This window comes from Shimazuella sp. NTD248, from assembly GCF_059510395.1.
On the sequence record NZ_JCAJZT010000008.1, the window covers coordinates 115,344 to 159,158 of the forward strand.

Consider the following 43,815-nt stretch of genomic DNA (forward strand, 5'->3'; position numbering starts at 1 on the left):
AAATTTTTATCTTTTACTTCCTGTAGTTCTTTTCTCATGCAATCCTCAACTGGTTTTCCTCCACGATTAAGGTTGTATTTCCCCCAATTGAGTAAAGCGATTTCCCTTGTTTTTTGGTTGTATTTGATAACTTGATGATGTTTTTCAAACCGATCTACCAGAGCGTTAGCACTTTCGAGAGAATACCCCATATCAAAAGCCATTTTCTTTTTTGTGATTGGGTAAATTCCTATTTGTGTTGTATTTGGATTAGTGAGCAAGTAGAGATAAAAAAACTTATCCTCTGGAGTCATTTCCTCAACTACTTTTGAATCTTCCCAAAATGAAACATGCACGTGTCTATATACTGCCAAATGCTTCCCCTCCTAGTTGTAATCGGATGGCCGAAGCCACCCGATTTATATGTGCTTGCCAAGTTTCGATAAAATACCTCTCGCTTGGATCTCAATTGTTTTTCTTTTCAGTGATATAGCTAATACCAAGAGCTTTTTATGCAGATTCCTTCTCATTTTTGGTCTGGGGATTACTGTTTAACACTATCAGTAGTGCTTCCAGACATTTATCCATATCAGGAGTACATTTAATTTTAACCGTAGCAATTCCGCCTGGAAGATTCTGAGTTATAACATGCTCTTTGTTGTTCATTTAGAATTGTCTCCTTTTCAGAGACTTCGCAGCATGATAAAATGATCCTTGCTGAGGGGATTTCGCCATGTGCGGAGTCCTTTTTTGTTTTACCAACCTTTTTTGAACCAGATCGCAATGTCACCTGTTTCTTCTGAATCATAAACATCGTAGCTCTCAATCCCACCAGCCGTTTCACCACTATATTGTTGTTCGTGATATGCTGATTTTTCGATACAACGCGATTACAGCAGGGTTCTTACGTTCAAATTCTTTGCTCTGCAGAAAAGGAACACCTAATTCCTGCTCCATTTCGGTCATTAGTTCTGCGTATCCCTTGTCTTTCTCATAGTCCGTTAAATCAGAATGAAGGATTTCTTCGTAAGCTTGATTGATTGTACTTAGCTTGGACATTATTCCAACTCCTCTGGCAGCAATGCCGACTGTTATACTTCGACTACCTTTTGACATTTAAATTTACTATGTTTCTGTTCAACATCCGACTCGATTTCACTTTCCGACATATCCTCATGCGAATCATAATTATAATGAAGCGTGGTGGTGAATCCAGTTTCTTTGTGTTCGATTATTGCATCATACTTTGGGTACTTTTTCATTCAATCGCTCCTCTGGCAACCGCACCGCCTGTTTTTTTGTTTTGAAAATATTAATACTCTGATGGTTCACGGCGACCCATGTGATCACCTCGCCTACCATGAAAGTGTCTCTTGTTAACTAAATAGACCAAGTACATCATCTCCGTCGATCCAGCCGTAAAAGTAATCATCAGGAGATAAATACTGTTGATGTAAAAAATACCTGATGTCTGAAATGCTGGTGACTTTAGCCCGTCTACCTGTCTCGATGTCCTCAACAATCAAAATTTCATGAATGTTGTTATAATTGAAAACGATCTCTTTTATTTCCATCTTGTCTCACTCCAAAGTTGTATATATTTAACGACTGATTGGCTCTGTTGGCCAAGGCTCCATTTCGATACGATTTATCATGATTATTCTCCTTTCTGTTTGACATCAAGGGTTTTAAACGTCTTCGATTTCATCAAGACCAACTGGCTTTATATGGCCATTTGTGAAAATAATCTTGGCAGAAGAACTATCTATATCAACAATCGTTACATATTCGCCTTTGTATTTAACTCCATCACCTTTTTCCATGGGTAGCACCCCTTTACGGATAGACCTCACACATGGTAGAATTTCTTTTGCCGAGAGTCCTCTACCATGTGTTGAGGGCTTTTATTTTTTTTCAGGTTTCTGACCATGCTTCTTAACAAATTCTTCTTCTGACATAGTGCCAGCCGCCACATCTGCGATATCATCCAAGATACTGCTCAATTTCATTTTTTCACCTCCCAGCTACCATTTGAGTGTCATTCTTCTTAATCGTATAGAAAATCCCCATCTGTTTTGTAATCTCCGCCGTTGTTGTTCATTTGCTCACCTCCGATCTGGTTTATAACTTCGAGATATAGGCTTGTTGCTTTTCTATGCCTGTTTAACTCTGAGTGGGTACCTTTGATGATCGTAATTCCTTGATTTTTTGGAGGGACTGTGCTGTTGTATAACGAGTTGAATGTAGTCCCTATTGGCATCACCTTTTCAGAATTTTTTATTTGGTGTTAATAATCTAAGTATATAATTTACAAAATGTAAAATCAATTAAATATTTTACATTTTGTAAATTATATTTCCATTTCGTAAACTCCGATTCGATCTGCCATCATGCATAAAGTTTGTATAGACAGTAGGGAGGGGTTACTCCCTATCTGCTATTCACATAATTCATTTGGACATTTCACTCTGATTCTCTTATTTTGGTGAAGTTATTCGAAGTACTCGACGAACTCCTTTGAATACTCCAAACTTTAATCCTTTTCGAATCCACAATATTACTATTATCACAAGTGGTATCACAACAATAATCGCAAAAGCTAATGCTAATCCTGTCAAATAAGCAATTCCAATTAACTTCCAAAATAATGATTTCAATTTGTTGAATTTGATTTCGTATGAGCGGTTTCGAATATTAATATGAATTTCCTTGTTATCCACTATTACAAATTGTTCAGGAGTGTCTTTTAATAGAAACGCTTCGATGATTGGAGATAGGTTAAACAGTAGATAAATTACTACAACACATGTAGTAATTACGATGATCATTGCCCCAAAAGATGCTACTGATTGGTATAAACTATCTAGATATTCGGCCATTATTTTTCACCTCCTTGGAGTGGAATTTAGTGTACCTAACCTTGTACCCGAACCTGTACCCAAACGTGTACCGACGGGTGTACCTATCAATAAATATGAATAAGACCTTTTAAAATAAGGGTCAAAGCCTTCTATTTTGACCCTGACTAATTTATATATTTTCACTTATCTTTTTTTCTTCTTCTCTTTTTCCTATTGCGTGCAGCCCCGACAGGAAAAATTCTGTTTCCTCTCCTTCGACCAAGAACACCATCTCAGGTGGATCATAGGGAAGATCTTGAAATTCTAATTCTCTTTTCACCAGATTGAACCATGACTTCATATTTTCTACTCTCGAACGACTGGGAGCAATCCATACAACGGGTTTTCTCGACATGGATGAATTTCTCAGTTGTTTCATGTAAGCACGAAAATAACGGCGAATCTTTTCTTTTACTTTGATGTGGTTTTCATTCGCTGTGTCATACTCTCCCCAGCATCCATCGTCATCCACTTGAATATAGATATCAGGTTTGGGAAGTCCTTTGGTTTGCTCTCGTTTTAACTTGTGATCCTGCCACACTTCGTAGTGCATTACCTGCCAGGGATATAGAAATAATTCGGTTGCTTCATAGGTATTTAAATATTGAATTCGTTTACATGTTTCTTCCTTCCCAAGCACTTGCATGAATCGGATCAAAACATCGGTCATTCCGTTGTAGTGTTTTCGTTGTGACTCGCTTCGTTGATAATACTTGCGATCTTCCTCGATCCATCCCATCACCCATTTCCAACCTGCTGGTCCTAGTTGATACATCTTCGGACCATGATTAAATGGTGCAGTATAAGAAAGGATGTGTTTTTCCTCCAGATTCTTTCTGTTCAATCGTTTGATTGTTAAGTCGATGGTATGAACCGACTTATCCAGTAACGTTGCTAATCGGTGCCGATCCACCATACCTAGTTTGTAAAGGAGAAGCATCAGCTTCCCCCGTGTTGCTATTTTTTTATCTTTCAAAATGTCCGTGATCACTAGAAACCCTCCTTTATAAGTTCAGTGCTGTTTCTCTTACTTTTTTGACTTTCTTTGCAGTGCTTGCGTCTTTTTCTTTGGCTTTCTCTCGTTCTAATTTTTGTTGCAGAGTGCTGTGAGCCATGTCTTTTAATTCTTTCACGATCTTCTGTTTTACGATTTCGCCGGATCGCCCGAGTACATTGGACTGACCTTTGAAACTCTTTACTTTGTATGTTTCCAATCTCATATCCGCAGGTTCCAGCAATCGAGCTTGAAATACTTGTGCTTTTTTCTGGAAAGCCACTCGAAAAATCGCACAATAGGGGAGTTCCAACAGACCATTAAAATCTTCTAAATTATAGGGAGTTAACATGCCTGACAGCGATTTGAAAAAGTCTTCTCCACCTTTCATCAAGAACAAATTACATCCAGCACCCTTCATCGTGGTAACAATAGCTTCCTTGCTCTTTCCGGCTTTTTCGATAGAAGACCAGTCATGAAAGGTGAAATTGTATCGAACGCGGTATTTCCTTGGTTCTTTGAACAGATCAGGGAAAATTTCGATGATTGGTCTTTGTTTGAGAATCAAGTGTAATTCGTCTACTTGGACTAAAGTCATGGGACGCTTTTCTTCTGGCATCTGCCCACGGGTTTTCATCAACCGCCATATCTTCAAAAAATAATGGGCAAACAAGTAATTTCGGCATTGTTTGGTGATGGAATCTTCTTCATCTGGCAAGTAAATCAACACCATATAAGGCCCATCTTCGTCTCCATTCATCCACCGCCAGAAATCGATGTCTTCGTTTGGCTCTTGGGCTAACAGCTCGATCAACGTAGAATCACTGGTATAGTGGGAGATACGGTTGCGAATTGTCTTCATCACCCCTGCGCTTTTCTCATCTTCAAATTCTTGATCGATATCAAAAAGTTCGCCGTGTAAATAGGGGTCAACTTCCTCCAGCTTCTTTAGTATTTCTGCTCGGTACTTTTCCTCCATCAGAATCCGTACCGCTTCTAAAATGTTACCTTTTCCCACTACGTAACTGGCTTGTAAAGCAAATTTGAAATATCGCTCTACAGAGATGGTTTTGGTGTCCTCTTCCAAGCAATCAATAAGCATCTTGGTTTCTGCTTGTGCAATACGTGCAGCAGTAGCTGTTCTGTTTTTGCTTAGTTTGAGAATGTCGTGAGAGCCAACAGCAATCGGATTTTGAATATCTGCATGATTCAGGATAATGACACGATGTTGTAGCCAATCGGGAATATGCTGCCGAATATCATCGATCGTTTTGCCATCTGCAACATCGATATGAATAACGGATCTCGCTATTTTCAACCACTCTTTGTAGTCCTTTGCGTGTGCTCCGAAGGTTTCTAGAGCTTGATTAACCAGAATCGTAGTTTTTCCAGCTCCTTGTTCGGAAACAATTAGGGTTGCTTTTACCCAGTCGTCAATTTCCTGTCTGGATCGTGGCTTTGGTTGATAGATGATTTTGTTATGGTTAATGTCCTTTGCAAAAGGAACAGCACCTTTGCGACCTTGAAACATTTCTTTTGGGATTTCCGTTTTGGTTGGTCGCTCATAGTAAAAGTCATCGTTTATTTCCTCTGAGCTAGGTAGGTAAAGGAATTTACTGAATTCTCGTTGATACAAACAAAGCTGTGGCACATCGTCATAATGTAGTTGCCCTTTTTCTACTCGCTTCAAGTTTGGCTCTATTTCGACTACTTGAAGCTGATTTTCTCCTTGCATCGTTGTCATCAATTGTTGTAGTTTCGACTTGAATTGTTGTGCTTTTGCTTTGTTTGCTGTCCAAAGTAGGAACAGCACTTCCACCTGCATATACTGGTTATTCTCTGCTAATTTTCTTTTTGATAATGGATTCTTCTGCTCTAATCGTTTGGGAAAAAGCTGATCCATCCGAGATTGGAAATTCTCTTTGTATTCCCGATGCTTTTCTTTTTTCTCTTCTTCCGTCCAGAAATCATACAGCGCCTTTGCTCCAGAAACGGTGAATCGCTTTACGTTGTAAAACATCATCGCTTTTTTATTGTCTGGATCGAGACCAGAAAAACGTTGAGATAACTCATTCCGTTTTTTCTGGTGGTCTTCTACTTCTTTTACAACCAAGCTATATAGCAATTCATCCTGTCCAACGGATCGAAACAACGATTGAATTTGTTGATGAAACTCGCGATCCAATTGAATCGCATATTGGTTTGGTAGTCCCTTGACTGCAAAGGTGTAGAGGTTATCACTGGATAACGCTACGTTTTCTTGTTCCAATCTGTAATCGCCAACATCCATCTTTAGAGCAGATTGGACAAGTGGTCGAAATGGCTCTATCGTGTCCTTTTTTTCTCGTGGCAGATATACATATTGATGAATCTTGCCATCCTTCTTATGAAGCTGGTAACCAAAATGAGGTTTATCATAATAAAATCCGTCTTTCATGACTCCTGATCCAGGAAAAGACGCATTCATTTTACGAGAAAGGGTACCGATGATTTTCTTGAATTCTTTCTTCTCATCGGTTGCTTCCGTTTTTGATTCCAGAGGTTTGATGGGGATTAACTGAAAGCAATCCGTATTTTTGCGTTTATATTTCATTTTTTATCCTCCTTATTTGTACCTGAATGTGTACCCGTCGTAGGGGTAAAAAGAAAGGACTAACTTCTCATTAGTCCTCGTAATTGTCTGTTTCATCTTGGTTATTGGGATTCGCAACTGTCTGTTGCAAAGCTTTTTTCTTTTCCAATGTGTCTGCTAAAAACCAAAGTGCAGTCCCTAGTACTAATCCCGTTCCTAGAGTGATTAGTGACCAAACCATTCTGCCACCTCCTCCATTGCTCCCGTTTTTGCTTTTGGACTTGCCAATTCTGGGTAACACATTTTGGCTACCGTAAGCGGTAATCCAATCAGCAAAGTTCCTGAAATACAAAAGGCTAGGACGCTTTTTGCCGTCGTTCCAAAACTGTATCCCGTTGACCGAATACGAATACATATCCAAATCACTAAGCAAAAACCAAATATTTTGGAATGATCGATGAGTGTAAGCGAAACAAAAACTATTCCCGCTATCGGTTCCATTATTCGAACATCCCAACAACAATATCTGCAACGCCGTTCGTTACGGAAGTAGTTACTTTTTCGGCTGGATTTTGTAAGTTACCCATTACATCAGGGATTAAATTGGTAAGCATTGGTACGGATGAAATGAATATGAGAAAAACCACCCACTTTTTCATTTGCTTCTTGTATTCGTCACCTTTTTCAGTGAGATAATCCCATGACATTTTTCCGGCTCCTACGAATCCACTGCCAAGAGCCAATGTCAAACAAAATTTCGCTAAAGCATCTTCCATGAAAATCCCTCCTCTTCTGTTTTCAAAGTTCAATCTGCTTCTTAACCTTGATCTTTTTTGCTTCCGACAAAGTAATAAATAAAAATCGTTAACTCCGCCAAAATGCCAGCAATTAGTATGAAAATCTGGAAATTATCCAACATTTGTACCGCCTACTTTCCTCTGATCCAGCGTGGGATCAGGGCTTTAATCTTCTCTTTGCTGTGTTTATAAGCTGCATCTATTTGGTCATATAGAAATCGCAATATTAGAACAACTGGTGCTACGACTAAGATCATAACTGCAAAAATGAGAGCAACAATGATGAGTATTTTCATCATCTGCATCACCTTTTCAAAATTTTTTATTTCCTGTTAATAATTCGAGTATATAATTTACAATATGTAAAATCAACAAAAAAATCAACAGATTGTAAAATTTCTTTCCATTTTGTTAATTATGACGTACACTATACTAAGTCAATAGAAATCGAGGTGAAAAATAAACATGTCGTCAAAATTACCAACACGCTTAAAGGAAGCACGAGTTGCCGCTGGTTTGAAGCAAAATCAGGCTGCTGGAAAAATTGAAATAAGTAATGGCTCTCTTTCGCTATACGAAAAGGGAAAACGCGATCCAGATCCAGAAACCTTATCAAAACTGGCTGATCTGTATAACGTATCTGTTGATTGGCTCTTGGGACGATTTTCTTCAACTCGTAAAGGTTTTGGGAGGGATCATAAAAACAAGGCTACAAAAACATATCTTGATCTCCGAATTTACAATACATTAGCTGATCTCCCAGATAACATACGTAAAGAGTTACAACCACCTGTGTTGTTTTACAAAGTATTACAACTGAGAGATGGTGTACCTATCACTATTTCAAAATCTTATCTTCCAAATTCGTTACCTATTGAAGATTTGAAAGAAGCCCTTGAGGAAGTAAAAGAAAACCCAACACTTAGTCTGTATAAAGCTTTGGAGTCATTCGGAAGAAAACCCATCTCTTGTGATGAGGTTTTAATTGTGGGTAAACCTGCAAGTGAGGAAATTGAGCTTTTAGAGATGGATGAAAATGTGCCAGTTGCTAGAATTACTCGGAAGACTTTCGATGCATCTAGTAAACTTGTAGAGTATTGCCAGCTTACAAGTCGTACAGACGTGTACCAGTTTGAATATCAATTCATGTTATAAACTAGGAGGAAAATTAGGATGGAGTTTAATCAACAAGAAATTTTATACTATTACAATCAAACGAAATTACCTTTCGTTGTTTTGAAAACCGCCATGACTTTGGATGGAAAATTGGCTACCGAATCTGGAGACAGCAAGTGGGTAACCAATAGTATCTCTCGGGGAAATGTGCATTATATGCGTCACAATCTCGATGGCATCATGGTTGGGATCAATACCGTTATGAATGATAACCCAAGCCTAACAACACGGTTACCCGAAGGGGGAGGAAAAAACCCAATCCGAATCGTAGCGGACAGCAAACTACGTATACCGTTAGACTTCACCTTAGTTAACACTACAGAAGAAGCAAAAACATGGGTTTTTTGTTCCGAAGAAGCAGATGAAAAGAAAGCTAAACAACTAGAAGAACGCGGAGTAAAAGTATTTCGCGCTGGTAATAACACCGTTGATCTAGTAAAAACAATGGAGATTCTAGGAAAAAACGAAGTCAAATCTGTTTTGTTGGAGGGTGGTGGACAACTTAACTGGTCCATGCTCGAAACATCTCTTATAAACAAAGTAATATCCTTCATCGCACCCAAATTGCTTGGGGGAAAAAACAGTATTACCCCTATTGGCGGTAAAGGATTCGAATTAATGGCCCAAGCAGTCGAATTAGAAAACATCTCCATAGAAAGATTTGGAGAGGATATTTGCATAACTGGATATATACAAAAATAAGTAAAGTTCAGTTTAAGCACAAAACAGCCCATTGAAAGTGTGGGCTGTTTTGAATTGGGTCTAAGACAAAAATATCATTAATAAAGGCTAACCGTATTGTAATGACGGCTAGCCTTTTAATTTCGTTTATAACTACTTCGCTAATTTTAGTTTAGGACGTTCTAAATCTGTTTTTTGATCTGATTCGATATATGGATTTGGCTTTAGATTTTCGATTAGATTTACTTCTTGTTTTTCAAACATTTTATCTAATGCTTTTTGTGCGTGGTGTTCTGTGGTTCCATACGTTTTTGAAAGTTTATATTTTGTTGGTTTTTTATGTTGCGGATGTTCCTCAATCATCCGTTTAGCTACTTCAATTATGGCATCGTAATCCACATCAGATGCAGACATTCTTTTTGGTTTTTTATTTTTAGTTGATCCCTTGGTTTTTCTAGGTTTTCGTACGGAGGAAGTTTTTCCTTTTTTGTTCGTTGTAAGTTGTTTATTATCTGGTTGCGCATCTAGATTTTCGTTTAGTTTTGGATTTGGTTTTTCTTCATTGATATCTAAGGAAACATCATCAGATTTTTGAATATCTAAATCTAGATTTTGGTCTAGATATTCGGGTTCAATATCTAATGACTTTTGATGATCATTTTTCTCTTCTAAATCAAAGTTTTGTACTAGTTCAGATTCATCATTTTTAGGTTCGATTTCTGTTAGATTTTCCTCAGATGAATTTACTTCTAAAACTGTTTTTTCTTCTTCAATAACTTCAGTTATGTTGGGTGATCCTTGGATCGTATTTTCTGGTAATGTTTTATTTTCTTCAATTGATTTTGCTGCTATTTTCGCTCTGAATGTATATTGCCAAGCAAGCATTGTTTTAGCGATAATTAATACAAATGGTGTAGCAACTCCAAATATTTTCCCTCCAATGTTATCTGCTAACCCTGTAACATTCGAAAATAGTACAAAGATCAAACCAGCAACAAAACCTAAGATGGGTGGGATAGGAAAGTACTTGCCATGTTTAAAGGCCATATCTAATTGAATAGATCCGGTTATAAAAATTGCTTCCACGACAAACAAAATTGGGTAGATTGTCCATCCTTGAAATCCGATCCAGTTCAACAACTCCAATGAATGGGTCGCGGATGTAACAACTAAAAATAAAGTGATAGCAAGCGTTACAAGTAATAAAAGAGAGTGACCTGCAAATGCAGATAGATGACCTGCTCCACGCTTTGTGGCATTATACAACAAGCCGAAATCGCCTAGCCAATCTCCAACAGTATATATGGAACGTACTACAAAATTTGGTTTTCTCGTGTGTCCTCTACGTACCCAAGATTCCTCTTGTAACATTTTGTACCCTCCTGTGTATATCCCAAGTACTTATATACACAGTTGCCCATGTGGGTATTTTGGATATGACCAAGATCGATCATGTACGTGCAATGCTCAACAAGTCCAGCGATATCGCGCCAAAATATCAGGACCTCTCTTGGATCGAATTGATTTACACGTAGAAGTCCCAAGGGTAGATTTTGGAACGTTATCTAGCCGTGTTGCAAATGAATCTTCTGCCACTGTACGGGGGCGTGTCAATCAAGCAAGAAAAGTACAAAGTGAACGATTTACTGGGTCTGCCACCTTGTGTAATAGTACCATGACCCCATCTGAGATTAGGGAGTATTGCGAGTTAGATATAGCATCACAAGAACTTCTGCGCCAAGCTTTTGACAGGCTAGGCCTAAGTGCCAGAGCCCATGATCGAATCTTAAAAGTAGCTCGAACGATAGCCGATTTATCAGAAATGGAACACATAGAGGTATCCCATATTGCAGAGGCGATCCAGTATCGGGCACTGGATCGGAAATTTTGGGAATAATTAGCTATTTAGAGAATGCACTCATAAAATCGGAAAATTCTTTTATTTCTATAATTTTCTCACCTCCATCTAATGTTATACATTGCAGGTCGATCCCCATGGGAATCCAAAAATGAAAAACCGTCGCAAGTGCCTGAAGATCATCGCTCTGGTTCTGTTCGTAGCCCTTCTGGGCGGAATATACAAGCTGTCGGAAAAAGAACAACACTGAAATATAAATCAGTGTTGTTCTTGATGAATCATTTGTCCGAAGACTGTTCTATTTAGGTATACGTATTAACCAGTTTATGATCCAAGAGGAAATCCTCAGCTTTATTATGAAATGTAGGTGACCGATCGACATCCACTTTCGTAGATATCAATCGGTCTGTGCTTCCTCAAAACCTTACGGTCTAAGGGAACACCGGGTCACGAATCAGTCATTGGTCTCCACATCGATGACGCCGTCATCACCGATGACGATATCGCCCTCTTCGTTGCTACCAATCTTCTTACCCATAGGAAACCTCCAACAGAAACAACAAAGTTAATTGACAAATGTTAAAAATAACATTCCGAGAGGGTCTTTCTCGGATTTCTGTGAGATCACCTTTCCCTGGTTCGTCACCCTTACATATGTTATTTTATCACAATTCACAAAAAAACAAACATTCGTTTTGTATGAATTGCATATTTTTTTAATTCCTACAGCTTATGGGAAATTCTATCTTCATTATTTAATTAAAAAAAGTAAGATATAAATGACATGCCTTTTTCTCTTGCATAATCTAGTGTTGTATTGATAAATGCTAAATTCCTCATGGAAACTCTCTTTCCTAGCTGGATAAGAGGATCGGAATGTTTTTCTACTAACCTTTCACTAAATAAGCGTCCAATTGCTTCTAACTTTTCTTCCTCGGAATTAAATTCCATATCATTTGTTCGATTGGTATATTCCTTAGCTACTAAAATGCTCTTATTTTTACTGTCTATATCCCATCTCCATACATTTTGAAAAGTCCGAGCATGTACTTCTTGAAAAATAATATCGGCAACGGACGAATCTTCTATTCTTCTGAACAAAATATAATAAAGGGCAAATTGCCTAAGAAATAATAACTCCATTCTTATTTTAGTATCTTCTAATTCTGAATAAAGTAATTCAATTGCTGAAACCGCTTTCTCATCTTCTTGATTGGCATCAGTTAAAAAGTCATGATATACATTTGCTATTTCTGTAATTTTCTCCATTGCATTACCTCTTCATTCTTATAAACTAGATGTTCCTAAATAAACCCAAACTTCCTCACTACCTATCACCCTATTTCCATTTATTATTTGATTAATTCTTACTTTTGTAAATAGTTTTTGGAAAACTTTTATCTGTCTAAAGGATATTTTTTATTGTAATCTTTCATAACATATTCTATCAAAAAATAAAAAGGGTTATGAATTTATCCTACAACCTTCTGCATGCTCCAGGTATAAGAAAATTTTTTTCCTATCAAATCGCCACTCATAAAATATCCTGCCTTTCCAAATGATTTACGATATTCGCATTTTTTTCATCTTATCAAAAAGGTGACTGGCAAGAAATATTCCTGCCAGTCACCCTTGTATTTTATTTAATTCATTTTTAACAGCCATAAGTAACTATTGGCAATATCTAAATCGATTCGTTTAACTAAATCATATCCCGTATTGTTAATGATCCCTTCCAGTGATGAGTAATTTCGTGTATCAATATTTTGTAGACGATGCACAAAATCAAATGCTGGAGCAAATGACTCTGCTGACTGTGCACCTATTTCTGGCGTATAGTTGTCCATAAAAAGCATATAACGACTATTTGGAAAGGTGGTCTTAAACGATCGTAACATTTCTACACAAGTTCGATCATCCGTTATATGATGCATGAAAAAGTCACAGATTAATAGATCTACTTCCGGATATACACCTCTGATACTGGTATAATCCGCATAATAAGCATGGATATTTCCTACTGTGTTCATCTGAATATTTTTATTTGCTAGTTCTACCATTCTTGGACTTTTTTCAAAACCTAATCCATCTATCTCTAATTCCTCACATAGGGATATCAATAATTCTCCTGAGCTGCAACCCATATCACATAGAACACCTTGTGGCTCTAGTTCTGAAATGATCTCTTTTAAGACTGGTTTGATTAATCTTCTCTTGATCAATGAAGCAGAGTATGCCACTTGATCTAAATCATAATCTTTTTCAGGTGCAGGAACATATAAATTTTTGGCGATATCCACGCTTTTAGCCATTAAATTTCCATATGCATTATACCAGTGGATAAACATATCGATATTTTCCACTACATCTCTCCCAGACTCTGTCAAAACATATTGATCTTCATCATCTTTTACGATATTTGCATAAGTCAATGCTTGAAATGCTCCTATGATCGCCATTGGTTGAGGAAATTTTTCGTTTTTTGTAAGCTCCTCTTTTTTTATCGGTCTCTTTTCTATTATTGGTAGTAAACCAACAGCATGCAGAACCAAAATGGCATGGCAACTAATTCCATAGGTGAACATCATTTCACTTGTTTTTGTTTTTACATCTGAAGAAAACAAAGCTTTTGCCATCGTTATCACTCCTAAGGTGTCATCACAGAGATGAGAAGAGCTATAATAGACTTATTATATGAAATATTATTATATTCTTTAAAAGAAAGAAACTCTTATTTCATTTTTAGTTTTCCATCTCACAAAACACAAAAGACTAGCAAAGTTCTCCTCTACTAGTCTTTTGTTATTTTGTAAATATTTACTTATCGCTAAAAACCTTTAACGCTTTAAGCCCATAGCTTGCTCTACTTCTCTCATCGTTGCTGCTGCTACTTCTCTTGCTTTGGCTGCACCTTCATCTAAAATGCGATCCAGTTCAGATGTGGAAATAAGTTCTTGATAACGAGCTTGAACGGGTCGAAGAATTTCGATCACTGCTTCTGCTGTATCTACTTTGAGATGACCGTATCCTTTGCCATCGTATTCTTGCTCGAGCTCATCTATACTCTTTCCGGAACACAGAGAATAAATCGCTAGGAGATTGGAAACTCCAGGCTTATTTTCCTTATCAAAACGAATTGTATTATCTGAATCCGTTTGAGCCCGTTTTAATTTTTTCAATATGTCCTTTTCGTTGTCCAATAGTCGAATGGTTGCATTTTGGTTTGGGTCTGATTTGCTCATTTTTTTAGTCGGATCTTGCAAAGACATGATCCTTGCTCCCACTTTCGGTGCTCGCATTTTGGGCAGAGGAAACAGTTCACCATAACGGTGGTTGAATCGTTGCGCCAAGTCTCGGGTAAATTCAATATGTTGTCTTTGATCTTCTCCTACTGGTACATCCGTAGCTTTGTAGAGTAACATATCAGCTGCCATCAATGGAGGATAGGTAAGCAATCCAGCAGGGATCGATTCCCCTTTATTTGCCGCTTTTTCTTTATATTGAGTCATTCTTTCCAATTCCCCTACATAGGCAATTGTCTGCATCACCCATGCGAGCTGAGCATGTTCTACTACGTCTGATTGTACAAATAAAGTCGTCTTTTGAGGGTCTAGTCCAACTGCTAAATAAAGTGCAGCCAAACTCCTCGTATTTTCTCGTAATTCCTTTGGATCCTGTGGAACAGTAATCGCATGCTGATTAACAATACAAAAATAACTTTGTTCTTCTTCTTGATAATCGACAAAATGTTTAATTGCACCTAAATAATTTCCTAAAGTTAGCGTTCCACTTGGTTGAACACCAGAAAAAACTACTGCCATCGATCCTTTTCCTCCTTCAAAATAAAAAAAGCCTACATCGTCCCACGATTAGGGACGAAATAGACCGCGTTGCCACCCTAGTTATTTTCTGTAGTAGAAAATCACTCTAAACTCGTAACGTGAGCAAACGAAAAAGCTCCCAAGCCCATTCCACTAAATTCCTTTACTTGTTTCCACCATCCACAAGCTCTCTGCAAAAAGATAATAAAGTGTACTTTTCTTGTTCACTGCTTTTTATCCTATTTTGCAAAAGAATAGCATCAATTATCATTTAAGTCAAAGTGTTTTTCACCTATTACACTTGACGAGAAGTATTATTATAGGCAAAATATTACGATAAAGGAAGATGGAAAAGTGAAAAAACTTAAAATAGATTTAATTTCTGAATAAAGAAATACCCCTGTAAAGAAAGGATTTTTATGCGAAACTTACCTTGCCCTACACAAGTAGACCTCTATTTATTTTCCATTGATCCAAATGATTACAATGAAAAAGAATTCCTTTCCATATTATCAGTGGAAGAACAAGAGAAAGCGAAAAAATTTCACTTTCCAGCCCACCAGAAAAAATATGTAATTAGTCACGGTATGATGCGTCAGCTTATTGCTTCTTATATAGCTTGTAACCCTAGAGACATTCGTTATCATTTCAATGCATTCGGAAAACCTGAGTTGGTCAGCCCTTCTTGCTCTTTACATTTTAACCTCAGTCATTCGGAACGATTAGCAGCAATAGCAATTGCAGCTCGTCCAGTTGGGGCCGATATTGAACAGATAAAACCGCTTGAGGACTATGTTTCTTTGACGAGACATTTCTTATCTATCAAGGAACGTAAATCTTTTTGTAAGTTGAATGCCGCTGAACAACAGCTTGCTTTTTATCGAGCTTGGACGAGAAAAGAAGCATACATTAAAGCTATTGGAATGGGTTTATCCTACCCTGTAGAACAGGTAACAATCAGTTTTGATGAACAACCTCAACTTTTAGAAGATAGAGCAAATCCAATGAATGTTGAAAAACTGTCCATCGTATCATTCGAACATGAGGATTACCTTGGAGCTGTAGCATTTCCAAAAGACTCTACAGTTGAAATAAAAAAGATTTCTCTCCAATCCTAGTATGTGGAGAGAAATCTGGTAGTTAGACGTATTAGTAGTCAGTTGTAGCTTTTCCACCTGTGACAATTTCTACACCTGCACTAGCTCCGATCCTGCTTGCTCCTGCTTCGATCATCGCTTTTACATCAGCAGCACTTCGAATTCCTCCAGATGCTTTCACACCTAACTGATCTCCAACTGTCTTTCTCATGAGTGCTACTGCTTCTACTGTTGCACCTCCTGTAGAAAAACCAGTAGAAGTCTTGACAAAGTCTGCACCTGCTTGGACTGCTAGATTGCAAGCACGGACAATTTGTTCCTCTGTGAGCAAACATGTCTCCAAAATTACTTTTACTAATGCTTTTCCTCTCGCTTCTTCTACAACAGCTTGTATATCATTTCGTACATATGTATCATCTCCTTGTTTGAGACTACCGAGATGAATAACCATATCTACTTCCGTTGCTCCTTGCTGGGTAGCAACCTTGGTTTCAAAAACTTTACTTTCTGTTGTAGTAGCTCCAAGAGGAAATCCGATAACGGTGCAGACTTTCACACTTGGTGTATCCTTCAACACTTCAAATGAAGTAGGAACTTGACTAGGATTGACGCAAACTGAAGCAAAATGATATTTCTTAGCTTCTTTCGCTAACTTTTGAATATCTGCTGTAGTCGCATCAGCTTTTAACAAAGTGTGATCTATTAATTTAGCATATTCCTGCATACATAAATCCTCCAGTTATGATTAAGATTCATTTACTTTTAATTTCTTAGCTTCCTCTACGATATGAGCAACGGTAAAGCCATACTTCTCCATCACTACTTCACCAGGTGCAGATGTACCATAGCCAGTGACACCGACTATCTTTCCTTGGCTTCCCGTATAACGCTCCCAACCTAGTGGATAAGCCATTTCAATTGCTAACCGATGGGGGATAGATGGAGATAATACCGATTTTTGATATTCTACTGATTGTTTTTCAAATAATTCCCAGCTTGGCATACTTACAACCCGTGTTGGAATGCCTTCGTTTGCTAATGTTTGATGGGCCTCTACAGCGAGACTTACTTCTGAACCGGTAGCGATGAGAATAATTTCGGGTTGTTTCCCATCTGTTGGATCAGCGAGTATGTAGGCTCCTCGAGTTACTCCATCGTTTGCTTTATCCAAGGTGAGATGGGGCAGTTTTTGGCGCGATAAAATAAAAGCGACAGGGCCATCTGATTGGCTCAATGCATATCGATAGGCAGCTAATGTCTCACTTGCATCAGCAGGGCGAATTACTGTTAAGTTCGGAATCGCACGCAGAGAGGCTAAATGTTCAACTGGTTCGTGAGTCGGTCCATCTTCTCCCACCGCAATACTATCATGTGTAAAAATATACATGACTGGCAGACCCATCATTGCTGCAAGTCGAAAAACAGGACGTAAATAATCAGAGAAGACAAAGAATGTTGCACCATATGGACGGATTCCTCCATGAAGAGACAGACCATTTAATGCTGCTCCCATCGCATGCTCTCGAATTCCAAACCAAATATTTCTACCCTCATAAGCAGTTTTACTAAAAATCGAATAGTCTTTGAGGTGTGTTTTATTGGATGATGCTAAATCTGCTGATCCTCCCATCAAAGATGGAACTCGATTTGCGAGTGCATTTAGCGCCACTTCTGATGCTTCACGCGTAGCTAAGGGTTTCGAAAAGGAATCATATTCAGGCAAGAGTTCATCCCATCCATCTGGCAACTCTCCTGCTACAATTCCTTTGAATTGTGCTGCAAGCTCAGGATAGGATTGTTCATATCTTTTCACTAATTGATTCCACTGCTCTTCTTCCTGTACCCCTTTTTCTATAAAGGTCTCAACAAACGTTTTCACTGCATCTGGTATAGTGAAAGGAGGATACTCCCAACCAAGTGCTTCTTTTGTCAATTCGGTTTCCTTGGAACCGAGTGGTGCTCCGTGCGCTGCTGATTTTCCGGCTTTATTTGGACTTCCAAAACCAATCACTGTTTTGATCTCGATTAAAGTAGGACGTTCTCGATCAGCTTTTGCTTCTTTGATTTTTTCTCCAATCGCTGATGCAGTATTTCCATCTTCTACACGTAAATACTGCCAGCCATAGGCGCCAAACCGATCTGAGACTTTCTCTGTAAAAGCTTGATCGAGGTCACCATCCAAACAAATATCATTGGAATCATAGAGAACAATTAATTTTCCTAAACTGAGGTGTCCTGCTAAAGAAGCAGCTTCAGCAGCTACACCCTCCATCAAATCCCCATCTCCACAGATCACATAGGTATAGTGATCGACTACCTTATATGGATCCCGGTTATATACTTTGGCTAAATGTGCTTCTGCCATCGCCATGCCAACAGCCATGCCAATTCCTTGGCCAAGTGGTCCTGTTGTTGCTTCCATTCCTGCTGGATACCCGTACTCAGGATGTCCATGAGTGATACTTCCCCATTGACGATAACTTTTTAAATCTTCCATTGATAAATTGTATCCAAGTAAATGCATGATGCTATACAAGAGGGGAGAACCATGTCCAGCTGACAAAATAAAACGATCTCGATTGAACCAACCGGGATTGGATGGATTATGTTTCATAAATTTTGTCCATAACTCATAGGCCATCGGTGCTGCTCCTAATGGCATACCTGGATGACCAGAATTAGCTTGTTCCACCATGTCGATAGACAAAGTCCGTATCGTATCGATGGTCAGTTGATCCAAATCTTTGTGTTGTGTCATATTTATTCCTCTCCTTTGTCTAAAGTAGAAGACCCCACCAACCCTACACATGTATCAGGTAATCAATGGGGTCTAAAAACAATCGTGGGTTATGCAGTCGTTTTTTCTTTGCTATTTTTGATAATACCAAGTACAACAAGCAGAATAACCACAATGATTGGAATCGCATAAACAAGCACTGGTGTTAATTTGATCAAGTTTCCAAATATGATACCAACAGCTCCAAAGTCAGCATCTCCAAAGGTTGTTCCTTGGAATCCTAAGGATCCGAGAACAGGCAGCAGCAGGGCAGGCAAGAAACTGATGATTAGACCATTTGCAAATGATCCAAGTACTGCTCCTCTTCTTCCTCCAGTGGCATTACCAAATACTCCTGCGGTTGCACCTGTAAAGAAATGTGGTACAAGTCCTGGGACAATCACTTTTAATCCAAATACAGGCAGCAAGAACATACTGATTACCCCAGCGACAAAACTGGCTAAGAAACCGATGATTACTGCGTTAGGAGCAAATGGAAATACTGCTGGACAGTCTAGTGCTGGTGTAGCATTTGGAACAATTTTATCGGCAATTCCTTTAAATGCTGGTACGATTTCTGCAATGACTAGTCGAACCCCAGCTAAAACAATGTATACCCCAGCAGCAAATGTAATCGCTTGCGTGATGGCAAATACGATAAAGTTTTGTCCACCACTTAATTGGGATTCAATAAAGGATTTTCCAGCTGCGAATGCGACAATAAAAAACATGATAGCCATAGTCAAAGAAATCGCAACAGAGGTATCCCTTAAAAATCCTAATCCCTTTGGAACTTTCACATCTTCCGATGATTTTTTCGGATTTCCTAAATATTTACCTACTAATCCAGAAACAAAGTATCCGACTGATCCAAAATGCCCAACAGCAATGTCATCCGACCCTGTAATTTTTCTCACTGTAGGTTGAAGCAGAGCAGGCATAAGAACCATGAGCAATCCAAGAATGATAGAACCGATAACGACAAGTGGAACACCTTTTATTCCACCAGTAGACAAAATAACTCCGATCATACATGCCATATATAATGTATGGTGACCAGTCAAAAAGATATAACGAAAACGGGTGAAGCGAGCTAAAATGATATTCACAATCATCCCAAATAGCATAATCATAGCTGTTTCCGTTGCGAATGTTTTTTGAGCAAGTGCTACAATTGCTTCGTTATTTGGAATTACCCCTTGAATGTGAAAGCCCTTCTCAAACATCTTTCCAAAGAAATCTAGTGTCCCAGTAATGACACTAGCCCCAGCTGATAGAATAAAAAATCCCATCACTGTTTTGAGCGTACCTGAAACGGTATCTGCTGCACCTTTTCTTTGTAACAACAATCCAATGAGTGCAAATAAGCCTACTAGTATTGCAGGTGTACCTAAGATGTCTTTCATTAACAAGTCCAGCATAGTAAAGGCCCCCTTATATGAAATAGATTAGAAGATCAAGCATCTAAGATGTTTGCTTGCAGTGCTTGTTTGAGCTCGTCCATACTAAACATATTTTTTAAAGAAATCGTTTTTCTGGTTCCTCCACTAAGTTGATCCATAATATCTCCAGAGCCAATATAGTAATCTGCTTGTTCTGACTTAGCTGTTGTTAAATCCGTATGAGATACGTCAGCATCTATCCCAAGTTCTTTCGTTGCTTTTTTCACATTGAGCTCCAACATAAAACTGCTTCCTAATCCTGATCCACATACCACTAAAATTTTCATCTTCCTCATCCTCCTAGACTTGAGAATATTTTTCGATCAAATCCAAAACAGTCTTGTTATCTATCGCTTCTATGATTCGATTGACATCTTCTTCGTTTGATAATAGCGTTGATAATTGTGCTAATGCTTTGAGATGCGACTCTTTGTCTACTGCTGCAAGCACAATCATCAATTGTACTGGGTTGTCGCTTTTCTCAAATAATACCCCCTCTTTCAGAGTGAGTAGGCTCATCCCCATTTGTTTGACACCTTGTTCCGGTCTAGCATGAGGGATAGCGATTTTCGGTGCTAATACAACATAAGGACCTAGTTCTAGTACATTTTGAATCATTGCTTCAACATATTCCTCTTGAACAGCGCCCTTTTTTACCAGAGGTTGTGCGGCTATTCGGATTGCCGATTTCCAATCCTCGGCCACTCGGTTCAATTGGATCATATCTCTTGTCAATAAATCTTCTAACACAGGTTTCACCCCTTTCCATAGTGTCCGTTTCTCCAACGATAAAAATTGAGTTAGGTCTTCCACCAATTTTGCCTCATCTTTGATGTCGGCATATTTTTGGATAATATCCATCAAAGCAGGGATCGAATAATGGAGTGACTTTGATTTTCGTTGGATGAACAAATTAAATTGATTCAATAAGGTTTCTTTTTCTAAATCCGTCAGAATAGGATTGACATGAAAAACAGGAATATGATGTTTAATCGGAATGGTAGAGACGATAAAATCAACATCATAAGGGGCGTGTTCATTAAATTCACGTAAAGATAAGATAGAAACTACATCAACTGTTGTTAGTAGATTTTCAATTTGAGATTGAAGCAATTGAGAAGTGGATACACCATTTCCACAGACAATCATGACTTTTTTTCGTGCCTGGGGAGTTGTCCCTTCCCGCTTGAGCCATCCTCCAAAGTACATTGCCAAAAAACCAATCTCATCTTCATTTAGCGGTTTTTCAATGTAAGCTTCTAAATGATGTACCACTTTTTTTGTTAATTGCATAACTTCACCATATGATTCTTGAATGGAACCGATTAATGGATTATCGATGGCCAAATCGTACTTGAGACGATAATAGGTTTGTTTTAAGTGCTTGAGTAAGTTCTCTTTTAATTGGGGCGAATCCTGAAAAAACACACAAGCATATCTCTGAAAATCAAACACCATCTTTTCGATAATCCATTTTAAGTTTTCTGTTACTTCATTATGATCCAAATCATATTGATCTATGCGAATCGATATCCCCAAAAGATGCATGGTCAGATATGCAATCTCATCTTCTGGAAAAGGCACTTGAAACTTTTGCTCCAGTTGTTTGGCTATATAAGTTGCTACTTCATACGCTGGAGTTGTACAAAGTACCTCACTCTCTTCTTCTTCGATCTGAACAAAGTTACCTTCGAGTAAGCGCTTACTAAATACCAGAAGTCGCAGCGATAATTGTTGATACATCTCATCCGTAATCTGCAATCCGTACTTGGTAACACTATCTGTTACCAAGTGTTCGATAAAAGGAAAGTATTCATGAATGAACGATAATGTATCTTTCTCCAGATGCAATGCTTCTGTATCCAACTCTCCGTTTAATAACACTTGGATTTCATTTAATAGCTGATGCCAACCATTATTAGTGAGAATGTGCGATAAATAATACAGTAACGCTTTGCGTTTTTGCCTTTCTTCCCCTTCAATAACATATCCATCTACTCGATGAAACTCCAGTTTTAATGGAAAGGAAGTAAATTCGTCTTTTAAACGGTTAATCTCTTGAATCATAGTCCCTCGACTCACCTTGATTTTGTCCATCAAATCTTTTAAAAACAGAGGGACAGTAGTCGTAATCAAGGAAACCGCCAATAGATTTTTGCGTTCTTTTTCAGAAAAGTAATATTGCTGTGTACTCATATCTTTCATTAGTGCTGGAATTTTCTGCTTGGAGTCTTCCGGCAGAGACAATCCTAATGATCGAACATTCGTAATCGGTTTTAACCCTTGATCTTTGAGCCATTGATTTGCTTTTTGCAAATCATAGTAAAGCGTACGTCTAGAAATCTGTAGCTTATCGGTTATTTCTTCGATAGGTAAGTAACCTTTATGATGAACTAATTGTGATAAGAGAAGAACACTTCGTTCATCCAATCCGACCCCTCCTTTCTACCTAGACTGTGCAGAAATTGTACGGATCATGTATCTAGGTTATATGTTACACCTTTTCTACAAATTTAAAAGGGTTTGCGCGGTTCAAATGCTGTCTGGTCATTTGTGCAAAGATTGTACTTTGGATTACTTTGATTTTTAGCACAATCACATTCCTATTAATTGGAAAATCCAAATACAACTAAATGATTTATACTATATAACCGTAAACTCATTTATAGAAAAGAGGGATTCGATGCGTTTGGCATTTATCATAGCAATTCCACTTCTGCTGATTCCATTTGGGCAACCAACAGGAGAAGCTGCGCCTTCTGTGCATATAGGGGAAGCACCAATCGATACGACAACTGTTACCATTTCAGGTGGACATTCTTCTAATCAAGTAGCAACAGTACAAACGTCTGTCCAACATCCAAAAGCTATTAGGAAAACCGTTCAGGTGGGAAAATCGGAGAATCGTACGATACCATCTAAACAAGAAAATAAGAAGAGTACTACAGCCGATTCGAGTTCGAAAAAAACAAATACATACCAAGCGGCAACAAAGCAAAACCCTAGTAATGTGAACCCAAATACTGCTCCAGAAAATCAAAGCACTGTGTCTGAAAAGCAAGACACTACTTCTAATAACACGAATCCAACTCCAGCTTCAAAAGAGCATTCCTCCAATGAGGAAACGGATGTGCTATATGGAATAACACATATCGTAAAAATGGAACAAATCAAGCAAGGCTTAGATTCATTAAAAATAAGATAATAAAAACAAAAACATATCGCTAAGTGAAATCCTTTATGTATCGTCATGCATTGCTGGAAACTGGACCTATTGGAGTAAATAGAGAAAACTCCCTTGATTGAAGGGAGTTTTTTTATCTTGTCAATCATAGTTAACTGCTGGACGGCGGGTGACCCCCGTCGTCCAGTGCGATCAGCTCAGCATTCCTCGCTTCACCAGCTTCCAACATGCCTTGATGGCGTACGCCTGGTAAACATTTGGAAGTCCTTTTTGCTTCGCCAACATCTTGGGAGTGGCTTCAACCCAAACATGACCCTTGTGCTCGCTCAACCGACGCGTCACATGGATGTTTTCATGTGTTTCATCCATGTAAAGGACATATCGAACAACTCCGCCGCGAGGAAACTTCCCCTTGATCCAGCCTGTTTCGACGTAGATCAACTCGGAAGGATCGGCAGAAATACCGGTTTCCTCTCGGAGTTCCCGGACAGCGGCCTTCCTAGGTGTTTCTCCCTTGTCGATATGACCGCAGGATGGTTCCTTATCTTGATCCTTACCGAGGGCCGAGATGTCATCCTCGGCACGCTGGAGAACGAGGACGTAACCATCCTTACTGATGACGAAGACAGCTACTACTCGGATGTAAATCTTGAAGATCAACATCCAGACGAACTCAATCCACCTGGTCCACACAGTCGTTCCTTTCTCTTTATGGGACCTTCGGTTTAAAAGTAGCACATAAATGAACAATTTGTCACTATATTAATGAGGTTGTTGCATAAATAAATTTGAACACTGGATAAAGTCGCTTGATGTGTGTGTTTTCCGGTCTGTTGTTGAAAAACACAAAGGACGCTCCACCCACTCACATCTGCGCTTTTGGGGTTCAGTACAACCTAGGGCTTTTCCTATTATTGATTATGACGATATGATAATATCAAGTCTTAATTTGGCAGTAAGGTTTTTTCAAGGCTTAATGTAAAGGTGTTTAGTCTAATAATTGAAATTGTAGGTTAGCTTGTAAATATTACAATATTCATATATTTAGGTGGTTCATGCTCGAATTTTTTCAATTTTTACACCTCTCTTATGTCTTTTCTTAATAATAACTGAAGATCACGACTTGTTTCAAGATACATATCTTTATCGCCTAGTTTATCCCAACATTCAGATAGATTTAGAAGAATGATTTGTTGGTGATTTTCAAAATTGTGCATTTTGGCGATTGAAAGTGCTTTTTTATAGGGAGTAATAGCTTTAAAGTATGCATTTTGTGCAAGATAATAATCTCCATTCGCTATAAGTGCTTCATTAAGTCTATGAACATCTCTGTGGATATTAGCTTTTTCCCCCTCAGTAACAGCTAGCTCCAGATTGAACTTCGCTTGATTCCATTCCCTTGTTAAAGTAAATAATTTTCCTAACTGAGTGTAGGAAGATACACATAAATATTTTTTTTTGAGTTTGGGTTTCAATTCTAATGAACGGTTGTAACATTCCTCAGCGGTTTGGAAATCCCCTCTCTTCACATTTATATTTCCCAATGTGGTAAGTAGTTCAACCATTCTTTCATATTTTTGATTAGAGTGAGCTAGTTCATAACCTTCGATTGCATATTTTAGGGCATCTTCTAACTCATTTTTTTTAATGTGACAGAGTGCGCGAATTTCAAACATAGTCAGTTTCACTTCCAAATTATCAATATACTGAATTTCCTTCCAGAGATTTAATAATATTTGAAGTGCTTTGTCTGTCTCATTTAATTTTTCAAGGTAAGAGGCTCTTCCTACTAATAGGGAGTATTTGATTTCTTTTTTATCTCCATCATCATTATATGCCTTTAAACCATCAGTAGTGAATTGCACCGCTTTGTTTAGATCATAGTCCCGAAAATAAACGATTCTTGCTAATTCCTTTAGACACAATGCACGTATATTTTTGTGAGGATTTGTTGTTACCGTCATCGCTTGATTTAAAAGATTTTCCGCCTTAGCCCAGTCCTTTCTACTGCTACGAGGATTGAAATGACACTGGGCTTTGAGATAGTAAAGTGTATCTTTAAACATTTCACTTTCATTTAGTTTCATGATTTCCCTAATGTTTTGAAGTGCTCTTTTTGTTTCGTTTATGTTTATATCTGACTCAATAAAAATTATTTTGTCTTTTAGATGTTTGATTTCTCTATCGAAGAAATCAGGAATCTCGTCAAATCGAACACCTAGTTTATTACAATATCGATCTAAGAATTCTTTTTGCACAGATGATAATCCGCGTTCTATGTTGCTGATGGTAGTTGTAGAAATTTCTTTATCTGCTAAATCTGTAATCCGCAACCCTTTTGATTTACGAATTTTTTTCAATGAAGCTCCTAATTCTGGATTATTCAAATGTAATCACCTCTTAAAAAATATTTTAATTTTATTTTTCGCCATATTCTGATTAAAAACCTCTATTACCCAACGATTTTCATGAAATGAATTTATTAAATGGAAGAAAGTTGGTGTTCAATATAATTATGAATGAAATATCATGAAATAACTTTTATAATTTAACAATTCGAATGAATTGCATATGTTTTTAAAAAAATATATGATGTAGACACAAAATGTTGGGAACTATTCCCACATTGTATTAACAACAATGAATGAGTTGTTAAGCTAATTTACGGAGACTATTGGGGGATACTTCATGTTGCAAAATGGGAAAGTTTTGTTTCCGTTAGAGGATGAATTCAAGCGTCTTTTCACTTTAGCACTAACAAAGTACCAAAAAGAGATCGATGAAAGAATACCGACACAAAAAAGTCAATTGAGAGTTGCTTTGTATCAGGAGGAAAAAGCATTGATTCAAAGAGCTTTAAGAAGAATGAATCCCGTAAACAAGGATTTTCTTCCAACAATAGTAGTCAGTGAACAAGTAAAGATGGAGAGATCGAGGTGGGCAAAATGAAGACAGAAGAATTCAAAGTGATAAAGTGTGAAAGTGGTTATACTCCTTTGCAGAAAGTTTTACAACTGGAGAGTGTGGGTGGAAAGATTATAAAAGTTCCAATATCTAGAGTTTGTAAAGTAGAGATATCTCATAAGAAAACAAAAATTTATTGTACAACGTTTGAGAGATAAGTTACTGCTGTAGACCATAAATCTTTTATCTCTATGATTTCATTAAAAAACAAAGCAGGATGTATCTTCTTTGGAAAAAAGAGGTGGTAGTACTGGAATTAAACGAAGCAATAAAAACAGGAAGAAAATTAGCGGAGTATTTTGTCTATTGTTGTGGCGAAGGAGAACATTATGTAGAGTTGATTGACCATTTAAGGGGATCAAATACTCGTTCCAATGTTCTGACGGCTATCTGTATTCTTTTACGTTATGGGCGATTACATTTGAAAAATGGTATTGAGGGCATAAGTAAAAAGAAAATGGAAGAGCTTTTTCATTTTATCCGTGAGGGAAAAAAAGAAGAGGTGAGTCGGTTTCACACTTCTCTTAGTACTTATATCTCTACGATTGAATTGGAGAAGATTCGTGAACAAGAACGGTATTTATTAAGGTTGCTGAGTTAGTAAAATAGGAAAGGTAAGGTGATTTGGTGAAAGCTGGGAAGCTAATTGTTTTAGAGGGAAGTTGTGGTACTGGAAAATCCACACTTGCTCATGATCTAAAAACTTCATTTGAATCACGAGGCATGAAAACCATTTATAGTCATGGATCACTTTCTTTTACGGAAATTGGTCGAGAATTTAAAAAGATAACTCAATCTTATCCAGAGATTTTCTCCACTTCTTACTACATGGCTGATCTAGTGCAGCTTACTGTACGTTACGTTAAGCCTTGGTTGGAAGATGGATATGTGGTGATTCAGGATCGTTATTCTGACTCCATCATTTCTTATGTAAGAGCTTTTGCTAGAACAAAAAATATCGATGTCGATATCCAACAGGTTATGACTTTGTATAAGGAAATGGGACTCATTGAAACTCCTGATGCAGTTATTTGGTGTTATGCCTCAGAGGATGTAATCTGTAAGCGTTTAGATTCTAAGGATGTTGCCCATCACAAGTATTTTGAATCTCCAAAACTCATTCAAATGGTGCAAAATGAATTCACTCAGTTATATAAAGATAAAGTTCGTAGTGGTGAAGTGTTTTTGTTTGAAACGGATAAAGAAAAAATACAGAATTTATTATTGGAATATTTGTATAATTTATTTGTTATTTAGGAGGACTTTCATGAAAATTATTCTCGTGCAATGTAAACCAAAAAACGAATTGTTTGATTCTCGTTATCAGTCGGAAAACCTTGCAATGGGTTATTTATCATCATCACTTAGAGATGCCAATTTTCAAACTGGTATTTTAGATGCTCATTTATTAATGCTGGAAGTAGACGAAGTTGTGAAAGAAATCATGAATCATAACCCTTGGCTTGTGGGCTTTTCTGCATCTGCTCAAGATACGATTCCTGCAACTTTTGAAGTGATGGAACAGTTACGTCAAGCAGGGTATACAGGTCATATTACTATTGGCGGTCATTTCCCGACTTATGAACACTATAAATTTTTGGAGAACATCCATCATATTGATAGTGTAGTTCGTGGAGAAGGTGAAGCAACTGTTGTAGAGTTAGCTCAATGCATCCAACAGAATAAAAGCATTTCAACAGTGAAAGGTATTACTTATCGTAGAACCGATGGAAAAATAGTGGTCAATGAGGATCGTCCCTTAGTAGAAAATTTGGATACCATTCCTCTTCCACATCGCGACACCATGCCTATTTTGTTAAATAAAAATCGTCGTATTTCGATGTTGGCAAGTCGAGGTTGCTATGCAAGATGTTCTTTTTGTTCGATACAAACATTCTTTAATTATCGTCCGAGAAGAGTTAGGAGCGTTGAGAATGTTGTGGAAGAGTTTTCTTTACTATACCAACAAGGTGTTAGAAAATTTAAGTTTGTAGATGACTTGTTTATGGACCCAAGCAAAAGAAGTAAGCAATGGGTGTTAGAGTTTTGCCGTCAAATTAAGAAAGCAAATCTAGATGATTTGAATCTGTGGATGCAAGTAAGAGCGGTATGTTGCAGCAAAGAAATATTTGTAGCTCTGAAAGAAATTGGACTCAAAAAAATATTTTTAGGTTTGGAATCTGGACATGCCGATACCTTGAAAAGATATAAAAAAGATATTACTCCTGAGCAAAATGTCAGAGCAGTCCAAATTCTAAAGCAGGTTGGTATTCCTGAAATCTCCATTGGGATGATGCCCTTTGAACCAGATGTTTCTCTTAATGGGATGCGTGAGAACATTGAGTTCCTTAAAACGCTAGGAACTTTTGATATTAGAGATGTTACTGGTCGTTTCTTACCTTATGCAGGAACACCATTAACGGAGCAGCTATTGCAAGAAGGTAGGATTAAACGTAAGAGTTGGTACGATATTGGCACTTATGATTTTACTGATCCAAAAGTAGGACAATTGTATCAGATGGTTAGAACCTATTACCAACATGCAAAACCAAGTCTGAAAGCTATTTACAAAATGGATAGCTTAATAAGAAAAATTGAATCCCATTTTATGAATATGGATCAGGAAAAAACAAAAGCCTTTCTTGAATATCAAGTATTGCGTAAAGATGTGGAAAATTTCATTCAAGAGCATGGAGATATGATGCTTTCTTTGGTTGAAGGCACAATAGATACCATTGAGAAAGTGTGGCATGAGTCAGAGGAAAAGAAGTGGGTAGAAAAATCTCAATCGATTTTCCAAGAAGCTGAGAACATGACAAATGGTTTGTTTGATCGCATTGAAGAACTACAGAATGCACTTGGGTTTTATACAAAACAACAAGATATTTTGAATACCATGCATGTAGCAGAGGTAAAAGTTTTAACAGGAAAACCAATCAAAGAGAGAGTGAATTGAGGAGACTGTCATGGAAGGTAAACTACTTGTTTTTGAAGGTGTAGCTAGAAGTGGGAAGAGTACGTTGATTAACATGCTTGGAGATAAGCTAAAGGCATATGGATACGATCCTATTTTTACAGAGTGGAACTCTTATGAACCTTTACAAGAAATCATTAACCACAAGAAAACCCATTTTACTTTCTCTCCATTAACGTATTCCTTGTTGCATTTATCGGAATTTGCTTTACGTTATGAAGAAATCATTAAACCAGCCCTTGAGAATGGGCAGATAGTCATTGCTGATCGGTGGGTATACACAGCATTTACTAGAGATGCAGCAAGGGGTGTTTCTCATGAATATGTTCGTGATTGCTATCGTTTCGCTAGGGAACCAGATATCACATTTTATGTAGAGGTTCCATGTGAGGTTGCACTTCAACGTCATTATTTAACCAAGCCGTATTTTGGATATAATTCAGGAGCTGATATCTGGTCAGAATTGTCAAATGAAGATGCTTTTAAACGTTATTACCAACAATTAACTGAATCTTATTCATCATTAATAGAAACAGAGAACTTTGTTAAATTAAATGGATTGAAATATACCCATCTAGTTGTACATCAAATTTGTGAGCATTTGAATAGGGAATGCGGGTTTGATTTTCATTGATAGAACATTTGTTTATTTGTTGAACTAGAGGACAAAACAAGCTAAGTATGGAATAATTTTTTACAAGGGACGGATTCTTTTTCAATATGGGAATGAAAAAGAATCCATTTTAGTTTTTGAAAGATGAGGGATAAGATGAGCAGTTTAACAGCTATAAAAGAAAAATTAGATAGATCAAAAGTGATGAACTATGTATTTATGAAACATAATGTTCTCCCAAATTTCCAATCAAAAGATGTAAGAAATGCAATTGATAATCTCTTTGGTCTTCATGCTGCACGTTTACCTACTCCATTTACTACGTTGTTTTCGAGAGTCCCTAGTTTTGAAACGCAAACCCTCTGGAATCACTTATATGTCAAGAATGATCATATTAAACTTCGTTGTATGAGAAGAACACTACATATCTTACCGTTGGAATATGCTCCTATTGCACATCGAGCCACTATGCATTTTCGATTAGCGGATTGTTACACTCTATATAAAAAACTGGGTGCAAACATGGATTATGTTGCTAAAATTAAAGAAATCATCATATCCTTTGTGCAGGGTAAACCAATAACTCCAAAAGAAATTGTCAGTTTGGTCAAATTCGAATTGGGAAAGTTGTCGGATGAAGATAACAAAGTAATTACTACAGCGATAAAAGAATTATGGGAAGGTGGCGAACTGTGCTATATAAACAAAAGCAACCATTGGGGAAAAGAAGAACGCTACTATGGATACACCCCATCTATTTATCCAAATCTACATTTGAATCAGATGGATTTAAAAGAAGCTCAAAAGAAATTAGTCTACTATCATATTGATCGTTTTGGACCTGTTTCCATCAAAGACATCGCATGGTGGTCTGGGTTAAGTATAAAAGTCATCCGGGATTCGATAAAGGAATTAGCGATTGAAGTAATCGCGGTTGAATTAGATACAACAAATACAGTGTATTTCATGACTGAAAAAGGTTTCACACATTATCAAGACTCTTTTTTTCAAAAGGATAATTGGTTAACTCTTTTAGCTTATGAAGACCCATCTTTGAAAGGGTATTATGAGAGTCGTTTTTTATATGTGGACCAAAAGTATTATGAATTATTGTTCAATAAAATTGGGGAGTCTAGAGCTAGTATTATCTTGAACGGAGAAGCAATTGGAGTTTGGACAATAGACAAAACGAAAAGAAACTTGGATTGGATGACATTTGAAAAAGTAGATTCAGCAGTAAAAAAGCAGATCAAAAGTAAAATAGAGCAGATGCATTGTTTTTTATTTGGTTAATACATATAGAGCCTGTTGCAACCTCTAATAAAAAAATAAAGTATCTAATACCTAATCTTTAAATTGTTAAATTATTTTAGTTTATGTTGATATAAAAGTGATCACCATTTAAACGATGCAAAAGAAATCACTTACTGTTTTCATTTTCAAATTCATAGATATTTTCTCTTATTTTGGATATTTTTTCAATGAGAAAACTCCCTTGCTAGCAAGGGAGCCCTTTTTATGTTGTCAATCATTATTTACGGCTGGACGTCGGGGGAACCCGGCGTCCAGTGAGTCCGTCAAGATTACTTCAGCTTGGAGCCGAAGATAACCTCACGGGCCTCCAGTGCATCCTTCTGTCGTTCCAGTGGCAGATGGCTGAATAGGAGCGGGCCGTCCTCGTACGGAATATGTACCATATCCGCATTCGGAACAACCACCGCGTACTGCTCATGGTCAGGTGAAAGGCTGAACTCAACCTCACTGAACGGACGACGGCTCAAACAAGGAAACTTCCAGATGCGCAGGGTGGCATAACCACCTTCGATCGGCTTCACTTCTTCCTTACCGATGAAGGTCCGGAAGACCTCGATATCTTCCGGCCAAAGCCCTTCAGCAAGCTTTTTGTAGTTGAGCTCTTCACGAATCTCCCGGGGAATTGCATCAAACATCAGCTCGAACTGATCTACTGCTCCCCCAGCATTCTCGACTCGGGCTCCAGTACCCGGGTCTCCTGCGGCTCGCAGGAGAAGGGGCAGGTTTCCCTGCTTATCGAAAAGGTAACCAACTCCGACGAGCTGTGTCCGGTGAGCATCGGGCTCCAGCTTGAATGAAGTACTACCTGCCGGCTGGAACGTTCCAAGATGACCGTTGACGTTATCCACGTTTTTCCTCTCTGTGTGTGGACCTATAATCTCAAAGTAACATATTCCTCAATATATTGTCACTATATTATTTTAAAAATACAATGTCTTACATTGGTTTTCAATTATTTTCACTATTTCGGTTTCTTTTTGATGAATATAAAAATGATCCCCCTCTAACATATACAAAGCAAATTCACTTGCTGTCTGTTCTTTCCACGCTTTTAGGTGCTCTTCTCCTGCTTCAGGATCTTCTTTTCCACCTAATGCAACAATCGGACTTTTTAATTTTTGATCGGGTACATATTCATATGTTTCGCACATGGTAAAATCTGCCCGTAATGCTGGAAGAAAAACCGATAAATAGTCTCGATTTTCTACCAATTCTTCAGGCAATCCATTCATCTCAATGATTCCATTTAAAAATTCTTCGTCTGACAGATGATGAATTTTCCTTCCTGGGTCTGGCAAATGGGCTGCGTGATAGCCCGAAACAAATAGAGTCTCCGGCAGTGGCAAATCCTTTCTTTGGAGCAGCCTTGCTACTTCAAAACTTACTAAGGCCCCCATGCTATGACCAAAAAAGGAGAACCGATTACTTGATAAATGCGGGGTAAGGGCTTCTGTGATATCCTGTATCAACAAATGAAAATCAGTATACGAAGGTTCTGTAAAACGCATCCCACGCCCAGGCAACTGAACGGGACATACCTGGAAATGGTCCGATAAAAAGACTCCCCAATTGTTATAAAAAGCGGGGTTTCCCCCGCCATATGGAAAACAAAACAAAACATGCGTATCGGCATTGATCGCTTTGGTAAAAGGTAACCAAAGGCTTAACATTTTTAATCCCCCTTGCCAGCAAGCCTTTTATCTGCTGTTTGAATAGCTCTCCCCATATCATCAGCCAATTTTTTTACATTGGCTTTTTCCAATAGGGTTACATGATTTCCATCCACTATTTCGGCATGAACTGTTGATGCTGTCCAAAGTGCCCAATTGGAGGAGCCAATGGTCTGGGATCGGTCTTCAGCTACAAAAAGGTGAATAGGTGTCTGAACAGTTTTACAAAGTTGGTAACGAGCAAAAGCAATTCCATTTTCAAGCCACAATTTATTCTTTTCTGAATCTATTGTCGGCAAAAACTCTCCTGATTTCAACTGTTGATAGAGAACTTCACTCTCTTCTTGGTCTAACCAAGTAGAATCGATCATTGCCAAGAGTTCTACTGTGTCTCCCATTTGTTCTAATTTCACTGTAACACCATGTGCCAGCACTCCACCCAGCGACCATCCTCCCAGCCGATATGGACCAACAGGTTGTACCTGTTTGATCAAGGAAACATAATAATCGATCATCTCTTCCATCGAAGTAAAAATATCTGCTTCTCCCTCATATCCTCTTGCTTGGATACCATAAATCGTCAAATCATCATCCAATTGTGCTACTAAATCGTTGTAACTCAGTACTCCCCCGCCTTGCGCATGAATCAAAAACAGAGGAGTATGTCGGCCATTTCCTTGTTGTAGACTGATCACGGAATGGATAGCATGCTGATGTTCCAAATAATAACACAATTCCCCAATCGTAGGGTACTGAAAAAGCAGAGACAAGGAAAAGGGATAACTCAAATCTTGTTCTACTTTTGATGCGATAGCTAGGGCATCAAAGGAATGACCACCGAGTTCAAAAAAGCTCTGGTCAAGCCCAATAGGTGCCTGCGACAATACTTCTTCCCAAATTTTTGTCATCCCTATGAGCAATTTTTTATTCTTTGAGATAGGACGGTACTTTTGTAAGGATGGGCTTTCTGCTTCTTTTGCATCACCTATATGGCACAGCCGCTTTACAGGTCTGCTTGGCATAGCAATCATTTTTTCTAGTAAAAAAACCAATTCATCTAAAAATCTCACTACTTCTGTTTTGGTGAAACAAGGAGATAAATATTGGAATTTCAGTAATAACTGTTCTCCAGGACCGGAAATCAGCACCAGCGGAACATTACTTTGATCTTGAACTACCAAATCGGTAATACGAATTTCCTGTGAAGACTCTTCTTCTGATCCAACAGTCGGATAATTTTCAAATACAAATAATGTTCCAAACAGTGGTGTACCTCTTGGAATATCACTCCATCCTTGCATATCGACAAGCGATACATATTCATATTTGCGCTGTTCTAGCTGCTGTAGTTGCAAGGTTTGCAACCATTCTGCTACATTTTGGTCTGTGTCCAAGTTCACTCTTGTTGGCAGAGATTGGATGAACAGACCTACCATCTTGTCAATATCTGTTAATTCTGCTGGTCTACCTGAACTTGTCGTCCCATATAACAGATCAGTTTCCTGAGTCATTTGCCTAAGAAGCACTGCCCATGCGCCTTGAACTACGGTACTCATCGTCAATTGATGTTCTCTGGCAAATTGCTGAATCGATTCTGTCAATTGTTTGTTTACAAATCGTTTTACACTATGAGCGGAGGGAATTCCATCTGTTTTTCTCGTCAACGTCGCTGCTGAAATTCCTTTCAACTGTGTTTTCCAATATCGCTCTGCTTCTTCAGTTGACTGCTGCCTCAACCACTCGATATATCGACGGTAAGGCGGAGCGGATTTAGGTAATTTTTGCTGATGATAGAGTTGCATAAGTTCTTGCAGAACCATCGGAATACTCCATCCATCCAACAAAATATGATGATGTGTCCACACCATGATGACTTTTTCTGGAGTTAACCGAATAAAGACAATGCGCATCAGTGGAGCGGATGAAAGATCAAAGGCTTCTTCTTGATCACTTTTGAGCCAATTATCCAGACATGTTTCCTGCTCATCTAGTGCTATTTGTTGCCAATCGATATGTTTAACCTCTAATGAAACCCTGTCATGTACGACCTGATGTGCTTCTTTTAACCCTTTACTCCAAAAACTAGTTCGCAAAATTTCATGGCGGGCTATCAATTGCTTCCAAGCATTTGTCCATCTATCTGGATACCACTGTCCTTCTAACGTCATCGCGAGCTGCGTTATATACTCTCCTTTTGTCTTCGCATATTGAGAATGAAACACCATTCCTTTTTGCAGCGGTGACAAGGGATATATATCTTCCACTCCTCTAGATGGAATCAAGTTAAACTCATGTGTGGAAAGAGAAGCTAGTGGAAAATCAGCTGGAGTATAGATTTGTTCGGAAGTTTCAACTAATTTGGAAACTAAAATGCGAATCTCTTGGCATACTTGATAGAGTAACTCATCAATCGTCTCTTTTCGGTGAATATTTTTACTATAACGCAGAGTCAAGGAGAGTTGATCTTTTGAAATAACTCCAAACCCTTCTAGGATGTAGGCTCGAATCATGTTAGGATACACTGTATCTCCCACTGTTTCTTCTGATCCAATCAGGACGCCAGTATCTTCGTTGAGCTCGCGGAATTGTCCTAAATAATTGAAATTGACGGGACTAATGCTCTTTGTTTGACCAAACTTGGTTTGATGAAATGCTGTATATCGTTGATCTTTTACTAATCGTAGTGCTTCCAAAGCAGTTACATTTTCTTTTACTTGGAAAGAAGCTGAATACAGTTTTGTAAACCATCCCACCGTTCTTGAAACATCGATGTCATCTCCTAGCATATCTCGCCCATGTCCTTCTAAATCGACGAATATATTGCTGTTTGCAGTCCACTTCACCAATGTACGTACAAAAGCAGTGAGTAAAATATCTTCTGCTTTTACCGATGACTTTACTAATTTTTCCGTCTCTTCCTTGCTAAAAGCATAAGTTGCCAACTGACTAGATTTCTCTGTATTTTCTCCAGTTTGATCAACTGGTATTTCAAAATCTATCTGTTTGTGAACTTGATTAAGCTGTCCCTCATGCTGGACCAACTGTGCCCAACGCTGATAGGAGATCGTTTTAGCTGGCAATACCATCGCTTGTTTTCCGGCTAATTGCTGGATCAGTGTCGCTAAATCTTCTAAAATGATCCGCCATGATACACCATCTACTACCAAATGATGAGCAATGATCAATAGGCGAGGTTTGCGTTCTACTCCTAGATGAAAATAGACCAGCCTCGTAATAGGACCATGAGCAAGATCGAGACTGCGCTGATAGTAATCAGCAAATCGTTCCATCTCCATCATTTGTTCTTGTTCATCGAAGTTGGAAATATCATGTACTTTCATCGAAACGATATTTGTTTCATCTCCATAACTAGCTTGCCAGCTATCTTCCATCCTTTGAAATTGCAGACGAAGGGAATCATGATGCTCATGCAATTTGCGCCAGGCTTCTTCCATTTGGACTGGAGAAAGGGAAATGTTTATTTGCACCATTACTGCTTGGTTAAAATGATGAACATTAGCCGGTTTTTGGGCAAAAAACCAAGATTGAATCGGTGTCAAGTTTATCTTACCTTTGATTACTCCTTGTTCAACTTCTAAGACATCTTTTTGAATCGCTACTTTAGCCAGCTCTTCAATCGTCTGAAATTGAAATATTTGCTTTGGAGTGACCCTGATACCTTGCTGTGCTGCTTTGGCAATTACCTGCAAACTGAGAATGGAATCTCCACCAAGACGGAAGAAATTATCGTTGCGGTTGATCATCGAAACACCTAGTACTTCTTGCCAAATCGCAGCGATTTTTGGTTCTATTTCACCTTTGGGCATTTCTTTTAAGACATGAATCGCAGCAGGGGCTGGCAGGGCATTTCGATTCACTTTCCCATTCTCGGTCAATGGTAGTTCATCAAGTAAAACAAAAGAAGAGGGTACCATATAATCAGGTAAAACATGTACTAATTGATCTCTTAATTCATTCGCATTAATCGGGGACATGGAAGTAAGATACGCAATCAGCCTTCCTTCCTTTTGAATTACAATTGCATCCTTTACTTTCGGAAACTGAGCCAGAGTCGTTTCGATTTCCCCTAGTTCAACACGAAAGCCGCGAATTTTTATTTGATGATCTTTTCTACCTAAAAACATCATTGTCCCATCATACAAATAGCGGACAAGATCTCCTGTACGATACAGTCGTCCAAACTCTTCATGCTCGATAAACCTTTCTCGCGTCAGTAGCGGTTGATTTGCATAACCTTTCGCCAAACCATCTCCACCAACATATAACTCCCCAACTATACCGATCGGCACTTGTTGATGCATATCATCTAGAACATATGCAGTTGTTCCTGCTATCGATTTCCCAATAGGCAAAACATCGCCAGACCAATCTGGCGGCACTTGGTAACAACAGCTAAAAGTAGTATTTTCCGTAGGACCATATCCATTGATCACTTGGACACCGCCCATACGGAGCACTTTTTGGACATGTACAGGGGATACCACATCTCCACCTGTCAGTAATTGTTTTAATCCTTTTAAAGCAGGCAATTGGTGATCCACCATTAAACGGAATAATCCCGCTGTCAGCCATAAGGTAGTAACTTCAAAGGATTGGACAGCTTCTCCCAATTCAGAGAGAGAGGGGAGAGCTGCTGGCATGATTGCCAGTTTGGCTCCACTCAAAAGCGCTCCCCAAATTTCAAAGGTAGCAGCATCAAAAGCTACAGGTGCCAATTGCAAAAATACATCATCTGCTGAAAAAGTTGCATAGTCTGGATTTTTCACCAATCGAATAATACCTTTTTGGGGAATCTCTACCCCTTTTGGCTTGCCTGTCGAACCAGACGTATACATTACGTAGGCAAGAGAATCTGTCGTAACTTGGGTGACTAAATTAGATGTTGATTCTTGCCTAATCATCCTCTCTACCTCATCCAACATACAACAATCCATTTGCTTATGTTGAAATCGATTTGCCCATTTTTGTGTTGTCACTACAAAAGACACCGCTGAGTCCGTTACAAGGTACTGAAATCGCTCTGTTGGATAAGAAACGTCAAATGGTACGTACGCTGCACCTGTTTTGACGATTGCTAACATTGTGAGAATAAGTTCGATAGATCGATCAAGACATACCCCTACTTTTGTATCAGGTTTTAACCCTTTTTTCTGTAAAAAGTAAGCCAACTGATTTGCTTGTTGATTGACTTCTTCATAAGTTAAGGAGACGGTTGCTGATTGCAACGCAATTTTTGCAGGATAAAGAGCTACCTGCTCTTCAAACAATGTCGCAATAGATTTTTCTGGACAATTTGATACCAATTGATTTTGTTCTGCCAAAAATCGTTCATCTTCCTTGGTGAGCAATGAGATTTCTCGGATGGGTATCGTCCGATCTGCTACTACAGTTGTTAATACTTGGACATATTGTTTGATCATACGATCTATTGTTACTTCACAAAATAAGTCAGCATTATACTCCCAGGCTCCTTGCAAACCTTGTGGGGTATCCATGAAAGTTAAGGTTAAATCATACTTTGCTGTTTCGTGCTCTAATGGAAAAGGGGACAAATTTAGATCTATCGATCCTTCTGTTTGAACAGGCATATTTTGTAAGACGAACATCACTTGAAACAAAGGCGAATGTTGTAAATTTCTATCTGGAGACAATTCATCCACCATTTTTTCAAATGGAACATGCTGATTTGCATAAGCTTCCATCGAAGTTTTCCGTACCCGACCAAGTATTTCTTGAAAACTAGGGTTACCGATTAAATTTGTTCGAAATACAAGTGTATTGACAAAAAAACCAACGATATTTTCTAGCTCTGATCTTGTTCTTCCTGCGATTGGACTGCCTACTGCAATGTCTTCTTGTCCACTGTAACGAGATAACCAAGTCTGCCAAGATGCGAGCAAACTCATGTATAAAGTAACACCTTCTTCTTTGCTCAGCTGTTTCAAACCTTCTGACAAGGAAAGCGGAATCTCAAAAGATTTCGTTCTTCCGTAAAAGGTTTGTTCTGCTGGTCTTGTTTTATCAGTTGGCAAATCAAGCACAGGAACATCCGCTAGCTTGTCTTTCCAGTAATGAAGGTGAGTTTTTAAATCATCACTTTGGATGTAATCTTGTTGCCAAGCGCTATAGTCTCGGTATTGCAATGGTAAAGCATCGATTTCAACCGAGTTCCCTCTGCTATTGGCTTCGTATAATCGAAATAACTCGTTTCCAAAAATTCCAAGTGACCAGCCATCCATGATAATATGATGAAACGTAAACAGCAATACCCACTTATCTTCTGTTTCTTGATAGAGATGTACTCTCCACAAAGGACCTGTAGTGAGAGAAAATGGCTGGTGATAAGCATGGTTGATCAATTTTTCCAGTGATTCTTCTTCCTGCCTGACATCCGTAAAAGAAAAGTCGATAGGTGGAACTTGATGGATGACTTGAATTGGAATTCCTTCGCGTTCAGTAAATGTAGTACGTAAACTTTCATGACGAATCGCTATTGCTTGCAACGATCTCCGAAATGCTAATATGTCAAAACTTCCATCTATCCTTATCGAGTAGGGAAGATGATACGTAGAACGATCATCGAGAATTTGATCAAGAAACCACAATCTTCGCTGTCCATAAGAAACTGGCGCGAATTGATTCGAACGGTCGTATACCGGTATAGCAGTAAGTTCTGACTGTTCCCTTTGTGTTCCTTCTATTTTGGCTGCAAGCTCTCTAACAGTAGGAAACTCAAATATATAAGTCAAAGGTATTTTTTTGTTCCATATTTCCGTTAGTTTTGAAATAACTTGTGTTGCTAGTAAGGAATGCCCACCTACCTGAAAGAAGTTATCATCAGCTTGAATAGGTTTTTCTCCTAAAACTTGTTCCCAAACTCCAGCTACGATCTCTTCAGATGGAGATAATTCTTGTTTTCGTGCAGGAGAACTGCTCTGACTAGGTGCTGGTAAATTACTTCGATCTACTTTGCCATTAGGAGTTAACGGAAAAACATCCAAGAAAACAAATTGACTAGGGATCATGTAAACTGGAATATATCGCTTGAGATATGTCTCATAATCCGTTGATCGATCTGTCGTAATGACATAAGCGATAAGTCGGCTATCTTTTTCCACTACGATCGCCTTTTCGATATAAGGATGAGCATGTAAAGCAGCTTCAATCTCCCCTAGTTCGATTCGGTATCCTCTTATTTTCACTTGATAATCCACCCTGCCAATATATTGCAGGGTACCATCTGTTTCATACTTGACCAAGTCACCCGTTCGATAGACACGTTTTTCTTTATCATTAGGATGAGGAACATACTTTTCATCTGTTAAATCAGGGCGATGGAGATATCCCCTTGTTAAACCTTCTCCACCTAAATAGAGTTCACCGGGAATTCCTGCTGGGACTGCTTGTCCTTGTGAATCAAGAACAAATACGGTTGTATGATCTATTGGCCCGCCAATAGATGGAGTCTGTCCACTCTCTCTTTCTATTAAGGCAAATGTAGAATAAGTGGTATCCTCAGTTGGACCATATAAGTTATATACTTTCTCGATCTGTGGCAACAAATAAAATTCATCCACTAGATTTCTGGACAAAGGTTCACCTGCCAGATTTATCGTAATTACCGTATCAGGTATAACATTCATTCGGATCAATTCGCTTGCAACAGATGGAACTGTATTTATCAAGGTGATAGGAACCAGATCAGAGGCGATGGTAAGATACAGTGCATTCTCCACGCCGACAACTGTTCCTCCACAGCTCAGTGGAAAAAACAACTCAAACACAGATAAATCAAAGCAGATAGACGTAGATGCGAGAACTCCATTATATTCGTCAGGGTGATACTGTCTATGTGCCCAACTAAATAACATGGAAACACTATGATGCTCAACCATGACACCTTTTGGTTTTCCTGTTGATCCTGAAGTATAAATGATATAAGCGAGTTGTTTTGTACTGCTGTCTAGATTAGGATTGTCAGTTGCATAACTTCTTAAATCTAGTCTATCCATACAACATGGATTCATATTGGTGGTTAGGAGGGAAGATAATTGCTCTGTTGTCAGCACCATCTGAGCCTTAGAATCTTCTAGCATATAGGTGATACGATCCTTTGGATATTTTGGATCAAATGGTACATATGCTCCGCCTGCTTTTAAAATTGCAAGCAAACTGACAAGCAAATCAGTGGATCGAGGCAGCAGAACAGCGACGATTTTTTCCTGACTAATCCCTGCTGAGATCAAATAATGAGCTAATTGATTGGATTTTTGATTTAATTGTTCGTATGTGAGTGAATCCTGTCCCCAAGTAACGGCAATCTGATGAGGAGTTCGTTTCACTTGTTCTTCAAACCATTGGTGAATGAACTTGGATTCTGTTGCAACAGTAGTTTGGTTCCAATCTTCTAGCATTAATTTTGCTTCTGGTTTGGTAAGAATTGAGATTTGATCAACCCTTTGCTCAGGATGACAAATCATCTGTTCTAAAATAATAACCAAACGAAATAAAATATCTTCGATAGTAGATGGAGCAAATCGATCAGCTTGGTACATGATTTTTAATTGCGTTGTTTCGCCAGGCGTACAAACTAAGGTAATGGGATAGTGAGTTTCTTCCCTCCCATCAACATCTGCTATACCCCAGTTTGCAGATTCATTTGCTGCCTGTTGACGAATTGGGTAATTTTCGACGACGACAATACTTTCAAACAGATGAGAACCTCTTGGAATCTCACTCCAACTCTGTATATCTATTAACGATGAGAAAGAATATTCTCTGGCCTCTACTTGTTTGGCTTGAAGATTTAAAAGCCATGTCAAGATCGTTTCGGATGTTAAGGCAACTCGAACTGGTGCCGTATTAATGAACAATCCCACCATATTTTCTGAGCCTGCTAACTCAGTAGGCCTTCCAGATGAGGTAGCTCCAAACAACACATCCTCTGTATGATGTGTCCTTCCTAGCAACAATCCCCATGCACCTTGAAGTATCGTGCTTATGGTTAGCCCATATTTTTTGCCCATTTCTTGGATAAGATTTGTCGTTTCCTTTGATAACATCTTCGTGATAGATTGATAACCTTGTTCGTCTGTCTCTTTACGATCAAAACGCAAAGACAGGGGCGTATCATAACCTTTGAGCATTTCTTGCCAAAATGCTTTTGCTTCCGATTGATCTTGTCTTTTTAACCATGCAATATAATCCCGATAGGCTTTAGGTGTTGGAAGATGTAAGGAGTCACCATTAGAGATAGCTTCGTAATATTGAAATACCTCTCCAAGTATGATGGGCAGACTCCAACCATCCATTAGAACATGATGGTAGCTCCAAATACATGTAACAGCATCATGATCCGTTTGTAAAAAGGTAAAGCGCATCACTGGAGGTTCATCTAATAAAAACTTTTGCTTACGATCACGTTTTTTTGTCTCTTCTATTTCAACTGCCTGTTCCTCTCTGGACAAATGACGCAAATCTACTTGGAGGAATGGTGTCAAAACCCCCGAAAATACAAGCTGCTGAGGCTCTACATTTTCTCCCCACAAAAAAGCAGTTCGCAAAATAGCATGACGATCGATTACCTCTTGCCATGCTTGAAGAAAGGCGGGGAGCTGAAACTCCCCTTGAATCGAAAAAGATAGTTGAGCGATGTACATACCATCGCTCGTTGCCATGTCGGAATGCAGTAACATTCCGTGTTGTAGTGGTGTGAGAGTATACATATCTTCAAGATTTAAAGATATATCGTTTTCTTCCAACCTTTATCTCCCCTTCGATTTTTTTTGAAGAAGTTGAAGTACTTTCTGCATATCTTTTTTAGAAAGATTTGCCTCTGGAAAATCAGATGTTGTCATTCCAACATTTTTTTCATTTCCTGAAATCAGATTTTGTAGTTTGGAATGGAAGTATTGCTTGAACAACTCCATACTCGTTTTATTGTGGATATTTTGGCTATACAACCATGTAATCCGCATTTTCCCTTCATTTACTACTGCTACAATATCGATGAGATGAGGGCGAACAGCCTCAAGAGCACTCATTCTACCTGTAGTTTCTGTAGCTATCCCTTCTAGAAGGCTTGAGATTTCACTTTTCTGCACCGGAGTAAATTGCCCCAAATAATTAAAGCTGATTGCTGCCTCTACTTTTTTAAGAGGAGATAGATGCAAGTGAGCCAATAATCCATAGCTTAATGCTTCTTTGCTGCGATCACGTAGAGCTTCTTTGACAACTTGTATTGCTTCTCCCATGCTTGATGATGGTAGTAGGAACATCACAGGATAGAGGGAAGTAAACCAACCAACTGTCCGAGATAAATCTAGTTCTTCTTGTTCCTCTCTCCCATGTCCTTCTAAATGGATGGTATGAGTGTTTTCCCCGGTCCACTTTTGTAGAGATTGGACAAGTGCCGTCAACAATAGTTCTTCTACCGTTGCATGAGTTCTAGCAGTTGTTTTGGATAACAATTGCTCTGTTTCAGAAGCTGTTAACAGTAATTGTACTTGTTCCACAGAGTCTTCCGTATTTCTCCCATACCGATCTTGTGGGATCACTGTATCCTTTACTTGTTGCCACTGTTCCCTTTGATTTTCGATTTCCTCCGCAGCTGCTAATTTTTGAAGATACTCCGCCCACTGACGATAGGAACTGGTTTTCTGGGGTAACTGTACTGGTTTTCCAGCTGCAAGTTGTTGGTAGATCATCTCGATGTCTTCTATTAGAATTCGCCAAGACACGCCATCCATCACCATATGATGAGCAAGGAGGAACAATCTTCCTTCCGTTTCCGAGAAGCGGAACCAGATCGCCCGGAATACTGGTCCCTCCGTTAGATGTAAGCTCGCTTGGGCTTTTTCTGTTCTCTGTTCCAACCACTCGATGGGATTTTCTTCTCTTCGCAGGTCCACTACTTCCAGTTCTGCTTCCCCTTCTGCTCGGTAGTATTGCTTCCAGCCGGTTTCACTTGGAACCAATCGCAC

At 38.5% G+C, this 43,815-nt stretch carries 40 protein-coding genes and 1 other annotated feature (1 of these 41 cut by a window edge); of the genes, 12 read left to right on the forward strand and 28 right to left on the reverse strand.

Translation table 11 applies throughout. From position 1 onward, the window contains the following. From AC5WOE_RS16805 to AC5WOE_RS16865, 13 genes are all read right to left on the reverse strand, one after another. Positions 1 to 353: the 5' end (the start) of a hypothetical protein gene (locus AC5WOE_RS16805; RefSeq protein ID WP_496053103.1), read on the reverse strand. 634 nt of this gene lie to the left of the window's left edge; only the first 353 of its 987 coding nucleotides appear in the window; its start codon is at positions 351 to 353; its stop codon lies off the left edge, out of view. 136 nt (positions 354 to 489) lie between these two features. Further along, positions 490 to 645, reverse strand: coding sequence for a hypothetical protein (locus AC5WOE_RS16810; RefSeq protein WP_496053104.1), 156 nt, complete (start codon positions 643 to 645; stop codon positions 490 to 492). Between the two features lie 180 nt (positions 646 to 825). Then, on the reverse strand, positions 826 to 1,038 hold the full coding sequence (locus AC5WOE_RS16815; RefSeq protein WP_496053105.1) for a hypothetical protein: 213 nt from the start codon (positions 1,036 to 1,038) through the stop codon (positions 826 to 828). A 32-nt stretch (positions 1,039 to 1,070) separates the two neighbouring features. After that, positions 1,071 to 1,241, reverse strand: coding sequence for a hypothetical protein (locus AC5WOE_RS16820; RefSeq protein WP_496053106.1), 171 nt, complete (start codon positions 1,239 to 1,241; stop codon positions 1,071 to 1,073). A 114-nt stretch (positions 1,242 to 1,355) separates the two neighbouring features. Continuing rightward, complete coding sequence (locus AC5WOE_RS16825; RefSeq protein ID WP_496053107.1) at positions 1,356 to 1,553, reverse strand: hypothetical protein; 198 nt, start codon at positions 1,551 to 1,553, stop codon at positions 1,356 to 1,358. A 114-nt stretch (positions 1,554 to 1,667) separates the two neighbouring features. After that, on the reverse strand, positions 1,668 to 1,802 hold the full coding sequence (locus AC5WOE_RS16830; RefSeq protein ID WP_496053108.1) for a hypothetical protein: 135 nt from the start codon (positions 1,800 to 1,802) through the stop codon (positions 1,668 to 1,670). Positions 1,803 to 2,456: 654 nt separating this feature from the next. Then, positions 2,457 to 2,858, reverse strand: a complete 402-nt coding sequence (locus AC5WOE_RS16835) for a hypothetical protein (protein WP_496053109.1) — start codon at positions 2,856 to 2,858, stop codon at positions 2,457 to 2,459. A gap of 151 nt (positions 2,859 to 3,009) precedes the next feature. Next, positions 3,010 to 3,870 carry a replication-relaxation family protein gene (locus AC5WOE_RS16840; RefSeq protein WP_496053110.1) on the reverse strand — a complete coding sequence of 287 codons (861 nt, stop codon included), beginning with the start codon at positions 3,868 to 3,870 and terminating at the stop codon, positions 3,010 to 3,012. Between the two features lie 13 nt (positions 3,871 to 3,883). After that, positions 3,884 to 6,466, reverse strand: a complete 2,583-nt coding sequence (locus AC5WOE_RS16845; protein WP_496053111.1) for a type IV secretory system conjugative DNA transfer family protein — start codon at positions 6,464 to 6,466, stop codon at positions 3,884 to 3,886. Between the two features lie 70 nt (positions 6,467 to 6,536). Continuing rightward, positions 6,537 to 6,686: a hypothetical protein gene (locus tag AC5WOE_RS16850; RefSeq protein WP_496053112.1), complete on the reverse strand. Its 150-nt coding sequence runs from the start codon at positions 6,684 to 6,686 to the stop codon at positions 6,537 to 6,539. Beyond that, positions 6,671 to 6,946, reverse strand: coding sequence for a hypothetical protein (locus AC5WOE_RS16855; RefSeq protein WP_496053113.1), 276 nt, complete (start codon positions 6,944 to 6,946; stop codon positions 6,671 to 6,673). The genes AC5WOE_RS16850 and AC5WOE_RS16855 overlap by 16 nt, the downstream gene beginning before the upstream one ends. Continuing rightward, on the reverse strand, positions 6,946 to 7,221 hold the full coding sequence (locus tag AC5WOE_RS16860) for a hypothetical protein (protein ID WP_496053114.1): 276 nt from the start codon (positions 7,219 to 7,221) through the stop codon (positions 6,946 to 6,948). The genes AC5WOE_RS16855 and AC5WOE_RS16860 overlap by 1 nt, the downstream gene beginning before the upstream one ends. 152 nt (positions 7,222 to 7,373) lie before the next feature. Then, complete coding sequence (locus tag AC5WOE_RS16865; RefSeq protein WP_496053115.1) at positions 7,374 to 7,538, reverse strand: hypothetical protein; 165 nt, start codon at positions 7,536 to 7,538, stop codon at positions 7,374 to 7,376. Positions 7,539 to 7,707: 169 nt separating this feature from the next. On the opposite strand from AC5WOE_RS16865, the gene AC5WOE_RS16870 reads away from it, so the two are divergent. Together AC5WOE_RS16870 and ribD are read left to right on the forward strand one after the other, a co-directional pair. Continuing rightward, positions 7,708 to 8,397, forward strand: a complete 690-nt coding sequence (locus tag AC5WOE_RS16870) for a helix-turn-helix domain-containing protein (protein WP_496053116.1) — start codon at positions 7,708 to 7,710, stop codon at positions 8,395 to 8,397. Between the two features lie 18 nt (positions 8,398 to 8,415). Next, positions 8,416 to 9,120, forward strand: a complete 705-nt coding sequence (gene ribD, locus AC5WOE_RS16875) for a bifunctional diaminohydroxyphosphoribosylaminopyrimidine deaminase/5-amino-6-(5-phosphoribosylamino)uracil reductase RibD (protein ID WP_496053117.1) — start codon at positions 8,416 to 8,418, stop codon at positions 9,118 to 9,120. A 132-nt stretch (positions 9,121 to 9,252) separates the two neighbouring features. Here ribD and AC5WOE_RS16880 read toward each other — a convergent pair whose 3' ends face one another. Next, positions 9,253 to 10,470 carry a hypothetical protein gene (locus tag AC5WOE_RS16880; protein WP_496053118.1) on the reverse strand — a complete coding sequence of 406 codons (1,218 nt, stop codon included), beginning with the start codon at positions 10,468 to 10,470 and terminating at the stop codon, positions 9,253 to 9,255. Between AC5WOE_RS16880 and AC5WOE_RS16885 the strand changes: the two genes are divergently transcribed. After that, entirely contained in the window at positions 10,403 to 10,996 is a 594-nt protein-coding gene (locus AC5WOE_RS16885; RefSeq protein WP_496053119.1) for a magnesium chelatase subunit ChlI family protein, read from the forward strand. The genes AC5WOE_RS16880 and AC5WOE_RS16885 overlap by 68 nt on opposite strands. 720 nt (positions 10,997 to 11,716) lie before the next feature. On the opposite strand, the gene AC5WOE_RS16890 is transcribed toward AC5WOE_RS16885, so the two are convergent. The 3 genes from AC5WOE_RS16890 to trpS all read right to left on the reverse strand — a co-directional run bounded on the left by AC5WOE_RS16890 (position 11,717) and on the right by trpS (position 14,778). Continuing rightward, positions 11,717 to 12,226: a hypothetical protein gene (locus AC5WOE_RS16890; RefSeq protein WP_496050954.1), complete on the reverse strand. Its 510-nt coding sequence runs from the start codon at positions 12,224 to 12,226 to the stop codon at positions 11,717 to 11,719. Positions 12,227 to 12,600: 374 nt separating this feature from the next. Next, positions 12,601 to 13,593 (reverse strand): class I SAM-dependent methyltransferase, encoded by a 993-nt coding sequence (locus tag AC5WOE_RS16895; RefSeq protein ID WP_496053120.1) that lies wholly within the window; start codon positions 13,591 to 13,593, stop codon positions 12,601 to 12,603. A gap of 201 nt (positions 13,594 to 13,794) precedes the next feature. Next, positions 13,795 to 14,778, reverse strand: a complete 984-nt coding sequence (gene trpS, locus AC5WOE_RS16900; RefSeq protein WP_496050952.1) for a tryptophan--tRNA ligase — start codon at positions 14,776 to 14,778, stop codon at positions 13,795 to 13,797. A gap of 47 nt (positions 14,779 to 14,825) precedes the next feature. Beyond that, positions 14,826 to 15,015, reverse strand: a binding site (T-box leader). A gap of 182 nt (positions 15,016 to 15,197) precedes the next feature. On the opposite strand from trpS, the gene AC5WOE_RS16905 reads away from it, so the two are divergent. Continuing rightward, the gene (locus AC5WOE_RS16905; protein ID WP_496053121.1) at positions 15,198 to 15,896 is read left to right on the forward strand and encodes a 4'-phosphopantetheinyl transferase family protein; all 699 of its coding nucleotides are present in this window, start codon (positions 15,198 to 15,200) and stop codon (positions 15,894 to 15,896) included. A 31-nt stretch (positions 15,897 to 15,927) separates the two neighbouring features. Here the strand turns inward: AC5WOE_RS16905 and deoC are convergent, their stop codons facing one another. The 5 genes from deoC to AC5WOE_RS16930 all read right to left on the reverse strand — a co-directional run bounded on the left by deoC (position 15,928) and on the right by AC5WOE_RS16930 (position 22,523). Then, entirely contained in the window at positions 15,928 to 16,599 is a 672-nt protein-coding gene (gene deoC / locus AC5WOE_RS16910) for a deoxyribose-phosphate aldolase (RefSeq protein ID WP_496050950.1), read from the reverse strand. Positions 16,600 to 16,620: 21 nt separating this feature from the next. Next, entirely contained in the window at positions 16,621 to 18,633 is a 2,013-nt protein-coding gene (gene tkt / locus AC5WOE_RS16915) for a transketolase (protein ID WP_496053122.1), read from the reverse strand. A gap of 89 nt (positions 18,634 to 18,722) precedes the next feature. After that, positions 18,723 to 20,072, reverse strand: coding sequence for a PTS ascorbate transporter subunit IIC (gene ulaA / locus AC5WOE_RS16920; RefSeq protein WP_496053123.1), 1,350 nt, complete (start codon positions 20,070 to 20,072; stop codon positions 18,723 to 18,725). Between the two features lie 35 nt (positions 20,073 to 20,107). Continuing rightward, the gene (locus AC5WOE_RS16925; RefSeq protein ID WP_496050947.1) at positions 20,108 to 20,380 is read right to left on the reverse strand and encodes a PTS sugar transporter subunit IIB; all 273 of its coding nucleotides are present in this window, start codon (positions 20,378 to 20,380) and stop codon (positions 20,108 to 20,110) included. A gap of 13 nt (positions 20,381 to 20,393) precedes the next feature. Then, positions 20,394 to 22,523: a BglG family transcription antiterminator gene (locus tag AC5WOE_RS16930; RefSeq protein WP_496053124.1), complete on the reverse strand. Its 2,130-nt coding sequence runs from the start codon at positions 22,521 to 22,523 to the stop codon at positions 20,394 to 20,396. 253 nt (positions 22,524 to 22,776) lie between these two features. Here AC5WOE_RS16930 and AC5WOE_RS16935 point away from each other — a divergent pair, with 253 nt between their 5' ends. Further along, positions 22,777 to 23,298, forward strand: a complete 522-nt coding sequence (locus tag AC5WOE_RS16935; RefSeq protein ID WP_496053125.1) for a hypothetical protein — start codon at positions 22,777 to 22,779, stop codon at positions 23,296 to 23,298. 171 nt (positions 23,299 to 23,469) lie between these two features. Here the strand turns inward: AC5WOE_RS16935 and AC5WOE_RS16940 are convergent, their stop codons facing one another. Both AC5WOE_RS16940 and AC5WOE_RS16945 read right to left on the reverse strand, forming a co-directional pair. Next, positions 23,470 to 23,940 (reverse strand): NUDIX hydrolase, encoded by a 471-nt coding sequence (locus AC5WOE_RS16940; RefSeq protein ID WP_496050944.1) that lies wholly within the window; start codon positions 23,938 to 23,940, stop codon positions 23,470 to 23,472. 413 nt (positions 23,941 to 24,353) lie between these two features. Further along, positions 24,354 to 25,664, reverse strand: coding sequence for a helix-turn-helix domain-containing protein (locus AC5WOE_RS16945; protein ID WP_496050943.1), 1,311 nt, complete (start codon positions 25,662 to 25,664; stop codon positions 24,354 to 24,356). A gap of 301 nt (positions 25,665 to 25,965) precedes the next feature. On the opposite strand from AC5WOE_RS16945, the gene AC5WOE_RS16950 reads away from it, so the two are divergent. The 7 genes from AC5WOE_RS16950 (at position 25,966) to AC5WOE_RS16980 (ending at position 31,121) form a co-directional block, all read left to right on the forward strand. Continuing rightward, the gene (locus AC5WOE_RS16950; protein WP_496050942.1) at positions 25,966 to 26,226 is read left to right on the forward strand and encodes a hypothetical protein; all 261 of its coding nucleotides are present in this window, start codon (positions 25,966 to 25,968) and stop codon (positions 26,224 to 26,226) included. Then, the gene (locus AC5WOE_RS16955; protein WP_496050941.1) at positions 26,223 to 26,399 is read left to right on the forward strand and encodes a hypothetical protein; all 177 of its coding nucleotides are present in this window, start codon (positions 26,223 to 26,225) and stop codon (positions 26,397 to 26,399) included. Before AC5WOE_RS16950 ends, AC5WOE_RS16955 begins: the two co-directional genes overlap by 4 nt. Before the next feature lie 83 nt (positions 26,400 to 26,482). Next, positions 26,483 to 26,842 carry a hypothetical protein gene (locus AC5WOE_RS16960; RefSeq protein ID WP_496053126.1) on the forward strand — a complete coding sequence of 120 codons (360 nt, stop codon included), beginning with the start codon at positions 26,483 to 26,485 and terminating at the stop codon, positions 26,840 to 26,842. A gap of 26 nt (positions 26,843 to 26,868) precedes the next feature. After that, the gene (locus tag AC5WOE_RS16965; protein WP_496050939.1) at positions 26,869 to 27,498 is read left to right on the forward strand and encodes a dTMP kinase; all 630 of its coding nucleotides are present in this window, start codon (positions 26,869 to 26,871) and stop codon (positions 27,496 to 27,498) included. 10 nt (positions 27,499 to 27,508) lie between these two features. Beyond that, the gene (locus AC5WOE_RS16970) at positions 27,509 to 29,197 is read left to right on the forward strand and encodes a B12-binding domain-containing radical SAM protein (protein ID WP_496050938.1); all 1,689 of its coding nucleotides are present in this window, start codon (positions 27,509 to 27,511) and stop codon (positions 29,195 to 29,197) included. A gap of 10 nt (positions 29,198 to 29,207) precedes the next feature. Next, complete coding sequence (locus AC5WOE_RS16975; RefSeq protein WP_496050937.1) at positions 29,208 to 29,849, forward strand: dTMP kinase; 642 nt, start codon at positions 29,208 to 29,210, stop codon at positions 29,847 to 29,849. A gap of 135 nt (positions 29,850 to 29,984) precedes the next feature. Continuing rightward, positions 29,985 to 31,121: a DNA glycosylase AlkZ-like family protein gene (locus AC5WOE_RS16980; protein ID WP_496050936.1), complete on the forward strand. Its 1,137-nt coding sequence runs from the start codon at positions 29,985 to 29,987 to the stop codon at positions 31,119 to 31,121. Positions 31,122 to 31,411: 290 nt separating this feature from the next. Here AC5WOE_RS16980 and AC5WOE_RS16985 read toward each other — a convergent pair whose 3' ends face one another. From AC5WOE_RS16985 to AC5WOE_RS17000, 4 genes are all read right to left on the reverse strand, one after another. Beyond that, entirely contained in the window at positions 31,412 to 31,990 is a 579-nt protein-coding gene (locus AC5WOE_RS16985) for a hypothetical protein (protein ID WP_496050935.1), read from the reverse strand. Between the two features lie 72 nt (positions 31,991 to 32,062). After that, positions 32,063 to 32,812 carry a thioesterase II family protein gene (locus AC5WOE_RS16990; protein WP_496053127.1) on the reverse strand — a complete coding sequence of 250 codons (750 nt, stop codon included), beginning with the start codon at positions 32,810 to 32,812 and terminating at the stop codon, positions 32,063 to 32,065. A 2-nt stretch (positions 32,813 to 32,814) separates the two neighbouring features. Continuing rightward, the gene (locus tag AC5WOE_RS16995) at positions 32,815 to 42,594 is read right to left on the reverse strand and encodes a non-ribosomal peptide synthetase (RefSeq protein ID WP_496053128.1); all 9,780 of its coding nucleotides are present in this window, start codon (positions 42,592 to 42,594) and stop codon (positions 32,815 to 32,817) included. Between the two features lie 3 nt (positions 42,595 to 42,597). Continuing rightward, positions 42,598 to 43,815, reverse strand: a 1,218-nt coding sequence (locus AC5WOE_RS17000) for a condensation domain-containing protein (protein ID WP_496050932.1), incomplete at its 5' end; no start/stop codon positions are given.

Coding starts and splice junctions, on each gene's coding strand:
- AC5WOE_RS16810 (WP_496053104.1), bottom strand. CDS start 645: ATGAACAACAAAGAGCATGTTATAACTCAGAATCTTCCAGGCGGAATT.
- AC5WOE_RS16815 (WP_496053105.1), bottom strand. CDS start 1,038: ATGTCCAAGCTAAGTACAATCAATCAAGCTTACGAAGAAATCCTTCAT.
- AC5WOE_RS16820 (WP_496053106.1), bottom strand. CDS start 1,241: ATGAAAAAGTACCCAAAGTATGATGCAATAATCGAACACAAAGAAACT.
- AC5WOE_RS16825 (WP_496053107.1), bottom strand. CDS start 1,553: ATGGAAATAAAAGAGATCGTTTTCAATTATAACAACATTCATGAAATT.
- AC5WOE_RS16830 (WP_496053108.1), bottom strand. CDS start 1,802: ATGGAAAAAGGTGATGGAGTTAAATACAAAGGCGAATATGTAACGATT.
- AC5WOE_RS16835 (WP_496053109.1), bottom strand. CDS start 2,858: ATGGCCGAATATCTAGATAGTTTATACCAATCAGTAGCATCTTTTGGG.
- AC5WOE_RS16845 (WP_496053111.1), bottom strand. CDS start 6,466: ATGAAATATAAACGCAAAAATACGGATTGCTTTCAGTTAATCCCCATC.
- AC5WOE_RS16850 (WP_496053112.1), bottom strand. CDS start 6,686: ATGGTTTGGTCACTAATCACTCTAGGAACGGGATTAGTACTAGGGACT.
- AC5WOE_RS16855 (WP_496053113.1), bottom strand. CDS start 6,946: ATGGAACCGATAGCGGGAATAGTTTTTGTTTCGCTTACACTCATCGAT.
- AC5WOE_RS16860 (WP_496053114.1), bottom strand. CDS start 7,221: ATGGAAGATGCTTTAGCGAAATTTTGTTTGACATTGGCTCTTGGCAGT.
- AC5WOE_RS16865 (WP_496053115.1), bottom strand. CDS start 7,538: ATGAAAATACTCATCATTGTTGCTCTCATTTTTGCAGTTATGATCTTA.
- AC5WOE_RS16870 (WP_496053116.1), top strand. CDS start 7,708: ATGTCGTCAAAATTACCAACACGCTTAAAGGAAGCACGAGTTGCCGCT.
- ribD (WP_496053117.1), top strand. CDS start 8,416: ATGGAGTTTAATCAACAAGAAATTTTATACTATTACAATCAAACGAAA.
- AC5WOE_RS16885 (WP_496053119.1), top strand. CDS start 10,403: ATGGAACGTACTACAAAATTTGGTTTTCTCGTGTGTCCTCTACGTACC.
- AC5WOE_RS16880 (WP_496053118.1), bottom strand. CDS start 10,470: ATGTTACAAGAGGAATCTTGGGTACGTAGAGGACACACGAGAAAACCA.
- AC5WOE_RS16890 (WP_496050954.1), bottom strand. CDS start 12,226: ATGGAGAAAATTACAGAAATAGCAAATGTATATCATGACTTTTTAACT.
- AC5WOE_RS16895 (WP_496053120.1), bottom strand. CDS start 13,593: ATGGCAAAAGCTTTGTTTTCTTCAGATGTAAAAACAAAAACAAGTGAA.
- trpS (WP_496050952.1), bottom strand. CDS start 14,778: ATGGCAGTAGTTTTTTCTGGTGTTCAACCAAGTGGAACGCTAACTTTA.
- AC5WOE_RS16905 (WP_496053121.1), top strand. CDS start 15,198: ATGCGAAACTTACCTTGCCCTACACAAGTAGACCTCTATTTATTTTCC.
- deoC (WP_496050950.1), bottom strand. CDS start 16,599: ATGCAGGAATATGCTAAATTAATAGATCACACTTTGTTAAAAGCTGAT.
- tkt (WP_496053122.1), bottom strand. CDS start 18,633: ATGACACAACACAAAGATTTGGATCAACTGACCATCGATACGATACGG.
- ulaA (WP_496053123.1), bottom strand. CDS start 20,072: ATGCTGGACTTGTTAATGAAAGACATCTTAGGTACACCTGCAATACTA.
- AC5WOE_RS16925 (WP_496050947.1), bottom strand. CDS start 20,380: ATGAAAATTTTAGTGGTATGTGGATCAGGATTAGGAAGCAGTTTTATG.
- AC5WOE_RS16935 (WP_496053125.1), top strand. CDS start 22,777: ATGCGTTTGGCATTTATCATAGCAATTCCACTTCTGCTGATTCCATTT.
- AC5WOE_RS16940 (WP_496050944.1), bottom strand. CDS start 23,940: ATGTTGATCTTCAAGATTTACATCCGAGTAGTAGCTGTCTTCGTCATC.
- AC5WOE_RS16950 (WP_496050942.1), top strand. CDS start 25,966: ATGTTGCAAAATGGGAAAGTTTTGTTTCCGTTAGAGGATGAATTCAAG.
- AC5WOE_RS16955 (WP_496050941.1), top strand. CDS start 26,223: ATGAAGACAGAAGAATTCAAAGTGATAAAGTGTGAAAGTGGTTATACT.
- AC5WOE_RS16970 (WP_496050938.1), top strand. CDS start 27,509: ATGAAAATTATTCTCGTGCAATGTAAACCAAAAAACGAATTGTTTGAT.
- AC5WOE_RS16975 (WP_496050937.1), top strand. CDS start 29,208: ATGGAAGGTAAACTACTTGTTTTTGAAGGTGTAGCTAGAAGTGGGAAG.
- AC5WOE_RS16980 (WP_496050936.1), top strand. CDS start 29,985: ATGAGCAGTTTAACAGCTATAAAAGAAAAATTAGATAGATCAAAAGTG.
- AC5WOE_RS16990 (WP_496053127.1), bottom strand. CDS start 32,812: ATGTTAAGCCTTTGGTTACCTTTTACCAAAGCGATCAATGCCGATACG.